This window comes from Achromobacter sp. UBA4530 (assembly GCF_002388205.1).
Classification (GTDB): Bacteria; Pseudomonadota; Gammaproteobacteria; order Burkholderiales; family Burkholderiaceae_B; genus Achromobacter; species Achromobacter animicus.
Map to the genome: position 1 here is coordinate 322,852 of NZ_DGMA01000007.1, position 56,060 is coordinate 378,911.

52 protein-coding genes (1 of these 52 running past the window's edge) are annotated in these 56,060 nt (G+C 66.5%); 14 read left to right on the top strand and 38 right to left on the bottom strand.

Going from position 1 to position 56,060, the window contains the following annotated elements; all coding sequences use genetic code 11:
- Window positions 1-30 precede the first annotated feature (30 nt).
- Complete coding sequence (locus B2W22_RS05750) at window positions 31-1,077, bottom strand: TRAP transporter substrate-binding protein (protein ID WP_105238771.1); 1,047 nt, start codon at window positions 1,075-1,077, stop codon at window positions 31-33.
- Window positions 1,078-1,416: 339 nt separating this feature from the next.
- The gene (locus tag B2W22_RS05755) at window positions 1,417-2,304 is read right to left on the bottom strand and encodes a LysR family transcriptional regulator (RefSeq protein ID WP_175121693.1); all 888 of its coding nucleotides are present in this window, start codon (window positions 2,302-2,304) and stop codon (window positions 1,417-1,419) included.
- Window positions 2,305-2,397: 93 nt separating this feature from the next.
- On the opposite strand from B2W22_RS05755, the gene B2W22_RS05760 reads away from it, so the two are divergent.
- Together B2W22_RS05760 and fabV are read left to right on the top strand one after the other, a co-directional pair.
- On the top strand, window positions 2,398-3,360 hold the full coding sequence (locus tag B2W22_RS05760) for a DMT family transporter (protein WP_175121694.1): 963 nt from the start codon (window positions 2,398-2,400) through the stop codon (window positions 3,358-3,360).
- A 118-nt stretch (window positions 3,361-3,478) separates the two neighbouring features.
- The gene (fabV, locus tag B2W22_RS05765; protein ID WP_175185356.1) at window positions 3,479-4,669 is read left to right on the top strand and encodes an enoyl-ACP reductase FabV; all 1,191 of its coding nucleotides are present in this window, start codon (window positions 3,479-3,481) and stop codon (window positions 4,667-4,669) included.
- Between the two features lie 66 nt (window positions 4,670-4,735).
- Here the strand turns inward: fabV and B2W22_RS05770 are convergent, their stop codons facing one another.
- Entirely contained in the window at window positions 4,736-5,038 is a 303-nt protein-coding gene (locus B2W22_RS05770; protein WP_286936586.1) for a hypothetical protein, read from the bottom strand.
- Between the two features lie 58 nt (window positions 5,039-5,096).
- Window positions 5,097-5,774, bottom strand: coding sequence for an ABC transporter ATP-binding protein (locus tag B2W22_RS05775; protein ID WP_105238766.1), 678 nt, complete (start codon window positions 5,772-5,774; stop codon window positions 5,097-5,099).
- Between B2W22_RS05775 and B2W22_RS05780 the strand changes: the two genes are divergently transcribed.
- On the top strand, window positions 5,773-6,420 hold the full coding sequence (locus B2W22_RS05780) for an arylesterase (RefSeq protein ID WP_175121697.1): 648 nt from the start codon (window positions 5,773-5,775) through the stop codon (window positions 6,418-6,420). The genes B2W22_RS05775 and B2W22_RS05780 overlap by 2 nt on opposite strands.
- Before the next feature lie 16 nt (window positions 6,421-6,436).
- Here B2W22_RS05780 and B2W22_RS05785 read toward each other — a convergent pair whose 3' ends face one another.
- Window positions 6,437-8,395 carry a SurA N-terminal domain-containing protein gene (locus tag B2W22_RS05785; protein WP_286936589.1) on the bottom strand — a complete coding sequence of 653 codons (1,959 nt, stop codon included), beginning with the start codon at window positions 8,393-8,395 and terminating at the stop codon, window positions 6,437-6,439.
- Window positions 8,396-8,748: 353 nt separating this feature from the next.
- Here B2W22_RS05785 and B2W22_RS05790 point away from each other — a divergent pair, with 353 nt between their 5' ends.
- From B2W22_RS05790 to B2W22_RS05800, 3 genes are read left to right on the top strand one after another with little or no spacing between them, the layout of a single operon-like run.
- Window positions 8,749-10,074: a M20/M25/M40 family metallo-hydrolase gene (locus B2W22_RS05790; RefSeq protein ID WP_286936591.1), complete on the top strand. Its 1,326-nt coding sequence runs from the start codon at window positions 8,749-8,751 to the stop codon at window positions 10,072-10,074.
- Complete coding sequence (gene ugpQ, locus B2W22_RS05795) at window positions 10,071-10,820, top strand: glycerophosphodiester phosphodiesterase (protein ID WP_175136628.1); 750 nt, start codon at window positions 10,071-10,073, stop codon at window positions 10,818-10,820. The genes B2W22_RS05790 and ugpQ overlap by 4 nt, the downstream gene beginning before the upstream one ends.
- A 13-nt stretch (window positions 10,821-10,833) precedes the next feature.
- Window positions 10,834-11,724 carry a 23S rRNA (adenine(2030)-N(6))-methyltransferase RlmJ gene (locus B2W22_RS05800; RefSeq protein ID WP_175121701.1) on the top strand — a complete coding sequence of 297 codons (891 nt, stop codon included), beginning with the start codon at window positions 10,834-10,836 and terminating at the stop codon, window positions 11,722-11,724.
- Window positions 11,725-11,933: 209 nt separating this feature from the next.
- On the opposite strand, the gene B2W22_RS05805 is transcribed toward B2W22_RS05800, so the two are convergent.
- From B2W22_RS05805 to B2W22_RS05815, 3 genes are all read right to left on the bottom strand, one after another.
- Window positions 11,934-13,364: a dihydrolipoyl dehydrogenase gene (locus tag B2W22_RS05805; protein ID WP_175121702.1), complete on the bottom strand. Its 1,431-nt coding sequence runs from the start codon at window positions 13,362-13,364 to the stop codon at window positions 11,934-11,936.
- Between the two features lie 274 nt (window positions 13,365-13,638).
- Window positions 13,639-14,367 carry a glutathione peroxidase gene (locus B2W22_RS05810; RefSeq protein WP_108005634.1) on the bottom strand — a complete coding sequence of 243 codons (729 nt, stop codon included), beginning with the start codon at window positions 14,365-14,367 and terminating at the stop codon, window positions 13,639-13,641.
- Window positions 14,368-14,544: 177 nt separating this feature from the next.
- Window positions 14,545-14,745, bottom strand: a complete 201-nt coding sequence (locus B2W22_RS05815; protein WP_175185363.1) for a heavy-metal-associated domain-containing protein — start codon at window positions 14,743-14,745, stop codon at window positions 14,545-14,547.
- Window positions 14,746-14,896: 151 nt separating this feature from the next.
- Here B2W22_RS05815 and B2W22_RS05820 point away from each other — a divergent pair, with 151 nt between their 5' ends.
- Window positions 14,897-17,179: a heavy metal translocating P-type ATPase gene (locus B2W22_RS05820; protein WP_286936592.1), complete on the top strand. Its 2,283-nt coding sequence runs from the start codon at window positions 14,897-14,899 to the stop codon at window positions 17,177-17,179.
- Window positions 17,176-17,568 (top strand): Cu(I)-responsive transcriptional regulator, encoded by a 393-nt coding sequence (cueR, locus tag B2W22_RS05825; protein ID WP_175121705.1) that lies wholly within the window; start codon window positions 17,176-17,178, stop codon window positions 17,566-17,568. Before B2W22_RS05820 ends, cueR begins: the two co-directional genes overlap by 4 nt.
- 98 nt (window positions 17,569-17,666) lie before the next feature.
- Here the strand turns inward: cueR and rlmD are convergent, their stop codons facing one another.
- From rlmD to surE, 7 genes are all read right to left on the bottom strand, one after another.
- Window positions 17,667-19,160, bottom strand: coding sequence for a 23S rRNA (uracil(1939)-C(5))-methyltransferase RlmD (gene rlmD, locus B2W22_RS05830; RefSeq protein ID WP_175121706.1), 1,494 nt, complete (start codon window positions 19,158-19,160; stop codon window positions 17,667-17,669).
- 215 nt (window positions 19,161-19,375) lie between these two features.
- Window positions 19,376-20,128, bottom strand: a complete 753-nt coding sequence (locus B2W22_RS05835) for a TorF family putative porin (protein ID WP_175121707.1) — start codon at window positions 20,126-20,128, stop codon at window positions 19,376-19,378.
- Window positions 20,129-20,472: 344 nt separating this feature from the next.
- Window positions 20,473-21,141, bottom strand: a complete 669-nt coding sequence (locus B2W22_RS05840) for a hypothetical protein (protein WP_175185366.1) — start codon at window positions 21,139-21,141, stop codon at window positions 20,473-20,475.
- A 195-nt stretch (window positions 21,142-21,336) separates the two neighbouring features.
- Entirely contained in the window at window positions 21,337-22,116 is a 780-nt protein-coding gene (locus B2W22_RS05845; RefSeq protein ID WP_286936594.1) for a 3'-5' exonuclease, read from the bottom strand.
- Window positions 22,113-22,973, bottom strand: a complete 861-nt coding sequence (locus tag B2W22_RS05850; protein WP_286936596.1) for a peptidoglycan DD-metalloendopeptidase family protein — start codon at window positions 22,971-22,973, stop codon at window positions 22,113-22,115. Before B2W22_RS05850 ends, B2W22_RS05845 begins: the two co-directional genes overlap by 4 nt.
- Before the next feature lie 16 nt (window positions 22,974-22,989).
- A complete protein-coding gene (locus B2W22_RS05855) occupies window positions 22,990-23,811 on the bottom strand; it encodes a protein-L-isoaspartate(D-aspartate) O-methyltransferase (RefSeq protein WP_175121711.1) in 822 nt (273 codons plus the stop codon).
- The gene (surE, locus tag B2W22_RS05860; RefSeq protein ID WP_175121712.1) at window positions 23,796-24,554 is read right to left on the bottom strand and encodes a 5'/3'-nucleotidase SurE; all 759 of its coding nucleotides are present in this window, start codon (window positions 24,552-24,554) and stop codon (window positions 23,796-23,798) included. Before surE ends, B2W22_RS05855 begins: the two co-directional genes overlap by 16 nt.
- A gap of 94 nt (window positions 24,555-24,648) precedes the next feature.
- Here surE and plsY point away from each other — a divergent pair, with 94 nt between their 5' ends.
- Entirely contained in the window at window positions 24,649-25,287 is a 639-nt protein-coding gene (plsY, locus tag B2W22_RS05865; RefSeq protein WP_175121713.1) for a glycerol-3-phosphate 1-O-acyltransferase PlsY, read from the top strand.
- Window positions 25,288-25,352: 65 nt separating this feature from the next.
- Here plsY and tsaD read toward each other — a convergent pair whose 3' ends face one another.
- The gene (tsaD, locus tag B2W22_RS05870) at window positions 25,353-26,384 is read right to left on the bottom strand and encodes a tRNA (adenosine(37)-N6)-threonylcarbamoyltransferase complex transferase subunit TsaD (RefSeq protein ID WP_175136633.1); all 1,032 of its coding nucleotides are present in this window, start codon (window positions 26,382-26,384) and stop codon (window positions 25,353-25,355) included.
- A 110-nt stretch (window positions 26,385-26,494) separates the two neighbouring features.
- On the opposite strand from tsaD, the gene B2W22_RS05875 reads away from it, so the two are divergent.
- The gene (locus B2W22_RS05875; protein WP_056560820.1) at window positions 26,495-27,787 is read left to right on the top strand and encodes an NCS2 family permease; all 1,293 of its coding nucleotides are present in this window, start codon (window positions 26,495-26,497) and stop codon (window positions 27,785-27,787) included.
- Window positions 27,788-27,845: 58 nt separating this feature from the next.
- Here the strand turns inward: B2W22_RS05875 and B2W22_RS05880 are convergent, their stop codons facing one another.
- Window positions 27,846-28,202 carry a VOC family protein gene (locus B2W22_RS05880; RefSeq protein ID WP_175136634.1) on the bottom strand — a complete coding sequence of 119 codons (357 nt, stop codon included), beginning with the start codon at window positions 28,200-28,202 and terminating at the stop codon, window positions 27,846-27,848.
- A gap of 246 nt (window positions 28,203-28,448) precedes the next feature.
- Here B2W22_RS05880 and B2W22_RS05885 point away from each other — a divergent pair, with 246 nt between their 5' ends.
- A complete protein-coding gene (locus tag B2W22_RS05885; protein WP_286936599.1) occupies window positions 28,449-29,471 on the top strand; it encodes an LLM class flavin-dependent oxidoreductase in 1,023 nt (340 codons plus the stop codon).
- A 169-nt stretch (window positions 29,472-29,640) separates the two neighbouring features.
- On the top strand, window positions 29,641-30,015 hold the full coding sequence (locus B2W22_RS05890) for a thioredoxin family protein (protein WP_006388150.1): 375 nt from the start codon (window positions 29,641-29,643) through the stop codon (window positions 30,013-30,015).
- A gap of 96 nt (window positions 30,016-30,111) precedes the next feature.
- On the opposite strand, the gene B2W22_RS05895 is transcribed toward B2W22_RS05890, so the two are convergent.
- The 17 genes from B2W22_RS05895 to B2W22_RS05975 all read right to left on the bottom strand — a co-directional run bounded on the left by B2W22_RS05895 (window position 30,112) and on the right by B2W22_RS05975 (window position 46,726).
- Window positions 30,112-30,699 carry an IMPACT family protein gene (locus tag B2W22_RS05895; protein ID WP_286898541.1) on the bottom strand — a complete coding sequence of 196 codons (588 nt, stop codon included), beginning with the start codon at window positions 30,697-30,699 and terminating at the stop codon, window positions 30,112-30,114.
- Window positions 30,700-30,792: 93 nt separating this feature from the next.
- Window positions 30,793-31,599, bottom strand: a complete 807-nt coding sequence (locus tag B2W22_RS05900; protein ID WP_286936601.1) for an ABC transporter substrate-binding protein — start codon at window positions 31,597-31,599, stop codon at window positions 30,793-30,795.
- Between the two features lie 10 nt (window positions 31,600-31,609).
- Entirely contained in the window at window positions 31,610-32,383 is a 774-nt protein-coding gene (locus tag B2W22_RS05905; protein WP_175121720.1) for an ABC transporter permease, read from the bottom strand.
- Window positions 32,380-33,378: an ABC transporter substrate-binding protein gene (locus B2W22_RS05910; protein WP_175136639.1), complete on the bottom strand. Its 999-nt coding sequence runs from the start codon at window positions 33,376-33,378 to the stop codon at window positions 32,380-32,382. The genes B2W22_RS05905 and B2W22_RS05910 overlap by 4 nt, the downstream gene beginning before the upstream one ends.
- 68 nt (window positions 33,379-33,446) lie before the next feature.
- A complete protein-coding gene (locus tag B2W22_RS05915) occupies window positions 33,447-34,217 on the bottom strand; it encodes an ABC transporter ATP-binding protein (protein ID WP_175185370.1) in 771 nt (256 codons plus the stop codon).
- Between the two features lie 106 nt (window positions 34,218-34,323).
- Complete coding sequence (locus tag B2W22_RS05920) at window positions 34,324-35,541, bottom strand: MFS transporter (RefSeq protein WP_286936605.1); 1,218 nt, start codon at window positions 35,539-35,541, stop codon at window positions 34,324-34,326.
- Between the two features lie 183 nt (window positions 35,542-35,724).
- Window positions 35,725-37,329 (bottom strand): ABC-F family ATPase, encoded by a 1,605-nt coding sequence (locus tag B2W22_RS05925; protein WP_175121724.1) that lies wholly within the window; start codon window positions 37,327-37,329, stop codon window positions 35,725-35,727.
- Between the two features lie 160 nt (window positions 37,330-37,489).
- Window positions 37,490-38,575 (bottom strand): LD-carboxypeptidase, encoded by a 1,086-nt coding sequence (locus B2W22_RS05930; protein ID WP_286936607.1) that lies wholly within the window; start codon window positions 38,573-38,575, stop codon window positions 37,490-37,492.
- On the bottom strand, window positions 38,572-39,063 hold the full coding sequence (gene tadA, locus B2W22_RS05935; RefSeq protein ID WP_175122009.1) for a tRNA adenosine(34) deaminase TadA: 492 nt from the start codon (window positions 39,061-39,063) through the stop codon (window positions 38,572-38,574). Before tadA ends, B2W22_RS05930 begins: the two co-directional genes overlap by 4 nt.
- Before the next feature lie 10 nt (window positions 39,064-39,073).
- Window positions 39,074-39,922 carry a haloacid dehalogenase-like hydrolase gene (locus tag B2W22_RS05940; RefSeq protein WP_175121726.1) on the bottom strand — a complete coding sequence of 283 codons (849 nt, stop codon included), beginning with the start codon at window positions 39,920-39,922 and terminating at the stop codon, window positions 39,074-39,076.
- Between the two features lie 148 nt (window positions 39,923-40,070).
- Entirely contained in the window at window positions 40,071-40,583 is a 513-nt protein-coding gene (locus tag B2W22_RS05945) for a hypothetical protein (RefSeq protein WP_254594272.1), read from the bottom strand.
- A gap of 157 nt (window positions 40,584-40,740) precedes the next feature.
- Window positions 40,741-41,082 (bottom strand): monovalent cation/H(+) antiporter subunit G, encoded by a 342-nt coding sequence (gene mnhG / locus B2W22_RS05950; RefSeq protein ID WP_175121727.1) that lies wholly within the window; start codon window positions 41,080-41,082, stop codon window positions 40,741-40,743.
- Complete coding sequence (locus B2W22_RS05955; protein ID WP_056317324.1) at window positions 41,079-41,360, bottom strand: K+/H+ antiporter subunit F; 282 nt, start codon at window positions 41,358-41,360, stop codon at window positions 41,079-41,081. The genes mnhG and B2W22_RS05955 overlap by 4 nt, the downstream gene beginning before the upstream one ends.
- Window positions 41,357-41,839 (bottom strand): Na+/H+ antiporter subunit E, encoded by a 483-nt coding sequence (locus B2W22_RS05960; RefSeq protein ID WP_175121728.1) that lies wholly within the window; start codon window positions 41,837-41,839, stop codon window positions 41,357-41,359. The genes B2W22_RS05955 and B2W22_RS05960 overlap by 4 nt, the downstream gene beginning before the upstream one ends.
- The gene (locus B2W22_RS05965) at window positions 41,839-43,470 is read right to left on the bottom strand and encodes a monovalent cation/H+ antiporter subunit D (RefSeq protein WP_175121729.1); all 1,632 of its coding nucleotides are present in this window, start codon (window positions 43,468-43,470) and stop codon (window positions 41,839-41,841) included. The genes B2W22_RS05960 and B2W22_RS05965 overlap by 1 nt, the downstream gene beginning before the upstream one ends.
- On the bottom strand, window positions 43,467-43,811 hold the full coding sequence (locus B2W22_RS05970) for a Na+/H+ antiporter subunit C (protein WP_175121730.1): 345 nt from the start codon (window positions 43,809-43,811) through the stop codon (window positions 43,467-43,469). Before B2W22_RS05970 ends, B2W22_RS05965 begins: the two co-directional genes overlap by 4 nt.
- Complete coding sequence (locus B2W22_RS05975) at window positions 43,811-46,726, bottom strand: monovalent cation/H+ antiporter subunit A (RefSeq protein WP_286936609.1); 2,916 nt, start codon at window positions 46,724-46,726, stop codon at window positions 43,811-43,813. Before B2W22_RS05975 ends, B2W22_RS05970 begins: the two co-directional genes overlap by 1 nt.
- A gap of 555 nt (window positions 46,727-47,281) precedes the next feature.
- On the opposite strand from B2W22_RS05975, the gene B2W22_RS05980 reads away from it, so the two are divergent.
- On the top strand, window positions 47,282-48,268 hold the full coding sequence (locus B2W22_RS05980) for a Bug family tripartite tricarboxylate transporter substrate binding protein (protein WP_056560769.1): 987 nt from the start codon (window positions 47,282-47,284) through the stop codon (window positions 48,266-48,268).
- 420 nt (window positions 48,269-48,688) lie between these two features.
- Window positions 48,689-49,657, top strand: coding sequence for a FapA family protein (locus B2W22_RS05985; protein ID WP_254594876.1), 969 nt, complete (start codon window positions 48,689-48,691; stop codon window positions 49,655-49,657).
- A gap of 52 nt (window positions 49,658-49,709) precedes the next feature.
- Here B2W22_RS05985 and B2W22_RS05990 read toward each other — a convergent pair whose 3' ends face one another.
- The 4 genes from B2W22_RS05990 to B2W22_RS06005 form a co-directional block, all read right to left on the bottom strand.
- Complete coding sequence (locus B2W22_RS05990) at window positions 49,710-50,591, bottom strand: DMT family transporter (protein WP_286936612.1); 882 nt, start codon at window positions 50,589-50,591, stop codon at window positions 49,710-49,712.
- A 438-nt stretch (window positions 50,592-51,029) separates the two neighbouring features.
- On the bottom strand, window positions 51,030-53,705 hold the full coding sequence (locus tag B2W22_RS05995) for an AAA family ATPase (protein ID WP_286936614.1): 2,676 nt from the start codon (window positions 53,703-53,705) through the stop codon (window positions 51,030-51,032).
- Window positions 53,702-54,829 (bottom strand): metallophosphoesterase family protein, encoded by a 1,128-nt coding sequence (locus tag B2W22_RS06000; protein WP_175121734.1) that lies wholly within the window; start codon window positions 54,827-54,829, stop codon window positions 53,702-53,704. The genes B2W22_RS05995 and B2W22_RS06000 overlap by 4 nt, the downstream gene beginning before the upstream one ends.
- Before the next feature lie 222 nt (window positions 54,830-55,051).
- A protein-coding gene (locus tag B2W22_RS06005) for a D-amino acid dehydrogenase (RefSeq protein WP_286936616.1) crosses the window boundary here: on the bottom strand, window positions 55,052-56,060 show its 3' portion. Its footprint extends 293 nt past the window's final position; the window shows 1,009 of its 1,302 coding nt (coding positions 294-1,302); its start codon lies off the right edge, out of view — the gene reads right to left on this strand; it ends in the stop codon at window positions 55,052-55,054.

Genomic DNA, 56,060 nt, shown 5'->3' on the forward strand with positions numbered 1-56,060 from the left:
GCCGGCCCGCGGGCCGGCGCGTCCTGGCGCTTACTTGCTGGCGGTCAGGTTCAGCGTCTTGCCGACCGTGGCATTCCAGTCCTTCACGCACTGCGCCGAGCAGCGGGCGGCCCACTTGGGCAGGACGGCCTCTTGCGCCACCTTCTTGAGCAGCGCCTTGTCGGCGTCGGAGGGTTGCACCAGGACCATCTTGCCCTTGACCGGGAACGGGCACGCGGCCGCGCCGGTGTTGCAGTCATAGCCTTCCTGCGTCTGGCGGGCGGCGGCATCCCAGATGTTGTCGACCAGCGTCTTGACGTTGTCCTGCAGGAACGTGCGCACCTTCGGATCCAGCTTGTCCCAGGCCTTCTGGTTGACGGCATGGATCTGCTGGTTCCAGTTGATCGGCAGCGCGACCAGGTGTGTTGACACCTCGTACCACTTCGCGGAGTAGCCCGACAGCGAGCCCGTGATGGCGCAATCGACCACCTTGTTCTGCAGCGCGGGAACGACTTCGCCGAAGGCCATCGTCACGCTCGAACCGCCCAGTGCTTCCACAAATTCGGCCGTGGTGCGGCTGCTGGTGCGGACCTTCTTGCCCTTGATGTCGGCCAGGCCCTTGATCTCGGCATTGCAGAACAGCACCTGCGCCGGGTAGGTGGAGATGCCCAGCAACTTGACGTTGTTGCCTTCGCCGTACAGCTTGGCGTAGACGGGCTCGAAGGCTTCGGTCACGGCGCGCGCGGTCTTGACGTCGGGCGCGAGGCCAGCCAGGTCGATGGCTTCGTTGATCGGGTTGTCGCTGGCGAAGTAGGACAGCGTGGCGGTGCCGAATTCGATGACGCCCTGCGACATCAGGCGCAGCAGCTCGGGCCCCTTCAAGCCCATTTCATTGAAGCCCTTGATCTCCGCCGTGACCTGTCCCTTGGACTGCTCGGGAATGGTCTTCGTCCAGAACGGCTTTTCGTAGTCGTTGTAGGCGGTCAGGTTGGACAAGCCGCCCACGATCTTCAAGTGGGTCTTGGGAAGGTCCTGGGCGTGGACGGCGCCAGCCAGAAGGCTGGCGGCGATGGCGGCAAAAGCAAGGGACTTCTTCATGGAAAAACTCCTGGCTGCGGGATCGTGTGCCGCGCGCGGGATCCCGTTGTCCTGGTTGCGCGCCGGTAGGAATCGGTGGTCTCGGATGTGTATCCAGCCGCTACTCCGTTATGAGCGCCATTGCAGCGTCAGGGGCGGCGAGCGTCCAATCGTAAGTTCCGATGTGGGGGTATAAATATTTTTTGGGTCTCGCGGCGCACGGCGGCGCCAATCCGCGCAAACGACGCATCGGCGCGGCTTTGCGGCCGACGGGCAAGCGCGCCCGCACCCTTCTCGCTTATGCAACAAGCAATCCGCGACGCCGCCCGCTCGGGAAAACACCTACGGCCGAATTGCCGGTCAGGTCTGCGCGGCAACCTTCTGCGCCATCTGCGCGATGACGCGCACGGCATGGCTGTCCGGCCCTTGCACCCACGTGGCGGTGAAGCTCAACTCGGGCAGCGGATCAGCCTGCACCTGCAGAATGCGCAACTCGCCGCGCGCCAGCTCCTTGCCCAGAAACACGGGCGCGATCACGCTGGTGCCGATGGCGTCCTGCGTCATCCGCACCACCATGGACATCGAGGCGCTGCCATACATGCGCGGCGACGTGACACCCGCACGGGTCAGCATGTCGCGCACCACGCGGTACGGCGAACTGTTGGAGGGATACGTGATGATCGGCAGCTTGCCGATCGTTGCAAGCGTCAGGGGCTCGGGACCCAGATCGAGCAGCGGACTGGCGACCCACGCCAGCGGATAGGTGCACAGCGGTAGATTCTCGACCCGTGCTTCAAGCACCGGCCCCATCAGAAACGCCAGATCGATCTGGCGCGACATCAGGTGCGAGCGCAGCACATGCGTGGTATCGACTTCGATTTCCAGCACCAGCGCGGGATACGTCGCGTGGATCAGTTCAATGAGCGCGGGCAGCCAGGTCTGCACGATGGTCTCGGCCACGCCGATGCGCACGGTGCCCGACATGACGTTCTGCTCGCGCGCGGCTTCGAACATGTCGCGCCGCACCTGCAGCATGCGCTCGGCATGCGACAGCAGTTCGTGTCCCTTGGCGGTCAGCTTGACGCCGCGCGCATCACGCTCGAACAGCTTGACGCCCAGGTCGGCTTCAAGCGAAGCGATGCGCTGCGAGACGGCGGGTTGCGTGGTGTTGAGTTTGTCGGACGCGGCGCGAAAGCTGCCCAGCGTGGCGACCCAAAAAAACGTTTCGACGTTGCGTAGTTCTATCATTGGCCTTTTCCCCCGGCGCGATGAGCGTATCATGTCAGCCGCCCATCGCCCCAAAGGCGCCATGCCTCGTGCACGCTGAAAGGAGTACCCTCCATGTCCCCGGCCGATAACGGTCGCCCGCGCCCCGGCGCGTCCGCCGCGCGCGGCCCGATGATCGGTGTGCTGCTGCTGGTGCTGTCGATGTGGACCCTGTCGTGCCTGGACGCGAGCGGCAAGTGGGTCATGGACGCGGGCGTACCTTTGCTCGTGCTGTCGTGGTTCCGTTACGCCATCCACCTGGTGCTTGTGCTGGCGCTTGTGCTGCCCGCGCGCGGCATGCGCGTGTTGCGCAGCACCAAGCCGCGCGAGCAGCTCATCCGCGGCGGCTCGATGTTCCTGGCCACGCTCATGTTCTTCACGACGCTGAGCTACATCCCCCAGGCCGAGGCCACGTCCATCAATTTCCTGGCGCCGTTGCTCGTGCTGTCGCTGGCGCCCTGGATCCTGAAGGAACCCGCGCGCATGTCGCGCTTTATCGCGGCGGGCATCGCCTTTGTCGGCGTGCTGATCGTCATCCGCCCCGGCGGCGGCCTGCACCCGGTGGGCACGATCTTCGGCCTGCTGACGGCCTGTTGCTTCACGGCCCAGTTCATCGCCACGCGCCGCGTCGCCGGCGACGATCCCTTCACCTCGCTGATCTGGAGCGGTGCGGTGGGCACGATCTGCCTGACCCTTGCCCTGCCCTTCATCCTGCCGCCCGCGCTGCCTTTCCTGCAGGCCTTGTCGGCGTTCGACTGGGCCGTGCTGATCTCCACCGGCATTACGGGCTGCGTGGGCCACCTGTTCCAGATCGCCGCCTACCGCCGCGCGCCGGCGTCCACCCTGGCGCCGTTCATCTACCTGCAGATCATCAGCGCCACGTCGGTGGGCTGGCTGGTATGGGGCCATTTTCCCGACCCGCTGACTTGGCTGGGCATCGCGATCATCTGCGCCAGCGGCGTGGGGATCGGCATGATCGAATGGCGCCGGGGCCGCGCGCAAAGCGCCGCGGCGGCGCGGGCTGCCCGCGGCACGTAAGCCCGGCGTTGAACGGCGACAGATTCGAAATCGCGGGCCGGCCGCCTCCCGTACAATGCGCTTCGCCTGATGCCCATTCCCGCATCCGTCCCTGGCGTATTCCCAACAAGAGGCTCCCATGATCATCAAGCCCCGCGTGCGCGGTTTCATCTGCGTCACCACCCATCCTGCCGGCTGCGAAGCCAACGTGAAGCAACAGATCGATTACGTGAAGGCGCAAGGACCGGTGCCCGGGGGGCCCAAGCGCGTGTTGATCCTGGGCGCGTCGACGGGGTATGGGCTGGCCGCACGCATCAGCGCGGCCTTTGCCTGTGGCGCGCAGACGCTGGGCGTCTTCTTCGAACGGCCGGGCGACGCCGCCAAGCCGGGCACGCCGGGCTGGTACAACAGCGCCGCGTTCCACAAGTTTGCCGAGGCCGAAGGCCTGTACGCCAAGAGCATCAACGGCGACGCCTTTTCCGATGAGATCAAGCAAAAGACCATCGCCGCCATCAAGGCGGACCTGGGTCAGGTCGATCAGGTCATCTACAGCCTCGCCGCCCCGCGACGCACGCACCCGAAGACGGGCCAGGTCTACACCTCCACGCTCAAGCCCATCGGCAAATCCGTGACCTTGCGCGGCCTGGACACCGACAAGGAACTCATCAAGGACGGCGTGCTGGAACCCGCCTCGCAAGATGAAATAGACGCCACCGTCGCCGTGATGGGCGGCGAAGACTGGCAGATGTGGATCGACGCGCTGCTGGAGGCCGGCGTGCTGGCGGAGGGCGCCACCACCACGGCCTTTACCTATCTGGGCGAAAAGATCACGCACGACGTCTACTGGAACGGGTCCATCGGCGCGGCCAAGAAAGACCTGGACCAGCGCGTGCTGGACATCCGGGCCAAGCTTTCGGAACACGGGGGCGACGCGCGCGTGTCGGTGCTCAAGGCAGTGGTCACGCAGGCAAGCTCGGCCATCCCGATGATGCCGCTGTACCTGTCCCTGCTCTTTAAGGTCATGAAGGAAGACGGCACGCACGAAGGCTGCATCGAGCAGGTGTATGGGCTTTATCGCGACAGCCTGTGCGGCCCGTCGCCCATCCTGGACGACGAAGGCCGGCTGCGGGCCGACTACAAGGAACTGGACCCGAAGGTGCAGGCGCGGGTGCAGGCGCTGTGGGATCAGGTCGATACGGACAGCCTCTATGCGCTGACCGATTTTGCTGGCTACAAGCGCGATTTCATGCGGCTGTTCGGGTTTGAAATCGACGGCGTCGATTACGCGGCCGACGTCGATCCGGTCGTAGAGATCCGCAATCTGGGGTGAACGCAGGCCGGTAGCGCCGGCCGCGCGTTGCTCATGCTGCCCCGGCGCACCGGGACAGCGCCATTCCTACAGGTATTCCAGCGTCACCAGATAGCGCTTACCCGCGGCCCGGTCTTCGGTAGTCTCCGTGGGCACTTCCCGCACGGAGGTTTTGACCCGCGGCGCCGGATCCACTGCGCGGGTCCGGGATTCAGGCACGCAGACCACGCGGGGGAATCCACCGGCGCTTGCCGGCGTTACACGCGGCATGCAGCCTGCCGGCTCCACAATGCCCCCGACAAAGCGGATGACACCACCGCTCGCGCCGGCAACGGCGGGCGCCAGCAACGCAACAACCAAGAACGCATGGATGGATGTACGGGCAGACATGGCAACTCCTTGGAGTTAGCCTACTCCCGCACATTTGCGACAGCAATGGGTATTCGTCTCAATCGTCCGTGACCATGCGGCCGGCCGCCAGCACCAGTTGCCGTCCGCAGCGCGCCGCCAGTTGCGGATCGTGCGTGACCAGCACCAGCGTCGTCCCGTGCTCGCGGTGCAGGTCGAACATCAGATCGATGACCGTCACGCCGGTTGCGGCATCCAGGCTGCCGGTGGGCTCGTCGGCAAACAGCAGGTCCGGCTGCACGACAAACGCACGGGCCAGCGACACGCGCTGCTGTTCGCCGCCCGACAGCGTGCGCGGATAGTGGTGCAGGCGCGCGCCCAGCCCCACCCGTTCCAGCATGGCCTGCGCGGCCTCGCGTGCGGATTGGCCGGCCAGCTCCAGCGGCAGCATCACGTTTTCCAGCGCGGTCAGGTTGGGCAGCAACTGGAAGGACTGGAACACGAAGCCGACGTGATTGGCCCGCAGGCGCGCGCGGCCGTCTTCGTCCAGGGCGAACAGGTCCTGCCCGGCAAGGTGTACGCTGCCCACGCTGGGAACATCCAGACCGGCCAGCAGTCCCAGCAGAGTCGACTTGCCCGAGCCCGAGCTGCCCGTGATGGCCACGGCGCTGCCCGCCGCGACCGTAAAATCAATTCCTTCCAGGATAGAAAGCGATCCACCGGCATCGGCCACCCGCTTGCCCAGCCCTTTCACCACGATTGAGTTATTGCTATCCATGCGCCTATTTTCCCGTCTGCTTCTTGTGACTGCCTTCGCGACCGCCGCGGCGGCGCCCGCCCACGCTCAGACCGCCGCGGCGCCCCAGGGTTCCACGCCGCGCACCGTGCTGGTGGTGGGCGATAGCCTGTCCGCCGAGTACGGCATCAAACGCGGCACGGGCTGGGTGCCCCTGCTGTCCGCGAGGATCTCAGAACAATACCCGAAGTTCCAGGTCGTCAATGCCAGCATCAGCGGCGACACGACCAGCGGCGGCGTTGCCCGCCTGCCCGCCCTGCTGCGCCAGCATGCGCCGGCGGTCGTGGTGCTGGAGCTGGGCGCCAACGACGCGTTGCGCGGCCTGCCGCTGAACATGACCGAGCAAAACCTGCGGACCATGACCCAGGCGGCGCGCAAGGCCGATGCCGACGTGCTGATCGTCGGGATGCAGATTCCGCCCAATTACGGACGGGACTACGCCCAACGCTTCGCCGCGGTGTTTTCCAATGTGGCCAAAAACGAAAACGCCCGGCTCGTGCCCTTCCTGATGGAAGGTATCGCGACGAACCGGGCGATGTTTCAGGCTGACGGCATCCACCCTAACGAGGATGCCCAGCCTCAATTGCTGGACAACGTGTGGCCGGCGCTGCGGCCCATGTTGAACTGACTATCTGCCAGGGCGATCAGCCCGCGGCCTGGGCCTGATCGCCGCGGATGACATCCGCGGCAGCGGGCGTGACGTTCACCTCGTACTGCTGGCGCAGCATGCGGATCAAAGCCTCGTTTTCGGCTTGGCCCCATGCACCCGACAGTTGCTGCGCCAGGCGCTCCATGTCGGCGGCATCGGACTTGCCGGCTTCCACCTTTTCCAGACGCACCAGCGTGTAGTCCACGCCGGACTGCACGCCCGTGAAGGCCGGCAGCGTGGCCGACGGCAGGCGCATCACGGCGTCCAGCACCGGGCGCGACAGATCCTGGGGATTCTGGCGCGTCACACTGATGGCCGGGCCGAAGCCTTCGGGCGTCGCGGCGGGATCAGCCTTGGCGGCCGCCAGGGCCGCCTCGCCGGCCTTCTTGGCGGCTTCGGCGGAGCGCTCGTCGAGCAGCTTGGCGCGAATGACTTCGCTGACCTTGTCCAGCGGCGGCACGTGGGCCGGTTCAACGGAGGCAACGCGCACGGCCAGCATCGTATCGGGCGCGAGTTCGATCACACCGGAATTCTGCTTTTCGCGCAGCACGTCGGGCGAGAACAGCACCTGGCGCACGCGCGGGTTGTCCAACAGCGCGGCGTCGGGGCTGTCGGCGGCGGAGCCCGGACCGGCCTTGTCGGCGGGCAGCAGGCCTTCGCGGGTGACGCCGGAAGCGGTGCGCAGCTTCAGGCCGACGGCGTCGGCAGCCGGTTGCAGGCTGTCGCGCTGGTCGTAGACCTGCTTGTTCAGCTGGCTGGCCATCTCGGAAAAACGCTGCGCGGCGATCTGCTTGCGGACTTCCGCGGTGATCTGGTCCTTGACCTCGGCCAGCGGCTTGACGGCGCCCGGGCTGATTTCCGTGACCTTGACGATGTGCAGGCCAAACGGGCTTTCGACCACGCCGGACACCTGGTTCTGGGCCAGGCCGAAGATGGCCTTGTCCAACGGGCCGGGCTGCGCACCCGGGGCAATCCAGCCCAGGTCACCGCCCTTGGCGGCCGAGCCGGCGTCCTGCGAATTCTTGGCAGCCAGTTCGGCGAACTTGGCGGGATCGGCAGCGGCCTGCTTGGCGATGTCTTCGGCCTTCGCGCGCGCGGCCTTGCGGGCGTCTTCGCCCGACGGCAGCTCGATGAAGATGTGGCTGGCGCGGCGGCGCTCGGGCTGGCCAAAGCGGTTCTTGTTCTGTTCGTAATACGAAGCCAGGTCCTCGTCCTTGACCTGCACGCCTTGCGTGGCGGCGGCTTCGTCCAGCACCAGGTATTGCGCCTGCACCTGTTCCGGCACCTGCAATTGCTGCTTGTTGGCGTCGTACCAGGCCTGGATGTCGGCCGGGTTCACGGTGACTTGCGAGCGGAAGTCGGCGGCGGAGAAGTTGCGCAGTTGCACGGTGCGGGCCTGGGTCAGCGCCGATTCCACGGCGGCGACCACTTCGGCCGGCGCGCGGGCCGATTCGCCGACGGGCTCGAGCACACGGGCGATGGCCAGGTCGCGGCGCAGGCCGGCTTCAAACGACGTCGGCGACATGCCCTGCGCGGCCAGCACCTGGCGATAGCGTTCGGGCGAGAAGCGGCCGTTATCCTGGACTTCGGGGATGGCGGCGATCGTGTTGCGCAGCGTCTCGTCGGACACCGAGAAACGGTTGTCGGCGGCCACGTTGGCGAGCAGGCGCTGGTTGATGAGCTGGTTCAGCAGGCCTTCACGCAGCGCGGGCGTATCGATCACGGCCGGATCGAACTGGGCGCCCAGGCGCTGGCGGAACTGGTCAAGCTGGTTGCGGTGCGCCTGATCAAACTCGGCGCGGGAAATCGGCTGGCCAGCCACCGTCGCCAGCTCGGGCTCCCGACTCATGAAGCTGTCATAGCCTTGAATCCCGACCAGGAAGAAGGAAGGCACGATCAAGATCAGCAGGATGAACTGCATCCAGCGCCGATGGCTGCGAATAAATTCGAACATGGAATCCCTGTTGCCGCGCTCCGGGGGTAGACGCCCGGGGCCGCACGAAAACGCATAAAAAAAGGCGAAGTCGATTCGCCTCTATTCCCATACCGGTTCAAACCGGGTTCAGCGGGCGGATTTTACCATTTCTCATTCATTGCGCGGCCATTGTCCAAGCCAACGGGCAATGCGCGGCGTCGTGGACCATCCGTCCCCACGGAGGGCGAGGTCCGTCAACCCGGGAATCCCCCATTACCGCCCCCGCCCCGCGCTCGTATCGTGGACCTGGGGTTAGCCCGCAGATCGAGGGCCGCCCTGCCAGGCCGGCACAAGGCCGGTTCCCCTTCCCGCGCGCAAAAAGGTCACCCACGATGCCGTTCATGCCTTCCCGCCTCCCGTTGCTGAAGTCCTGTGTCGCTTTGATGTTTTTGAGCTGCGCCCACGCCGCGCAGGCGGCCCCGGTGACCAATGTGCTGGAGGCGGCCAAGGGCCAGCAGCAGGCCATGCTCGATACCATGCGGGATCTGGTGAATATCGAGTCGGGCAGCAAGGATGTCGAAGGCGTTGAACGCATCGCCGAACTGATCCGCGACCGGCTCAAGGAACTGGGCGGCGCCGTCGAGATCATTGCGCCTACCGACGTATTCCGGCTGGACGACACCCCCGAGAAGGTCGGGCCGATGGTCCACGCGGAATTCAAGGGCGGCGGCAGCAAGAAGATCATGCTGATCGCCCACATGGACACGGTGTACCGAAACGGCATGCTGAAGGACCAGCCGTTCAGGATCGACGGCGACAAGGCCTATGGCCTGGGCATTGCCGACGACAAGCACGGCGTGGCGGCCATCCTGCACACGATCGCGCTCCTGAAAACACTGAAGTTTGCCGACTACGGCACGCTGACAGTGCTGATCAACGGGGACGAAGAGATCAGCTCGCCCGGCGCGCGCAGCACCATCACCCGCCTGGGCGCCGACCAGGATGCGGTCTTTTCGTTCGAGGGCGGCGGCATGGAACCGCGCCTGACGCTGGCCACCAGCGGCATCGGCGCGGCGTACCTGACGGTGCAGGGCAAGACCTCGCACGCAGGCGCCCGGCCGGAGGGCGGCGTCAATGCGCTCTACGAGCTGTCGCACCAGCTCCTGCAGCTGGACGATCTTTCCAAGCCCGACGAGGGGCTGAAGCTGAACTGGACCGTCGCCCAGGCAGGCACCAACCGCAACGTCATTCCGGGACTGGCCACCGCCCAGGGCGACGCGCGGGCGCTGCGCGTGTCCGACTTCGACGCCCTGGCGCGCACGCTGGAGGAACGCATCCAGAAGAAGCTGCTGCCCGAGTCCAAGGTCAGCGTGAAGTTCGAGGTCCGCCGCCCGCCGCTGGAGGCGACTGCGGCATCGCGCGCCCTGGCCCAGCACGGCGTGAAGATCTACCAGGAGCTCGACCTGCCGCTGAAGGTGGTGGACCGGGCCAGCGGTGGCGGCACGGACGCGGCCTTTGCGGCGCTGAAGGCCCGCGGACCCGTCATCGAGGGCATGGGACTGAGCGGATTCGGCGCGCATTCGAATGACGCCGAGTACATCCTGGTCAACAGCATCGTGCCGCGCCTCTATCTGGCCACGCGCATGATCATGGACGTGTCGCAGAACAAGGTATCCTTGCAACCTGTCCCAAAAGAACCTCAAAGCAGCACCAAATGACCGCAAACCTCCCCTCCTGGCCTTACTCCCGCCACATCGCGCACCGCGGTGGCGGCCGTCTGGCGCCGGAGAACACGCTGGCCGCCATGCGCGTCGGCGCCGAACACGGCTTCACCATGTTTGAATACGACGTGAAGCTCAGCAGCGACAACGTGCTGGTGCTGATGCACGACGACGACGTCGACCGCACCTCGAACGGCAAAGGCCCTGCCGCCGCCAAGACCTACGCCGAACTGGCGCAGCTTGATTTCGGCAGTTGGCATTCGGCGGCCTACGCCGGCGAACCGCTCCCCACCTTTGCCGCCGTCGCCCGCTACACGCTGGCCAACGGCATCGCCAGCAACGTCGAGATCAAGCCCTGCCCCGGCCGCGAAGCCGAAACCGGCCGCGCCGTCGCCCTGGCGGCCCGCGAACTGTGGCAAGGCGCCGGCACCGCGCCGCTGTTGTCCTCGTTTGCCGAAGAAGCCCTGGAAGCCGCCCGCCAGGCCGCGCCCGAATTGCCGCGCGCCCTGCTCGTGGAAAAGGTGCCCGCCGACTGGCGCGAACGCCTTGCCAAATATGAATGCGTGGCGCTGAACATCAACCAGAAGGACGCCACCCGCGAACTGATCGACGCCGTGCACGCCGCCGGCTACCGCATCGCGGCCTGGACCGTCAACGACCCCGAGCGCGCGCGCCTGCTGCTCGACTGGGGCATCGACGGCATTTTCACCGACGAGCTGGCCGCCATCCGGCCCGCCGCCTGAGGCAGAAAGCCCCGTGTTCAGCTACCGCCACGCCTTTCACGCCGGCAACCATGCCGACGTGCTCAAGCACGCCATCCTGGTCCATACCCTGGACTACTTCAACAAGAAAGACGCCCCGTACTGGGTCATCGACACCCATGCGGGCGCCGGCCTGTACAGCCTGGACAGCGACTGGGCAGCCAAGACGTCCGAGTTCGCGGACGGCATCGGCCGCCTGTGGGAAGCGCAGGACCTGCCGCCGCTGCTGGCCGATTACGTTGCGCGCATCCGCGACTACAACACCAACGGCCGGCTGCGCCGCTATCCGGGCTCGCCGTGGCTGACGCTGGACGCGCTGCGCCCGTCCGACCGCCTGCGCCTGTTCGAAATGCATCCCACCGAAATCGACACGCTGGTCGGCAACCTGGAGCACCAGGGCCGTGCCGCGCAGCGCCAGACCACGATCTACGGCGACGACGGTTTCGAGGGCATCAAGGCGCTGCTGCCGCCGCCCACGCGACGCGGCATGGTGCTGATCGACCCGTCGTATGAGGACAAGCACGACTATCGGCGCACGCTCCTCACCGTGAAGGAGTGCATCAAGCGCTTTGCCACCGGCACGTATGCCATCTGGTATCCGCTGGTGCAACGCCGCGAGGCCAGCGAGATGGCGCGCCATTTCGAGAATCTGAAGGTCAAGAGCTGGCTGCACGCCACCCTGACCGTCAAAAAGGCGACCATCGATGGTTACGGCCTGCACGGCAGCGGGATGTTTCTCATCAACCCGCCCTGGACGCTGCACGACGCGCTGAAACAGGCGATGCCGTATCTGGCGCGCGAACTGGCGCAGGACGAACGCGCAGGCTTCACGCTGCAATACCGCGAGAACCCGTTCCCGGTGCCGAAGAAGCAATCGGACGACTGAAGCCCGGCCCCGCGCCGGGGCAATGCGGCCGCGCCGACGACAAAGGGCCGCGCCTTCATGGCGCGGCCCTTTTTTTGCAATCGCGATCCTATGAGGTCCGCGACCCTTTTACGTCAGCGACCCTTTTTGCGACCGCGGCCCGCTTACGTCTGCGACCCGCTTACGTCTGCGACCCGCTCACGTGTTCGACCCGCTCACGTCTGCGGCGCTCAGACCGTTTCGACGTCGGCCTGGCGCATCGCTTCCTGCGCCAGCGCCAGCTTCGACGCGGCATCGCGCAGCGCGGTGCGCAGGCCTTCCTCGATCACGGGGTGGTAGAACGGCATTTCCAGCATGCGCGCCACCGTGAGCTCCTGCTGCACGGCCCACGCCAGCAAGTGACCGATGTGCTCCGCGCTGGGTCCGATCATCTCGGCCCCCAGGAAGCGGCCCGTTTCGATGTCGGCGTACACGTGCAGCATGCCGCGGTTCTTCAGCATGACGCGCGAACGGCCCTGGTCGCTGAAATCCACTGCACCGGTAACGAACGTGCCCGGCACCAGCTTGGCGTGTCCTGCGCCGACCAGCGCAATCTGCGGATCCGAAAAGACCACGCCCAGTGGCGCACGGCGCAATCCCTCGCGCACTTCCGGGAAGCGCGCCGCGTTCTCGCCCGCAATGCGGCCTTCGTCGGCGGCCTCGTGCAGGAGCGGCGCGTCGGCGTTGGCGTCGCCAGCTATGAAGATCGGCGAGCTGCCCGCCTGCATCGTCAGCCGGTCAAACTGCGGCACGCCTTGCGCGTTCAGCGCCAGCGACGTGTTCTCCAGACCAAGACCATCGACGTTGGGACGGCGGCCCGTGGCGACCAGCGCGTAGTCGAAGCGCTCGGTGCGCTCGCTGTTGTCCAGCGCCACGTAACGCACTTCCACCTCGTCGCCGACGCGGCTGGTTTCCAGGACGCGGGCATCGGTGTCCAGATAGAACTCGCGCTGAAAGATCTTGCGGGCAGTTTGCCGCACCTGCGGATCGCTGATGCCGCCCAGGCTGCCGCTCATGCCGAACACGCGAACTTCCACGCCCAGCCGGGCCAGCGCCTGGCCAAGCTCCAGCCCGATCACGCCGGGCCCGAAAACCGCCACACGGTTAGGCAGGTCGTCCCACGCGAACACGTCATCGTTCACAACGAGGCGATCGCCCAGCGCGCGGAAAGGCGGCGGCACGGACGGCCGCGAGCCGGTGGCGATCACGACACGGGACGCCTGGATTTCGGTGTGGTCATCCACACGCAGCACGGTGTCGGACACGAATTTCGCGTAGCCGCGCACCTTGTCTTCGGCCGGAATGTTTTCCACGCCGTCGACAACGAAGCCCACAAAGCGGTCGCGCTCGCGTTTGACGCGGTCCATGACCTCGGCGCCGTCCACCGTGATCTCTCCGCCGACATGCACGCCGAACGCATCGGTGTGCGCCGCCGCGTGCGCCGCCTCGGCGGCCGCGATCAGCAGCTTGGACGGCATGCAGCCGACCCGGGCGCAGGTCGTGCCGTAAGGGCCGCCTTCGATAAGCAGCGCGCGCTTGCCCGCCGCCTTGGCGGCTCGGTAAGCAGCCAGGCCTGCGGTGCCGGCGCCGATGACAGCAATGTCGGTATGCAGCGTCTTCATGATTGGGAGTCCCCCGTAGTCGCGTAATGATCAGAATGTGAAGGCAAATTCCGCCTTGTTGCGTGCCCTCGAGGCAAACGCCGTCCTGCGCCCTGATTGCGGACGCACGGCGCCCGCACAAGGGCGCAAAAGAAGGGAAACTTGCGGGAGTAGCGCGGCGGCTACGTTGCCGGCCCTTGCGCCGGCGCGCGCGGCGGCCAGTGCGGAATCAACCGCCGCGCGTCCGGGCGGCCGGGCGGGGGCCATGCCCCTGCCCGGCCGTCTCGCCGGTCTATCAGGCGAAGTGCGCCTTCAGGTCTTCCAGGCCGCCGATCAGGGCGCCATTGATGAACACCTGCGGGGCCGTGCCCTTGCCGGACACTGCGCCGATCACGCGGCCACGGACCTTGTTTTCCAGCGGGATCTCGATCGGGGCGTAGCCCTTGCTGTCCAGCAGCGCCTTGGCTTCGACGCAGAACGGGCAGCCCGGCTTCGAAAACACCACGACCTGGTCAGGCTTCTTGGCCGACGGCGCGAAGTGAGCCAGCATGGTGTCGGCGTCCGACACTTCAAACGGATCGCCTTCCTTTTCCGGCTCGATGAACATCTTTTCAACGACACCGTCCTTGACCAGCATGGAATAGCGCCAGCTGCGCTTGCCGAAGCCCAGGTCGCTCTTGTCGACGAGCATGCCCATGCCTTCGGTGAAGGCGCCGTTGCCGTCGGGCAGCAGCGTGATGTTGGCCGATTCCTGGTCCTTGGCCCATTCGTTCATGACGAAGGTGTCGTTGACCGACACGCAGACGATGCTATCGACGCCGGCGGCGAAGAACGCGGGAGCCAGTTCGTTGTAGCGCGGCAGGTGGGTGGACGAGCAGGTCGGCGTGAAAGCGCCGGGAAGCGAGAAGACCACGACCGTCTTGTTCTTGAACAGGTCGTCGGTCGTGACCTTCTTCCACGTGTTGTCCTCACGAACGGGGAACGTCACATTCGGAACACGTTGGCCTTCGCGGTTTTGCAGCATTCGATTCTCTCCTTGGTTTGATAACTTAAGTGGCGGGTTTCTGGCCCGCCATGAAAAGAATCATAAATCTCGACTATCAATTAATCCAATTTAATTAACTTAATTGATCGATAGCTTTTGGCGATTACTAAATATTTTGCGAAAGACCGAAGCTATCACAAAGCCGCGTTCGCGTCCTCAGACGCGGGCCGGCTCGTAACCCGCGTCGCGGATGGCGGCTTCTACCTTGTCGGCCTGGTCGGTGCCGGTGATGGTGACGCGATGCGTGGGCAGATCCACGGCGACCACGGCGCCCGGGACAGCCTCGTTGACGGCGCCGGTGATGGTCTTGACGCAATGGCCGCAGGTCATGTCGGGCACTTGGAAAGCGATGCTCATGGTTTTCTCCAAAAGTTGACGGCGGCGCTTGAGCCACCATGTCGGGCAGGTTAAACGTTCCCATCATGTCAAGGTCAAGCGTAGAATGGCGCTTGACCTTCCCACGATGGGAAGGATGAAACTGGGCGCTCCCATCCAGATCGAGATAGTCATGCACGCAGCACGCTCGTCCTCATTTTCCGAATTGGAACTCGCCATCGAAGGCATGACCTGCGCATCATGCGTCAAGCGCGTGGAAAAAGCGCTGGCGAATGTTCCCGGCGTTGCGCAGGCGCAAGTGAACCTTGCAACCGAGCGCGCGCGGGTCTCATTCGACCCCACTGCTGCCGAGCCGCAGGCGCTCGTCGCGGCCGTCGGCAAGATGGGCTATGAGGCGCGCCCGATCGCCGCCCAGGATGACCATGCCGAGCGGCAGTCCGAGGCCCGCGACGCCGAGGCGCACCGCCTGCAACGTGCATTCATCGCCGCGTTGGTCCTGACGCTGCCGGTGTTTGCGCTGGAGATGGGATCGCACCTGATTCCCGCCATGCACCACTGGGTGATGGAAACGATTGGCCGGCAGAACAGCTGGCTGCTGCAGTTTGTACTGACCACCGCCGTGCTGGTCTGGCCGGGCCGGCAGTTCTTCACCAAGGGGCTCGTGGCGCTGTGGCGCCGCGCGCCCGAAATGAATTCGCTGGTGGCGCTGGGCGCGGGCGCGGCCTGGGGCTATTCGGTTGTCGCCACGTTTGCGCCGGGCTTGCTGCCGGACGCGGCGCGCAACGTCTATTTTGAAGCCGCCGCCGTCATCGTCACGCTGATCCTGCTGGGCCGCATGCTGGAAGCCCGGGCCAAGGGCAAGACGGGCGCGGCCATCAAGCGGCTGATCGGCCTGCAGCCGCGCACCGCGCGCGTGCTGCGCGACGGCCAGGCGCAGGACATCGAGATCGAACGCGTGCGCACGGGTGACATCGTGATGGTGCGGCCGGGCGAGAAGATTCCGCTGGACGGCGACATCATCGAAGGCAGCTCGTATGTCGACGAATCCATGCTGACGGGCGAGCCCGTCCCGGTGGAAAAGCAGCCGGGCACGCAGGCCACCGGCGGAACGCTGAACACGTCGGGCAGCTTCACGCTGCGCGTCACGCACACGGGCGCGGACACCATGCTGGCCCGGATCATCCGCATGGTCGAAGCGGCCCAGGGCGCGCGGCTGCCGATCCAGGCGATGGTGGACCAGGTGACCGCATGGTTCGTGCCGGCGGTCATGGCGGCCGCCCTGCTCACCTTCCTGGCGTGGTTCTTCATGGGCCCCGAACCGGCGCTATCCCATGCGCTGGTCAACGCGGTGGCCGTGCTGATCATCGCCTGCCCGTGCGCCATGGGGCTGGCCACGCCCACGTCCATCATGGTGGGCACCGGGCGCGCCGCCGAAATGGGCGTGCTGTTCCGGCAGGGCGATGCGTTGCAGACGCTGCGCGACGTCAACGTCGTGGCCTTCGACAAGACGGGCACCCTGACGTTGGGCAAGCCCACACTCACCGAACTGGAGCCCTCGCCGGGCCAGGATGCGCAGCAGGTCCTGCAGTGGGTGGCGTCCGTGCAGGCGCGCTCCGAGCATCCCATCGCGCTGGCCATCGTGGCCGCGGCAGCCGAACGCAAGATTGAACTGCTTCCCGCCGAAAACTTTGCCGCCATTACCGGCGCCGGCGTCGAGGCCACGGTGGCGGGCCGCAAGGTGCTGGCGGGCGCAGCGCGTCTGATGGCCGAACGTGGCGTCGACGTCAGCGCATTCGGCGCACGCGCCGCCGACTGGGGCAACGAAGGCAAGACGCCGATCTACGTCGCCATCGACGGCCAGGCGGGCGCCATGATCGCCGTGACGGACCCGGTCAAGCCCTCGGCCGTCTCCGCCATCGCCGCGCTGCACGCGCAAGGCCTGAAGACCGCCATGATCACGGGCGATAACCGCCACACCGCGCAGGCGGTCGCGCGCCAGTTGGGCATCGATGAAGTGCGCGCCGAGGTGCTGCCGGACGGCAAGGTCGAGGCTATCGCGACGCTGCGCGAAGGCGGCCGCAAGGTGGCATTCGTGGGCGACGGCATCAACGATGCGCCCGCATTGGCCGCAGCCGACACCGGCATCGCAATCGGCACCGGCACGGACGTGGCGATCGAGGCAGCGTCCGTCGTGCTGATGGCCGACGACCTCCACGGCGTGCCCAACGCCATCGCGCTCAGCCGCGTTACGCTGGCCAACATCCGCCAAAACCTGTTCTGGGCGTTCGCCTACAACGCGGCGCTGATTCCCCTGGCCGCTGGCGCGCTGTATCCGGCCTTCGGTCTGTCGCTGTCGCCGATCTTTGCGGCGGGCGCGATGGCGCTGTCCAGCGTCTTCGTGCTGGGCAATGCGCTGCGCCTGAAGGCATTCCGCCCGCACGGGAGGCAAGCATGAACATCGGACAAGCCGCCAAGCAATCCGGCATCTCGGCCAAGATGATCCGCTATTACGAAAGCATCGGCCTGATCAGCCCCGCCGTGCGCACCGATTCCGGCTACCGCGTGTACAGCGATCATGACGTGCACACGCTGCGCTTCGTGCGCCGCGCCCGCGATCTGGGGTTTTCGGTGGAGCAGATGAACGAGCTGCTGGCGCTCTGGCAGGACCGCAGCCGGGCCAGCGCAGACGTCAAGCGCATTGCGCTTGAGCACGTTGAGGAGCTGGAGCGCAAGGCGGAGGCGCTGCGCGAGATGGCCGCCACGCTCAAGCATCTGGCGCAGCATTGCCATGGCGACGAGCGGCCCGACTGCCCTATTCTGGAGAACCTGGGTTGCTCGCACTGACGCCTAGCGGCGGAAACTTTCCCGCCGCGGGATAACGCCCGGCGCGGGAGACGCCCGGCGCGGGGTTCGCCCGCCGCAGGTTCGCCCGCCGCTACTTTTTACTGGTCCGCCTGCGCCTCGGCGGCGACACGGGCCTCGTAAGCTTCGGTGGCAGCCTGCTTGGCTGCCGCCTTTTCAGCCGCCGCGGCCAGCTTGGCTTCCTCGGCGGCCGCCGCATCGGCCGCTGCCTGGATCGCGCGCTGACGAGCGCGTTCCTTCGCCTCCCGCACACCCTCGGCATCCAGCGTTTCGAATACGGCGATGGATTCCACATGGCCCGTGTGCGGGAACATGTTGATCACGCCGGCGCTCTTGAGCACGTAGCCGCCTTCGTGGACCAGGATGGATGCGTCGCGCGCCAACGTGCCGGGATTACAGGACACATAGACGATGCGGCGCGGCCGCTCTTCGTACGTGAGATCGGACAGCGCCTGCGACACGGCGTGGGCGCCTTCGCGCGGCGGATCGATCAGCATGCGGTCGAAGTAGCCCAGGCTGCGCAGCCAGGTCGCGTCGACTTCAAAGAGGTTCAGCGTGGCAAAGCTGGTGCGGTCGCCCAGGCCGTGGCGCGACGCCGCATCGAAGGCGCGGTCGGTCAGCGCCTTGCTGCCTTCCACGCCCACGGCCTCGCGGCCCTGCGTGGCCAGCGGCAACGTGAAGTTGCCCAAGCCACAGAACAGATCGGCCACGCGGTCGGTGGGCTGCACGTCCAGCAGTTTGAGCGCGCGGGACACCATTGCGCGGTTGATGGCGTGGTTGACCTGCGTGAAGTCGGTGGGCCGGTACGGCATGCGCAGGCCGAACTCCGGCATGGTGTAGGACAGCGCGTCGTTGTGCTCGCGCTCCAGCGCGTGCACCGTTTCCGGACCCTTGGACTGCAGCCACCATTGCACGTTGTGCTTGGCCGCGAAGGCGCGCAGGATGGCGATGTCGCCGTCGGTCAGCGGCAGCAGATGGCGCAGCACCAGCGCCGTCACGCCTTCGCCGAGCGCCACCTCGATCTGGGGCATGCGGTCAGGGGCGGACATGGACGCGATCATTTCGCGCAGCGGGATCAACAGATCGCTGACGTGGCGCGGCAACACATGGCATTCGCGCATGTCGGCCACAAAGCTGCTCTTGCGTTCGTGAAAGCCCACGAGCACCCCGCCCTTCTTGGGCACCACGCGCACCGACAGGCGCGCGCGATAACGGTAGCCCCAGGTCGGCCCCTGCAGCGGCGGCAGGATCAGCGCGGGGCGCAGCTTGCCGACATGCCAGAACGTGTCTTCGAGCGCGCGCTGCTTGATCGCCACCTGCGTGGTGGGCTCCAGATGCTGCATGGCACAGCCGCCACAGACGCCGAAATGCGGGCAGCGGGGTTCCACGCGTTGCGATGAGGGACGCAGCACCTCGTCGACACGGGCGGTTTCATAGGAAGGCTTGCGGCGCAACGTGACCGCGGTGACCCGTTCGCCCGGCAAGGCGCCTTCCACGAAAATGACTTTCCCGTCGCGGCGGGCGATCCCCCTGGCTTCCAGGTCCAGGGATTCGATACTCAAAACGTCAGACATCTCACGCAGTCCAGAATTGCACGCAACCCGTGATTGTAGAAGGACTTCGCGATTTACCGGAAATCGGGTTTGATGGGGCCGGAGCGGCCCGCACCACGCCGCGTGGTGCTGCGCCCCGCGCGGGTAAAAAAGGGGCTGTTCCGGCCCGCCGCCGAGCAAGGCGGCGTGCCGGAACAGCCCCAAAGGCCGGCGCCGTTCAGGCGCCGCCACGGATATCAGAACGAGCGCGCGACCGAGAAGACAGCGCCGATACGGCCCGACGGGTGACCGTACTTAGTGGGCAGCCAGTTGTCCTTGGTGGCGCCGACGGCCGCCAGACCGAGGATCCAGCCCTTCAGGTCCTTGGTCACGCCCACCTTGTAGTCGACGTAATGGCCGATCGAGTCGCCGTCCATGTTGGTCTGGTTCTTGAGCTTCTGGTAGCCCAGATGGCCCAGCAGTCCCCAGCCGTCGCCCAGGTCGAATGTGGCCGTGCCGTCCAGGTACCAGGTGCCCTTGCTGTCCGGCGTGCTGAAAAAGTCGCTGGGCGTGTACGAATACTTGAGGCTGTAGTTGCCGTAGGACGCGCCCAGGTAGAGGTCCGTGTTGTTGTAGTTCCCGCCCTTGGGGGAACTGGAGCCGGGATAGTAGTAATGCAGCACGCCCGCATCCAGCGTGAAGCCGCCGCCCACGTCACCCTTCCAGCCGCCGTAGAAATCCATTTCCAGGTTGCCGTCGGTGAACACGAAGCTGGAGACGTTGGAGTTCCAGTTGCCCAGGTAGAAGCCCGAGCTGTGGTTCAGGTCAAAGCCCAACTGAACGGCGGGACGGAAGTCGGTCTGCGAATAGCCGCGGAAGCGGTAGTCGCTGACTATGGTGGCGTTACCGCTGAGCGAAAAGCCGCCACCCAGGTCGGTGGGTTCGGCTTGCGCCACACCTGCAAAACAAGCGGCAAGCGCGAGGGGCAAGGCTAGCAACGTCTTATTCATGGTGCGAAGGTCCTGATCGGATAGTCGAAAGAGCGGACGGCGCGCGGCGCATCCGGCTGGCCGGCTTGTGCAGGTAAAGCCGGCTCAAATCCCTTCAAGCAATGTCCGTGCCAGGTCTCAGCGCCAGCGTGCGGCCTGCCGCAGCGTCCTTCGGGCTCTGGCAATGCACCATGCTGGTGCCCTCTTATGGGGCGCGGCCAAGGCCCATGCCTCAAAAAGGGGAAATCCGGCCTGGCCCGCCTGGAAAAACAAACACCCCGGCACGCGGGAAGCGTGTCGGGGTGCTGTTCAAGCGGAGCGTTGCTCCGCTTTGCGGCCAGTGTGATGGCCCAGGACTTGCCGGATCAGTTGGCCTGGGGCGCGGCAGGCGGCGGGGGCGGCGGGACGTCGCCGGCAGCCGGCGGAGGCGGCGGCATGCCGGGACGACCGTCGGCGCCGCGCATGCCGGGGCGACCCTTGCCGTCCGCGCGGGCTTCCATCTTGGCGTGGCGCTCGGCCATGCGGGCTTCGCGCTCCTTGACGATCTTGGTCACCTGGCCGCGCTGCGTGTCGTTCAGGCTATCCCAGACGGCCAGCCATTGGTCGCGCACCTGCTTGGCTTGCGGGCCGAACGCGTCGCGGCGCTTTTCCGACTGCTCGATGAGCGCGCGCGGATCCAGCTTGCCGCTGTCCAGCTGCGACTTGAGCAGGTCATGGCGCGTGCCGCGGTCGGCGCGCATCGCTTCGTGCAGGCTGCGCTGCCCTTCCTGGGCGGTCTTGAACAGGGCCTCCTGCTTGGCGTCGAGCTTCAGCTCGGCGACCTGGGCCTTGGAGACGGGGCCCAGACCGGGGATCAGCAGGCCGTCGCGCATGCCCTTGTGGAAACCACCGCCGCGATGGCCTTCGTGCATGGCGGCCGGACCGCCCTCGGCGGGAGGAGGCGGCGCAGCCATTGCGGAGCCAGCCGCGAAACCGCTCGACGCGGCGACGATAGCAAGGACGGCCAGATTGGAGCGGATAGCGAATCGGGACATGGATGTCTCCTGAAAGTGAAGAAAGCGAGGCCATTGTGCGATTCGCCTGGTTTCATCCAGGTTTCGTTTACGGCCGTCTTGTTTCAGTCGATTGCTTGCCCGCCAGACGCGAGAACGGGGCCATGCAGGCCCCGTCGGTATCCCCTGACCCGTGCGCATTGGCAACGATTCAGGCTGGCTGGCCGCCCGCGCGGATCAGCCCGCGTCCCAGGCCGCCATGTATTCCTTCCAGTGCGGCGCATCGCTGGCCGAGAGCGTGTCGCGCACCAGCGCGATTTCGGTCTCGTAGGCGGTGCGATCGAGTTCACCGCGCAGGAAGCGGAAGCGGCAACACACCAGCCACGTATTGACCACGTCGGTTTCGCAATACGCGCGCACTTCGTCGGCGCGGCCCGTGCTCCAGGCTTCCCAGACCTTGCTGCCGTCCATGCCGAGCTTGCCGGGAAAGCCGCACAGCTTGGCCAGTTCGTCGAGCGGCGCGTTGGCGCGGCCGTTGTACTTGGCCAGCACGTCCATCAGATCGATGTGACGGTTGTGATAGCGCGAAATGTAGTTGTTGAACTTGAAGTCGCGGTCTTCTTCGCCCATGTCCCAGTAGCGCGGCGCGGGCACACCCTGGATCAGGCTGCGGTAATGCAGGACGGGCAGGTCAAAGCCCGAGCCGTTCCAGCTGACGAGCTTGGGCGTGTAGCGTTCGATGGTTTTGAAGAAGCCCGCAAGCAAGGCCGCTTCGGGATCGTCCGGCTGGCCCAGCGTCTTGACGCGAAAGCCCTGGTCGTCGCGGAACACGCACCCTACCACCGCGACCTTGTGCAGGTGCAACGGCAGGAAGTCGTGGCCCACGGCCTCACGCCGCGCGGTCAGCGCGCGCTCGACCACTTCGTGGTCGGGCACGTCGGCGCCCCAGCCGTTGAGCTTGCGCAGCCCGTCGGCGTCAGGGATGGTCTCGAGGTCGAATACCAGGGTGGGCGTCATTTGGGCGGCAGGTATTGCATCGGATCCACCGGCGTACCCTGGCGGCGGATTTCAAAGTGCAGACGCGGCGACGTCGTGTCGCTCTGGCCGAGTTCAGCGATCTTGGCCCCGCGCTTGACCGTCTGGCCGGTCTTCACGAGCAGCGCACGGTTGTGCGCGTAGGCCGTGATGAAGCCGTTCTGGTGCTCGACGATGATGAGGTTGCCCAGGCCGCGCACGCCATTGCCGCTGTACTTGACCAGGCCATCTGCCGCGGCGGTGATCGGGTCGCCCAGCGCGCCGGCGATGTCGATGCCCTTGCTGCTGGCATTGAACGCTTGCACGATCTGGCCGTTGGCCGGCCAGGCCCAGTTGATGACACCCGCATCGGCCGCACGCGTGGCCGGCTTGGTGTCGACCGGCGCCGGCGCCGGCGTGGGCGCGGCATCCGGTGCGGGCGTGGTGGCCGCGGGAGTTTCGGGTTGGTCAAGCGGACGCGGTTGCGGCCGGTTGCTGGCAATCGGCGCGGTCTGCGCGCCGCCGCCGGTGGCGCCGCCGGACATGCGCAGCACCTGCCCCACCGAGATCTGGTTGGGGTCGCTGATGTTGTTCCAGCGCTTGATGTTTTCGATGTCGACGTTGTTGGCGCGGGCGATCTTGTAGAGCGTGTCGCCCGGCTTGACCACATAGCTGCCGGACGTGGCCGTCGGCGCGGGTTGCCCGCCGGTCATGTCGACCACCGGGGCACGAGTACCTTTGGATGCGCAGCCGGCCAGGATGGCGAGGCTGAGAACCCCCACTGCGAAGAGCGGGCGGCGAAGACGCGTCATGGACGCGCCCAAATTCATATCGGTCAGTTGCAACTGCCCGTTGAGCATACGTTTCTCCTGTCGCTCAAGATTGTATTCCGGACCGTAGCGGCACAAAGCGCACGGCCTCTAGTTCGGTTCTTTTCCAGCTTGCCGCGCCCGTGCGTTCGATCAGAACCAGGCGCTGGTTCGAGCCCCCTTCGGGAGCGATGAGACGGCCTCCCGGAGCAAGCTGCGTCAGCAGCGCTTGCGGGATGGCCAGACCTGCGGCAGCCACAACGATAGCATCGAACGGCGCCACGCCGGGCAGCCCCAAAGTGCCGTCTCCATAGATGAGCCGGATCCTTGTAGTGAGCCGCAAGGCGCGTAGATGCTCGCGCGCCAGCTCGTACAGCCCGCGTATGCGTTCGATGGTGTGGACGTCGCGCACGAACTGCGCGAGCACCGCGGCCTGGTATCCGCAACCGGCGCCGACCTCGAGCACACGGGTAGGCGCGCGGTCTTCGCAAGCAGCCGCGATCATACGCGCCACAACCCACGGCTGGGAAATGGTTTGCGAGTGACCGATGGGCAACGCCGCGTCTTCGTACGCGCGGCTGGCAAGGGCCTCGTCTACAAACAGATGGCGCGGTACTGCGGCCATGGCGTTCAGCACGCGTTCGTCGGTGATGCCCTGAGAGCGCAGACGCTGCACCATGGCCTGGCGCAAGCGTTCGGAGTTCAGGCCAAGGTTGCTGCCCGCTTGCGGCACGGGCGTTTGCGCCTGCCGCTGCAAGGTCGCGGCCGAGATGCGCGTGTTGCTGTTCGCCGGCGTATACCCCGGGCCGAGACGGCCGGCGTCGTGGCGGGCCGGGCTGCTGCGGCCGGCGCCGGGGGTGATGTCCGGCTGGCTTATGCGTTTGCGCATAGCGGCTCTGCCCAGGTGCGGATCTCGTCAAGCTGGCTGTGCTGGGTCAGGTCCAGACGCAACGGGGTGACGGACACGATGCCCTGCTCGACGGCGTGAAAGTCCGTGCCGGGCGTGGCGTCGGCGGCCAGACCGACAGGTCCGATCCAGTAGACCGTGTCGCCATAGGGCGTGGTGGTGCGCACGACCGGTTGCGACGGATGCCGCTTGCCCAGCCGCGTGACCGCAAACCCGTGCATGTCTTCAAAACGGCGGCTCGGGATATTGACGTTGAGCAGCACCGGCGCCGCGAGCGGCTGGGCCAGATGGCGCTCGACGACCAGGCGGGCGGCGCGTGCGGCCGAGTCGATGTGCTCCCAGCCCTTTTCCGCCAGCGAGAACGCGATGGCGGGGATGCCGAACAGATAGCCTTCGCTGGCGGCGGCGACGGTACCCGAATAGAGGGTGTCGTCGCCCATGTTGGCGCCGTTGTTGATGCCCGACACGACCAGGTCGGGGCGCGTATCCATCAGGCCGGTCAGCGCGACGTGCACGCAATCGGACGGCGTGCCGTTGACCGCGATGAAGCCGTTTGAAGCGGTGCGCACCGACAGCGGGCGGTTCAGCGTGAGCGAGTTGGAGGCGCCGCTGTGGTTGGTCTCGGGCGCGACGACGGTCAGATCGCCCAGCCCTTCCAGCGCGGCGACCAGCGCTTCCAGGCCAGGGGCCGAATAGCCATCATCGTTCGAAACCAGAATTCGCATTGTGCATCCGAAAGAAAATAAAACGCGGGTGACGTGGCGGATTGTACCCGCGGTAGAATCCGCAGCCACTACTACAACAACGGACTCCCCTTCCATGGCGATAACCGAACCCTCCCTGGCATTTACCGTCGCGCTCGTCGTGCTGGCCTACCTGATCGGCTCCGTGCCCTTCGCCGTGGTGGTCAGCAAGCTGATGGGTCTGCAAGACCCCCGCAGCTATGGGTCCAAGAACCCCGGCGCGACCAACGTGCTGCGCACCGGCAACAAGACCGCCGCCGCGCTGACGCTATTGGGGGACGCCGCCAAGGGATGGTTCGCTATCTGGCTGGCCGAGAAGCTGGCGCCGGGCATCGGCCCCGTCGCGCTGGCCTGCGTGGCGCTGGCGGCCTTCATCGGCCACCTCTACCCCGTGTTCCTGGGTTTCAAGGGCGGCAAGGGCGTGGCGACCGCGCTGGGCGTGCTGGTGGCCATCCAGCCCTGGCTGGCCGTCGCCACCGCGGCAACCTGGCTGATCATCGCCATTTTCTTCCGCTATTCGTCGCTGGCTTCGCTGGTGGCCGCGTTCTTCGCCCCGGTGTACTACGTATTTGGATCCGGGTTGGCCTGGCAGGCGCAGCCGGCGCTCGGCGTTGCGCTGGCGATCATCGGCATCCTGCTGTTCTACCGTCACCGCGCCAATATCGCCCGGCTGATCCAGGGCACCGAAAGCCGGATCGGCAGCAAGAAGAAGTAATCCCCCCGCGATGGGCGGATCAGATGGGTGAAACAAGCGGGCGGCCTGGCCGCCCGTTTTTCATTTCAGGCGATATCGGCCAGATCCCAGCGCGGCTTGACCGTGAAGCTATGGGCGCTGGCGTCCAGCGTGGCCAATCCGGCCTTCACCCGTTCGGCGGCCGCGAACGCGATCATGGCGCCGTTGTCGGTGCACAGTTCCAGCGGCGGGAAGTATGCGCGGGCCTTGAGCGACTTGAGCGCGGCATCGAGCTTGGCGCGCAGAAGCTGGTTGGCCCCCACACCGCCGGCCACGACCAGGCGGCGCAGCCCGGTCTGTTTCAGCGCGCGGATGGACTTGGCCGCCAGCACCTCGACGATGGCCGCCTGCGTGGCGGCGGCAAGGTCCGCGCGGGTCTGTTCGTCCAGGCCGCCATTCTGTTCGGCCGCCTTGACTCGGGTCAGCACGGCGGTTTTCAAGCCGCTGAAACTGAAGTCCAGGTCACCGCTGTGCAACATGGGGCGCGGCAGGTCGAAGCGCGAGGCATCGCCGCTGCCGGCCAGCCGGGACAGCGCGGGTCCACCCGGGTAGCCCAGGCCCATGAGCTTGGCGGATTTGTCGAAGGCCTCGCCCGCGGCGTCGTCCAGGGTTTCGCCCAGCAGCTCGTAGCGGCCCACGCCGTCCACGCGCATGAGCTGGGTATGGCCGCCTGAGACCAGCAAGGCAATGAAGGGAAACTCGGGCCGGGGATCGGCCAGCATCGGCGACAGCAGATGGCCTTCCAGGTGATGGATGCCGATGGCAGGCAGGCCGCGCGACCAGGCGAACGACTGCGCGACGCTGGCGCCAACCAGCAAGGCGCCGGCGAGACCGGGCCCGGCCGTATAGGCCACGGCGCCGATGTCGGACATCTGCAGGCCAGCGTCCTGCAGCACCTGGCGGGTCAGCGGCACCACGCGGCGGATGTGGTCGCGCGAGGCAAGTTCCGGCACCACGCCCCCGTATTCCTGGTGCATGGCGATCTGGGTATGCAGCGCGTGCGCAAGCAGGCCGCGTTCCGTACAGACGGCTGCGACGCCGGTTTCGTCGCAGGAGCTTTCAAAGCCGAGAATGATCATGGCGGCAGAGTTTACAACTGATGCGAAAATACGCGGGTTCTTGACCGGGACGGGGCTTTCCGCCCCGCCCGCCACAACCTGAAAATCCTGCAAAAACCCTGGGGACTCGAATGCTGGAGAAGCTATTCAAGCTGCGTGAGCACGGCACGACCGCAAGAACGGAAGTCGTGGCCGGCCTGACGACATTCCTGACGATGTCGTACATCATCTTCGTCAATCCTGACATCCTGTCCTCGACGGGCATGGACCGCGACGCGGTCTTTGTTGCCACCTGCCTGGCCGCCGCGCTGGGCTCGCTGGTGATGGCGTTCATCGCCAACTGGCCGATCGGCATGGCGCCCGGCATGGGGCTGAACGCCTTCTTTGCCTTCACCGTGGTCAAGACCATGGGCTACACCTGGGAGCAGGCGCTGGGTGCGGTGTTCATCTCGGGCATCATCTTTCTGTTCCTGACGATATCCGGCATCCGGGTCTGGCTGGTCAAGGGCATCCCGCATTCACTGCGCAGTGCCATTGCGGCCGGCATCGGGCTGTTTCTGGCCATTATCGCGCTATCCAGCGCGGGGATCGTGGTCGCCCATCCGGCCACCAAGGTCACGCTGGGCAACCTGACCACGCACGGTCCGCTCTTCGCCATCCTGGGCTTTTTCGTGATCGCGTCGCTGGATGCGCTGCGCGTGCGGGGCGCCATCCTGATCGGCATCATCGTCGTCACGGTGCTGTCGATGGTGATGGGCTACAACGAGTTCAAGGGCATCTTTTCGGCGCCGCCCAGCCTGTCGCCTACCCTCTTCAAGCTGGACATCATGGGCGCGCTGCATTCCGGCTTCGTGCACGTGATTCTGGTGTTCGTGCTGGTCGAAGTGTTTGACGCCACCGGCACGCTGGTGGGCGTGGCCAAGCGCGCGGGCCTGGTGCCTGAAGACCGCCCCAATCGCCTGGGCCGCGCGCTGTTCGCGGACAGCACCGCCATCGTGGCCGGTTCGATGCTGGGCACCAGCAGCACCACCGCCTACGTGGAAAGCGCCTCCGGCGTGCAGGCTGGCGGGCGCACCGGCATGACTGCACTGATCGTGGGCCTGCTGTTCCTGGCCGCGCTGTTCATCTCGCCGCTGGCGGGCGCCGTGCCGGCCTACGCCACCGCACCCGCCCTGCTCTACGTCGCCGGCCTGATGATGCGCGAGCTCATCGACATCGACTGGAACGACGTCTGCGAAGCCACGCCGGCCGCGCTGACCGCGCTGGTCATGCCGTTCACGTACTCGATCGCTAATGGCATTGCCTTCGGCTTCATCAGCTACGTGGTGCTCAAGACCGCCACGGGCAAGATGCGCGACGTGCACCCGGCCACCTGGCTCGTGGCCGTGCTGTTCGTGATCCGCTACGCGTTCTTCCCTGAATAGTCAGGCTGACACGCTGTTCACGCAAAGCCGCCGCAGGCCATGCCTTGCGGCGGTTTTTTCATTTGGCGGCCGTCCACACCGCCAGTTCGTAGCCGTCGAGGTCCGTGAAATGGAAGCGGCTGCCGCCCGGAAACGTGAACTCGTCGCGGCTGATGCGACCGCCCGCGGCCGTGATGCGTTGCCGGATTCCGGCCAGGTCGTCGCCGTACAGGATCACAAGCGGACCGCCCGGCCGCACCGCTTCACCCGTCGTGAAGCCGCCCTTCAGCCGGCCATCGGTGAATTCCGAATACGTGGGACCGTAATCCGTGAACGTCCATCCGAAGACCTCGCCATAGAAGCGCTTGCTGCGCGCGATGTCCGCGACGTTGAATTCGATGTTGTCGATGCGGTTGTTCTGGCCGCTGGCGCCCATGCGCGTCTCCATTGGTTGAATGGCAAATGTTGTATAGCCAATGCGCGGCCATTCCAGGCCGCGTTTGTGCTTGCTATTGTAGGGATCGAGAAAATCAATCAACCCGGCCAAGGGCATGGTTGCTGGCGGGCTCGGTTGAATTCGCCGATACACTCCCCATGTAGATCAGCATATGGAGTACATTTTGCGCCCTTCCCCTTTCATAACCGCGCTGCCGGCCTGTCATGACGCAGCGGAGGCGCACGCATGAGCGCCCTGGCGAACATCCCCTTTTCCGTGCTGGACCTGGCCCCCATTGTGCAGGGCCGCGATGCCGCAGACGCGTTCCGCAATACGGTCGCGCTGGCGCAGCATGTCGAGCAACTGGGCTACAACCGCTTCTGGTTGGCCGAGCACCACAACATCAACGGCATCGCCAGCAGCGCCACGGCTGTGCTGATCGGCCATGTGGCCGGCCACACATGCACGCTGCGCGTCGGCTCGGGCGGCGTCATGCTGCCCAACCACGCGCCGCTGATCATCGCAGAACAGTTCGGCACGCTCGAGACCCTGTACCCCGGCCGCATCGACCTGGGCCTGGGCCGCGCACCCGGCAGCGACGGCGCCACGCAACAGGCGCTGCGCCGCAGCCCGCGCAGCGGTCTTGAGTTCCCGGCCCTGGTCGAGGAGCTGCGCAGCTTTTTGGCTCCCTCTCGCCCCGGCCAGCCCGTGCGCGCCATCCCCGGCGAAGGCCTGGATGTGCCGATCTGGCTGCTGGGTTCCAGCGACTTCAGCGCGCGCATGGCGGCTGAACTAGGCCTGCCCTTCTCGTTTGCCGGGCATTTCTCGCCGGAAGGCATGGCCGCGATGCGCTTGTACCGTCACTTGTTCAAGCCTTCCGAGACGCTGGCGCGCCCCTATTCGATGATCGGCGTGCCCGTCATTGCCGCCGAAACCGACGAGGCCGCGCGCTTCCAGTCGACCACGCAGCAACTGAAATTCCTGTCGCTCGTGCGCGGCCATCGCCTGCAATTGCAGCCGCCGGTCGAAAGCATGGACGGCGTATGGAACGAATGGGAGCGCGAAGCGGTCAATCAACGATTGGGCGCGTCGATCGTGGGCGGCCCGGACACCGTCAAGCGGGAACTCGAAGCCCTGGTCGCGGAAACCCAGGCCGACGAGGTCATGATCGTGTCCGACTTCTACGACATCGCAGACCGCCTGCGTTCTTTCGAGATCGTCGCCTCGCTGAAAAACGGCGCGGGCATCTCCACGAAATCGGCGACCTAGGGGCCGCAAAACTGCGCTTTACCCAGCGCCAACCATTGCGACGCAGCCTAAACCGGTTCTACTATTGCCTTTCAGGCTCTCGGCAACCGCGCGTCGCCGCACACATCCGGGACGGATACCCGGCGTCTACTGCCACAGCTTTTCGCCGCCCTCGCGGCAAGGATTCCACATGAGTATTGTTGAACTCACCAAAGACAGCTTCCAGGAAGCCATCACGCCCGACGGCACCCTCATCGTCGACTTCTGGGCGCCCTGGTGCGGCCCGTGCCGCGGTTTCGCGCCGGTATTTGAACAGGCCGCCACCGAGCATCCGGACGTCACGTTCGCCAAGGTGAATACCGACGTCGAGCAGGAACTGGCCGGCGCGCTGGGCATCCGCTCGATTCCGACGCTGATGGTCTTCCGCGAAAAGGTCCTGCTGTTCTCGCAACCCGGCGCCTTGTCCGGCGGTCAGTTGAACGAACTGCTCGCCAAGATCAAGGAAGTGGACATGGAAAAGGTCCACCAGGAAATCGCCGCGGCGCAAGACAGCCAGGACGCGTAAAACCGCAAGGGGCCCGGATCGGGCCCCATCCTTTTGCACGGGGACATTTGCTTCCCGGATGCCGCTGCGCGGCAGGCCGGTGCGGACGCTGGCAGGCTACGAAACGACTTCCCACGCGGACCGGCCGCGCGTGATGTTCGCCGCAGTGACTTCCAATTCAGTCAGCACCACACGCGGCACCGTAAACGTGAGCGTGACGCCGTCTGCGTTGTAGTCTTCCTGCAAGATGGCGGCGCCTGCCTGGGCCAACCGCGATTTCAACAGCGCCATCTCGCCGAATCCGCATGCGCAGCGCACCGTTGCCAGGTCGACGATTTCCGTACGCTCGCCCAACCGCAGGCAATTGGCCGCGCATCCGCCGTAAGCGCGCACCAGTCCGCCCGCACCTAGCTTGATTCCCCCGTACCAGCGCACGACCAATACCGCCACGCGGTCCATGTCCTGGCCTTCGATGGCCTGCAGGATCGGCCTGCCCGCGGTGCCGCCAGGCTCGCCATCATCATTGAAGCGGTACTCCTGTCCGATGCGGTAAGCCCAGCAGTTATGCGTGGCCTCGGGGTCGCTGTGCTCGGCAAAGAAGCGCATGGCGTCGTCGATCGTGGCGACCGGCGCGGCATACGCGGCAAAGCGGCTTTTCTTGATGTCTTCCTGGTAGGTGCAGGGAGCGGTCAGCGTGTGCGTCATGCCCGGCATTGTAAGTGCGCGGATCGGCAGGCGATGCGACAGCGCGGATGCGGCCTGCGCGGCCCGGCCTGCGCGGCGCGGACCGGCCGCGCATCAGCCGTGGCAGTCCGGGACTTCCTGATCCAGATAGACGTCGAAGGCGACGTCGCGCGCCCATTTCGTGGTCATGGCCTTCCAGGCGCCGGCGCGGTCCCACGCCCGCATCTCTTGCCCGAGCCACGCGCGCGAGGCCTCGTCCTGCGCGGGCAGCAGCCACACGCGCTCCTGGCGTGCGCCATCCGGCGTCAGCGTCGAGGAGAACTTCTTCCATTCCGGAAAGCGCATCAGCGGCTCCCAGACGGCATCGTCGACCAGACCGATGTCGCACTCGCCTTCGCGCACGGCGACGAGCGCGTCCGAGGGCACGCGATAGGTCTTGACGGTTGCGCCCCAGCTTTGCGCCAGGGCTTGCGCCTGCGTGGCGGCTTCGGCCATGCACACGCTGCGCCCCTGCACGTCGGCGGGCTTGCGCATCCGCGTGTCGGTGCGGATCACGGCCTTGGGCCGTGCCGCATAGCCGGTGGCTTGCACCGCGACGGTCTGCGGCTGTCCGTCGGCGCGGTCCGCAAGCACAAGATCCACCTCGCCTGCCTTCAGCGCCCGGGCGGCGTCAGCGGCCGGCAACTGGACCAGCCGCACGGGCAGCTTCAGGCTGGCGCCCAGCTTGTCGGTGATGGCGGCGTCCAGGCCTTCGGGCGTGCGGATCTTCGCCCCCGCGACCGGCGGCGGCGCCAGATACGGCACGCCCACGACCAGCTCACCGCGCGCCCGCGCCGCCGGAAAGGTCTCCGGCTGCGCCTGCGCGAAGCCCGCGAGCAGCAGGCCCGCGGCAAGGACGAATGGACGCATGCGGGACATCATGATGACAACGTCAGACGTATTGGTAACGCAGCAAACGATGCTTGAGGTTTTCAAGCACGAACTGGTCGATCAGCGCAGCCAGCACGGCGATCACGAGGATGTTGGTCATGACGCCGGTCATGTCCGCGATTTCGCCCGAGTACGCCAGCGACCGGCCCAGCCCCTTGCCGAAGCCGATCAGCATTTCGGCCGAGATCAGCGCCCGCCAGGCGTTGCCGAACGCCAACTGCGCGCCGGTGATGAGCTCAGGCATGACCGCCGGCAGGTACACCCGCTTGATCAGCCCCCAGCGCGTCGCGCCCATGACGCGCGCCGCCGACACGTGCACGCGCTGCACGGATTCGGTGGCGTTCATCACGCTGAGCGCAGCCGGGAAGAACGCCGACAGCGCCACGACCACGATGATGGGCGTATTGCCAAAGCCCATCACGATGAGAAACAGCGGCACCCACGCGATGGACGGGATCGACTGCAGGATGACGATGGCGCTGCGCAGGACTTCGCGGAAGAAGAACAGCACGGCCGCCACGAGGCCGAAGCCCACGCCGGCGGCCAGCGCCAGCCCGTAGCCCGCGCCCAGCCGCCCCAGCGTGCCCATGAGGCTCTGGTGGAACGATTGCTTGCCCAGGTCTTCGAACAGCCGCTCGACGACGGCGGGCACGCCCGGCATCAGGAAGTCGGGCAGCGCGAACGCGGCCAGTTGCCACAGCGCCAGGATGAACAGGACGCCCAAAACGCCCGCAAGATGCTTGCGGGCGCCGGTCACACGGGTAGATGCGCTCAAAGCTTGCGAGCCTCTTGCCAGGACAGGTCGATGATGCTGGAGACGTCGTACGGCTTGCCGTCGCGCGTCTTGAGCGAACCCTGGGCCTGCAGGATGTCAGCGATTTCCTGCATGCGCGCCGTGTCCTTCTCCGTCAGCTTGGGCGTGAACACCTGCGTGCTGATGGCCTCGGAAATGACGGTTTCGCGCGGCAGCTCGCCGCGAGTCAGCGTCTTGAGCGTGGGCTCGGCGATGAAGTACGACGCGATCAGCTTGGACGCCTGCGCCGGTTCCTTCTGCAGCAGCGTGATGGCCTGGTTCTGGGCGTCCAGCGCCTTCCAGACATCGTCCTTGCGCTTGGCCAGCGTTTCGCCCGAGGTGATGACGACCATGCACGGGAACGGCCAGGCCTGCCCCACTTCGTAGATCTGCTTGACCGGCGCGACCAGTTGCGCGATGCGGTCGTAGGGTTCGAACAGGAAGGCGGCGTCAACCCGCTTGCCCACCAGCGACTGCACGGCCACGGCCGGGCTCACGCCCATGACGTTCACGTCGTCGGCCGTCAGGTTGCCCTGCTTGAGCACGACGCCCTTCAGGACCACGTCGGCGGTGCTGCCTTCGGCCTGCGAGGCCAGCGTCTTGCCCTTCAGGCCGGCGATGTCCTTGATGCCGGAATCGTCACGCACGATCAGCGAGTGATAGCCCTGCTGCGCACCGCCCACCACCTTCAGGTCAGCGCCCTTGGAGGCCCACGCGACCGCGTTGGTGAAGCCGAGCACGCCGATGTCGAGCTGGCCGCCGACGATTGCCTTGATGAGATCGGTGCCCGATTTGAATTCGATCAGTTCGGAATCCAGGCCGGCCTTCTTGTAGTAGCCGCCCTCTTGCGCGACGATCGCCTGCGCGTCGTCCATCACGCGCAGGTAGCCCACGCGGAACTTCTCGGCAGCCATCGCGGGGGCAGCCGCCAGCAGCGCCGCGGCCAGCGGCAGGGACAACCATTGCTTCAGTTTCATCAGAAGAGCTCCAGGAAATTCGATAAGCGGCCGCGCCCGGGCGGCCGTCGGTATTTGGGGGAAGAAGATCAGGCGGCCAGCGCGATGTCGGCGTGCGCGTCCGAACCGCCGACGCCGATGCCCAACAGGCGCAGGATTTCGCGCTTTTCGCTGGCAAGGTCGGACAGGTCGTGCGTCTTGACGCGGTGGGCCAGGTTGAATTCGCGCAGCACCCGCGCCGGACGCGGGCTGAAGACGACGATGCGATCGGCCAGGAACAGGGCCTCGTCGACGTCGTGGGTCACCAGCAGCACCGTCGGCTTTTCCTGCGCGATGAGCTGGCGCAGCACATCCTGCAGGCTCAGGCGGGTCAGCGCGTCCAGTGCGCCGAAGGGTTCGTCCATCAGCATGGTCTGGGGCTGGGCGATGAACGCGCGGGCCAGCGCAGCGCGCTGGCGCATGCCGCCGGAGACCTGATGGGGATAGTAGTGTTCGAAGCCTTCCAGGCTGACGCGCGCCAGCCATTCGCGTGCGGCTTCGCGGGCGCGCTTCTTGGGCGTGTTCTGGAATTCCAGCGCCAGCGCCACGTTGTCTTCCAGCGTCAGCCAGGGATACAGGGCGTGTTCCTGGAACACCAGCGTGCGGCTGGGATTCGGTCCCGTGACCTTGTCGCCGTCGGCCAGCACGCTGCCCTGCGTGGGCATTTCGAGCCCCGCGGCCAGATGCAGCAAGGTGGACTTACCGCAACCCGAGGGGCCGACCAGCGCGACCAGCTCGCCGGTCTTGAATTCACTGGTGAAGCCGTCGACGACGGGCAGGTCGCCGAAATGCTTGTGGACGTGGTCGAAAGTCAGGTTCATGGAACGAATCGTCAGCGCGCGTGAAAACGAGCCTCAAATCTAACAATTCGTTATATGAATCCAAACGATCAATATCGAATGTCTTTACTTCTTTTCGTAATAATGATCAGATCGTCGCCGGCTGCCGGCTGGCCGCCCGCTGCAATCCGAACGCAATGACGAAGCCCAGCGTGACGCACAGGGACGCGGCCAGGAAGATCGCGGGGTAGCCGAAGCCGCTGGAGATGTAGCCCGCGATCGGGCCGGTCACGCCCAGCGCCAGGTCCAGGAAGGCCGAATAGGCGCCCAGCGCCGCGCCGCGGCTGCCGGCCGGCACGCGCGCCACGGCCTCGACGCCGATGGCCGGGAACACCAGCGCGAAGCCGCAGCCGGTCAGCGCGGCGCCCAGCAGCGCCATGCCCGGGTTGGGCGCCAGCCACAACAGCAACAGACCGGCCGCTTCCACCACGAACGACACCTGCGCGACCCGGAATCCGCCAAAGCGGGTGATGGTGCCGGCGAACAGCAGGCGCACGCCAATGAAGGCGCCGCCGAACGCACTGAGCGCGCTTGCGGCGCCGTCCCATGAGACGCTGGCGTAATACAGCGCGACGAAGGCGGCCAGCGTGCCGAAGCCAACGGACCCCAGGCCCAGCGCCACGCCATGCGGAAATACGCGCAGCACCACGCTCTTAAAGGCCATGCGGTGCCCGCCCACGATGGCGACGGCCGGCCGGATCATGGCAAGACCCAGTCCGGCCAACCCCAGCAACAGCACCGCACCGCCCAGTGCGCCCATGCTCCAGTGCTTTTCAAGCTGCACGCCCAGCGGCGCGCCCAGCGCCAGCGCGCCATAGGTGGCGATGCCGTTCCAGGAAATGACGCGGGCGGTGTGCAGCGGCCCTACCCGCGCGATGGCCCAGGTGGCCGAGCCGGTGCCGACCCAGCTCTCGCCGAATCCCAACGCCAGACGACTGAGGATGATTGCCGCCAGGCTGAGCCACGCGGTGCGTTCAAAGGCGTAGGCGAGCAGCAGAAAGATGCCGCTGATTGCGCAGGCCGCCATGCCGATGACGACGGTCTGCTTCGGGCCGACCGTATCGGCCATGCGGCCGGCGTGCGAGCGGCTGAGCAAGGTCGCCACGTACTGCACGCTGATCGCCAGGCCGGCCAGCACGGATCCGTATCCCAGGTTGCCGTGCACATAACCCGGCAGCACGGCCAGCGGCAGGCCGATGGCCAGGTAGCAGATGAAGGTAAAGAAGGCGATGGCAACGATGCGGGCCGTCAGGGTGAACGTGCCGATCTGCGCGCCATCAGGCGCGTCATGCATAGAGGGAGACATGTGGGGACAAAAAGAAGCCTGGCCGGACAGCCGCCAGGGTCGGGCCCGATGATAGCGCAGCGCAGATTGCGCCCGGCTGAACAGGTGGCCATCGCGGCCCGGCGGACTACATGGCGCGCGGCCGTGGCGCAAATGAGAAAGCGGCGCACGAACCCGTGCGCCGCTTCAGGACCCGCCGCGGAATCAGGCCTCGATGCCGCGCGAGGACAGGTAGTCTTCGTAGCCGCCGCGGTAGTCGACGATCTCGCCGGTGGGCAGGATTTCGATCACGCGCGTGGCCAGGCCGGACACGAATTCACGGTCATGCGACACGAACACCAGCGTGCCTTCGTACTTTTCCAGCGCGAACTGCAGCGACTCGATCGATTCCATGTCCAGGTGGTTGGTCGGCTCGTCGAGCAGCATCACGTTGTGCCGGCCCAGCATCAGGCGGCCGAAGGTCATGCGGTTCTTTTCGCCGCCGGACAGCACCTTGGGGGCCTTGGGCAGGTCGTCAGCGGAGAACAGCAGGCGGCCCAGCACCGAACGGATCGACTGGTCGTCGTCGCCCGGCTGGCGGTGGTCGCCCATCCAGTCCAGCAGGTTGATGTCGGTTTGCTGGAACTGGTCGGATACGTCCTGCGCCATGTAGCCGAGGTCGGCGTTGTCCGACCATTTCACCGTGCCCGAATCGGGTTGCAGGTCCTGCGCCAGGAGGCGCAGCAGCGTGGTCTTGCCGACGCCGTTGGCGCCGATGATGGCGATCTTTTCGCCGGCGTCGACCATGGCCGAGAACTTGGTGATGACGGGCGCGTCGTAGGCCTTGGTGAGGTTTTCGACAGTGACGGCCAGGCGGTGCATGACCTTGCTTTGCTCGAACCGGATGTACGGGTTCTGGCGCGACGAGGGTTTGACCACGACCTGGTCGGCCTTGATGCGGTCGATCTGCTTCAGGCGCGAGGTGGCCTGACGCGACTTGGACTTGTTGGCCGCGAAACGGCGGACAAAGTCCTGCAGTTCGGCGACGCGTTCCTTGGCCTTGGCGTTGTTGGCCACCAGGCGCTCGCGGGCCTGGGTGGAAGCCAGCATGTAGTCGTCGTAATTGCCGGCGTAGATGCGGATTTCACCGTAATCCACGTCAGCCATGTGCGTGCACACCTGGTTCAGGAAGTGACGATCGTGGCTGATGATGATCATCGTGCTCTGGTAGCCGTTGAGGACGTTTTCCAGCCAACGGATCGTGTTGATGTCCAGGTTGTTGGTGGGTTCATCCAGCAGCAGCACGTCGGGGTTCGAGAACAGCGCCTGCGCAAGCAGCACGCGCAGCTTCCAGCCCGGCGCGACTTCGCGCATCGGCAGATTGTGCTGGTCGACCGCGATTTCCAGGCCCAGCAGCAGTTCGCCCGCGCGGGCTTCGGCGGTGTAGCCGTCGTATTCCGCGAACTTGGCTTCCAGATCGGCCGCGCGCATGTAATCGTCTTCGGTCGCCTCCGGGTTGGCGTAGATCGCGTCACGCTCGGACATGGCGTCCCACATTTCGGTGTGGCCCATCATCACGACGTCCAGCACGCGCACGTCTTCAAACGCGAACTGGTCCTGGCGCAGCTTGCCCAGGCGCACGCCGGGTTCAAGCGCGACGTTGCCGCCGGAGGGTTCCAGGTCGCCGCCGATGATCTTCATGAACGTAGACTTGCCGGACCCATTGGCCCCGATCAGCCCGTACCGGTTGCCTTCCCCGAACTTGACGCTGACGTTCTCGAAAAGGGGCTTGGGACCGAACTGGATGGTGAGATTGGCGGTGGATATCACGGTGTATGTACGTTTGAAGGCGCCCGAAAGCGCATGCGGGAAAACCTGCTAGTGTAGCAAACGGGCTGCGGCCCTTATTTATATTGGCGAGAGCGGCGGTGCTGGAGCGCCGGACCGCCCGCCCCCGGCGCGCCGGACCGCCGCACCGCCAGACCGGGGATCAGTGGTGATGCTCGTCCAGCACCAGATGCGCGAGGCCCTTTTCGGTGGCGATGCCGACCTTCTGGCCGATGGGCAAGGTGGCTTTGGTGGCGACATGGCCGTACGGCAGACCGGTAATGACCGGCACCTTGACCGTCTTGCGCAGCCAGGCCACGACCTCGTGCAGATCGTACCCCTTGTCGTGCGGCGCCAGCTTGTACTCGGTGAAACGGCCCAGGACGATGGCCTTCTGGCGCCCCAGGATGCCGGCCTGCCAGAGCTGGATCAGCATGCGCTCGACGCGGTACGGATGCTCGGCCACGTCTTCCAGGAACAGGATGCCGCCGCGAATCTTCGGCATATACGGCGTGCCCAGCAGCGAGGTCAGCATCGCAAGGTTGCCGCCCCACAGGATGCCGCGCGCGTCGACCGGGTCGGCGTCCTGGGTTTCGAAGCTGAGGATCTCCAGCTCGCCGCGCATCACTTCGCCGAACAGCGCTTCGGTCAGGTCATCGACCTTTTTGCCGCCGAAGTCCTGGACCGCGGTGGCGCCCGTGTAGCTGACCGCGCCGGTCTGCGCCAGCAGCGCCAGGTTGAACGCCGTGAAATCGCTCATGCCGACAAAGCGCTTGCCGCTGTCGGCCATGGCCTTCCAGTCGATGGCGTGCAGCAACCGGCCCAGCCCGTAGCCGCCGCGCGTCACCATGACGATCGGCAGCTTCTGCTTCGTGGCGCGGGTCAGGCTGGCCAGGCGCTGGGCGTCCGTGCCGGCGAACCGTTGATGTTCGGCCAGCGCCGTGCGGTCCAGTGCGGTCTTGAAGCCCTGCTGCTCCAAGCGTTCGCGCGCCAGCGTCACGGTGGCGGGGTCGCGCACGGCGGACGACGGGGAAATCAGGTAGATGCCGCGGGCGTCCGGCTGGGGACCGTGATCGTGCGCGTGGTCGTGGCCATGATCGTGGCCATGATCGTGGTCGTGACCGCATGCGTCGCCGCAGTCCGGGCCGTGATCGTGCGGGTGATCGTGCGCCGGGGTGGCTGCGGCCTTGGCGCGGCGCGCCTTGGCGGCGGGCTTGGCAGCGGACTTGGCGGCTTTGGGGGTACTCATGCGATGGATTCCTTGGCGCGGCGTTCGCGGAAGAACCGGCGCAGCAGGTCGCCGCAGGGTTCGGCCAGCACGCCGCCGGTGACTGAAGTGTGATGGTTGAGCTTGGGCACGGACCCGACGTCCAGCACGCTGCCGCAGGCCCCGGTCTTGGGGTCGTACGCGCCGAACACCACGCGTGCAAGGCGCGCATGCAGCATGGCGCCGATGCACATCACGCACGGTTCCAGCGTGACGTAGACGGTGATGCCGGGCAGCCGGTAGTTTTCAAGCTGGCGCGCGGCGCCGCGCAGGGCGACGATCTCGGCGTGCGCCGTGGGATCGTGATCGATGATGGTGCGGTTGTAGCCCCGCCCCAGGATGTCGCCCTGGGCGGACACGACCAGCGCGCCCACCGGCACCTCGCCGATGTCGTAGGCGGCCTGGGCCTGTTCCAGGGCCAGGGTCATGAAACGCGCGTCCTGCTCGGTCCAGCGCGGCACCGCGTCCATCGGGGCCGACTCAGCCACGGTACACCCGCGATTTCAGCGCGATGCGGCCCGCCAGGCTGGTGACCGCTTCTTCGAGCCATTGATACAACTCAGCTTCTTCGTCGTAGCGGGCCTGGTTCAGGTTGGACACGCGCCCTTCTTCGATGAAGCCCCAGGCGCGGCTGCGCTTGTCGCGGTGCTTGGGATCCCAGACCCCAAAGGCAAAGCCGCCGGCACGGCGGATCAGCGAAAAGCACGGAATGTCGGTGTATCCGTCGCCCACGAAGACCATCTGGTCGAACGGGATGCGCAGCCGGTCCTCGGGCACCTTGCGGTTGACCTCGAACGGCTTGTTGCGGAATTCGCGGCCGATGATGCCCTTCTGAATGTGAAATAGGTAGCGAGTCTTGTCGGTAAAGCTGACGACGCGCCGCGGAAACGCGATGCCGCCGTCCTCGCCATAGACGAATTCGGACGCCCAGATTTCGGTGAATTCATGTGCGATGGGCGTCGAGCGCACCACGTCGCCGATGCCGCTGGAGATGAGATAGAACTCGAGCTGCACCTGCGGGTGCTCGGCCCGGACCGCGGCGCGCAGACGCTGGAACAGCGTGGCCACGCCATCGTGCAGATCAAGGCGCGCGCCCCAATCTTTCAGGCGCTGCTGCGTGATGAGGCCGTGCCGTCCCTGCCGGGACAGTTCGATCATCTTATAGAGATAGGCCGGCACGGGATCCCAGTCCTGCTGAAACAGCAGGGGATCGACCTCTTCCTTCCAGAACGAGGCCGTGTCCACGCCGATGCTGTCCAGGAAACCGGACGTGCTGTCCGAGGCCAGCGTGTCGTCGAAATCGAAAATCAGGGCGATGACGTCGGACATGAATATGCGTAAAAAAAGGCGACAGCCGCCATTTTGCCTGAATGCGGCAGCGGCTGCGCCTCGGAAGCGGCGCGGTGCATCACGCAGCGCCCTGCTTCACCTTCGCTTCATGCGCTTTAAATCATGCGCCCTGGTTCGGAGCAACGCCTTACTGGCGGATCGGCGCGGTCATCGTTCCCGTGCCGGGAGCGGGAGCCATGCCCGGGGCGGGAGCCATGCCCGGAGCCGGGGCCATGCCCGGCGCGGGGGCCATGCCCGGGGCCGTGCCGGCGGGCACCTGGATCACGGTCTCGCGCAGCACGCCGCCGCCCTGCACGCTGCCGCGCACGTTGCCCGGCGCGGTCATTTGCGTGACGCAATTCTGGCGCTGGGTTTCGGGCAGACGGTTGCAGCGCGCCACCATGTTCTGCTGCAGTTGTTCGGGGCTTTCTTCGCGGAGATTCTGGCGGCTGCGCTCCTGGCGCGCCGCGCCGGCTTCGCGCAGGCAGGCATCCAGCGCTTGCCCGGTCCTGCCGCTTTTGCAGGCGGCGACGTCCTGCTGATAGCTGGACTGCGCCGAGGCGCCGGAAGATTGCGCTTGAACCGCGCCAGCGGCGAGCATCAGGCCGGCGGTGCAGAGAATGGCAGCAAGGCGCTTCGAAGGCATGGGAACAGTATTCATGGTCAGCTCCTTATGAAGAGATTGAACCCGGACGGCGCGGTATCAACCGCGCCGCCAACTGACCTCACTATCCCATGACCGCGCGATGGGGGACATAACTAGCGACGTGAATTCGTAAGGTTACGTTTCAACGTCAGCAAACAGGGACGGCGCGAAATCAGCGCGCGTCTTTGTCCGCTTCCGCCTTGGTAAGGCGGTTGCGGTACGTGGCTGCGCGCATCAGCAACATGGCCGTGACAGGCGACGACACAATCAGCAGCAGCGTGATGATGACCTCGTGAAACACCGGGCGCGCGGACAGCGCCGAGAACACCAGGATGGAAGACGCCAGCACGCAGGCGCAGCCCATCGTGTTGCCCAGCGTGGGGGCATGGATGCGCGACTGGAAGGTGCGGAAACGCAGCAGCCCGGCCGAGCCGGTCACGGCCAGCAGTCCGCCCAGCACCAGCAGAATGGTGGCGGGGATACCGGCCCACAGGGGGATATCGACTTCCATCATGGCTCGATGACCTCGCCGCGCAACAGGAAACGCGCCATGGCGGTAGAGCCCACAAAGCCGAACAGCGCGATCAGCAGCGCGATGTCGAAGTACACCGACGTGCCGGACCGGATGCCGAACACCAGCATCGTCAGCATGCCGTTGATGTACAGCGTGTCCAGGGCCAGGACGCGGTCCTGGGCGGTGGGGCCGCGCAACAGGCGGATGGTGGCGAACACCATGCCCAGCGCAAAGCAGAGCAAGGCAAAGGATGCCGCCCAATACAGTACGGAATTCATTCGAACATCTCCATCAACGGGCGCTCGTAGCGCTGCTGCACCAGTTCGATCCACTCGTCTTCGTTTTGCAGATCGAGCACATGCAGCTTCAGCGCGTGGTCTTCAGTCAGGCTCACCCAGACCGTGCCGGGCGTGTAGGTGACGATGCAGGCCAGCATCGCCAGGCCATGCGGGTCGCGCATGGTGAGCGGGATCAGGATGAATCCCGGCGAGAACTCATTGCGGCGCGGATTGAGGATCAGCCGCGCGACCGCGATGTTGGACTTGATGATGTCCCACGTCACGTGCAGGAAAAGCGGGATCACCTTCCACAGGTGGCGCGGCCGTGCATGCAGCGGGCGCAGGCGCGAGGCGGCCCACGTGAACCACAGCGCCAGCGCGATGCCCAGGGCGATCTGCCCCGGCGACACGCTTTCATTGAGGAGCAGCCACAGTGCAAACAGCAGCGTGGGCAGGATCAGGAAGTAAAGGCGGCGCATCAGCTTCCTCCCTTGACGCCGCGCACGGTCTGCGCGGACATGACGGCGTCGATATACGACGCGGGCTGGTCGAGCGAACGGGCGGCGTCGTCCAGGTAGGCCGACACGGGACCCGCGCCGGCGGCCAGGCCCACGCACAGCAGCACCAGCACGGCGACCGGGCCTGCCTCGATCACGCGCAGGCGCGGCGTGCTGCGGTCGTCGCTGGCCCAGAAGATACGGATGCCGGTGCGGCCCAGGCCGATCAGGCCCGCCAGGCCCGACACCAGCACGGCGGCCACGAGCAGCCAGGCGTCCATCGGCGGCGCCGACTCGGTGGCGGCCGACACCGCTGCCGACAACAGCGAGAACTTGGCGACAAAGCCGGACAGTGGCGGCAGGCCGGTCACCAGCAACGCGCAGGAAATGAAGGCCAGGCCCAGGAACGCCATTGCCGCGGGAATCGCCACGCCGACGACGTCGTCGGAGCGGTTCACAGAGGTTGGATCGTCCAGGTCGAAGGCATCGAGCGTGACCGCCAGCACGTTTGCGCCGAAGCTGCGGGTGCGTTCGATCAGTTCGGCCAGCAGGAAGAACGCGCCCGTGGTCAGCACCGAGCTGATCAGGTAGAAGAGCGCGGGACCCGTGAGCGTCACGCCCGGCATGCCCAACGCGGTCAGCAACGTGCCGGCCGACACGATGACGCAGTAGCCGACCATTTTTTCCAGCTGCTGGGTCGCCAACAGGCCCAGGGCGCCAAACAGCAGCGTGGCCAGCCCGGCGGCAAACATCCAGTCCAGGCTGAAGGCGGCGGGCGCGCCGGTCGGCAGCAGCAGCGAGCCGATGCGCAACAGCGCGTAGATGCCGACCTTGGTCATGATGGAAAACATGGCCGCGATCGGTGCACCGGCCGAACCATACCCTTTGACCAGCCAGAAGTTGAGCGGCCAGGCCCCTGCCTTGACCAGGAAGGCCACGCCGAGGATGGCGGCGCCCGCCTCGAACAGCATGCGTTCGGCGCCCGCCAGATTGCCTGCGCGCAGCGCCAGGTCCGCCATGTTGAGCGTGCCCGTCACGCCGTAGATCAGCGCGATGCTGATCAGCAGCAGGAATGAGGCCACCAGGTTCACGGCGATGTACTGAAGGCCCGCGCTGACGCGCGCCACGCCGGACCCGTGCAGCAGCAGGCCGTAGGACGCCGCCAGCAGCACTTCGAAGAACACGAACAGGTTGAACAGGTCGCCGGTCAGGAAGGCGCCATTCAGGCCCATCAGCAGGAACTGGAACAGCGAATGGAAATGCACGCCGGCGCGGTCCCAGCGGGCCAGCGCGTAGACCAGCGTGGCCAGACCGAGTACGGCCGTCAGCGTCAGCATGACGGCGGCCAGGCGGTCGACCACCAGCACGATGCCGAACGGCGCGGGCCAGTCGCCCACCAGGTAGGCCCCTACCCCGTTTTCCCAGACGCCGGGCACGCCCCCGCCGGCCACGACCAGCAAGGCGATCGCCGCCGCCAACTGGGCAAGTGTCGACAGAAGCGCGACCCCGCCGCGCGCGTAGCGGCTGGTGTCGGCGAACAGCAGCATCGCTGCGCCCGCGACCAGCGGAATGATGATGGGCAGGACAGGAAGGTGTTGAAGCCAGAAACTCAAGATTGGGACTCCCGTCCATCAACGTGGTCGGTACCCGTGAGGCCCCGCGAGGCGAGCAGCACAACCAGGAACAACGCGGTGGTGGCAAAGCCGATGACGATGGCGGTCAGCACCAGCGCCTGCGGCAGCGGATCCGCATACCAGGAAGGATCATGCGCCATGGACGGGTCCACCACCGGCGGCCTGCCGGACGTGAGCCGGCCCATGCCGAAGATGAAGAGGTTCACTGCGTAGGAGACCAGCGACAGGCCCATGATGAATTGGAACGTCCGGGGCCGCAGCAGCAGCCACACGCCCGAGCCCGCCAGCACGCCGATTGCGGCAGCGTATATCAATTCCATCAGGCTTCTCCTGTTTGAACGGCGGCCGCCTGGAGCTCGGCGGCGGCCTTGCGTTGCGCGCGCAGCGATTGGTGGGCAAGCGCCACCAGCACCAGCACGGTGGATCCGACGACCAGCATGTAGACGCCCAGATCAAAAAGCAGCACGCTGGACACGTGGACGTGGCCAATCAGCGGCAGCGCGACGTCCCAGGCCAGCGCGGCAAGGAACGGCTTGTAGGCCAGCCACGCGCTCACGGCGGCAATGCCGGCGGACAGCAGCCCGATGCCGATCCAGTTCTGGGGATTCAGGCGGCTGCGGGATTCGACCCAATACACCCCGCCCACCATGTATTGCAGGATGACGGAGGTGGCGAAGATGAGGCCGCCCACGAAACCGCCGCCGGGCTGGTTGTGGCCGCGCAAGAGGAAATACACGGAGATCAGCGCGGCAATCGGCAGCAGCAGGCGCACCAGCACCGCGGGCACCATCATCGAGCCTGCGGGCACCGGCGACTTGATGTCGGGCGCGTCCGGGATGCCGCCGTCCTGATCCATCTGCTGGCGCGGAATGTCCGCGCTCTCGGCGGCTGGACGGAAGCGGCGCAACAGGGCGTAGACGGTCAGCGCCACGATGCCAAGCACCGTGATTTCGCCGAACGTATCGAAGCCGCGGAAGTCCACGAGGATCACGTTGACGACGTTGGTGCCGCCGCCGTCAGGCAGCGCGCGATTCACGAAATAGGACGAAATGGGATTGGTCTGCGGCCGCGCCAGCACCGAATAGGCCAGCGCGGACATGCCCGTGCCGGCGGCGACTGCCAGCAGCAGATCGCGCAGACGGCGGCCGCGTGCCTGCAGCGTGGCTTTCAGGCTTTCCTCGTCGTCCTGCACAATGCGGCGAGGCAGCCAGCGCAGGCCCAGCAACAACAGCACCAGCGTCACGACCTCGACAGACAGCTGCGTCAGCGCCAGATCGGGCGCGGAGAACCAGACGAAGGTCAGGCAGGTGATCAGCCCTGCCCCGCCCGCCAGCGCCAGGGAGGCCAGGCGGTGGTACTTGGCCTGGAACGCGGCGGCCAGGGCGCAGGTGCCGCCCACGATCCACAGCAAGGCGAAAACCGGATCGACCGGCGTCAGGCGCACGGCGCCGTCCAGCCAGCCGCCGGCGCGCAGCGGCAGCCACGCGACGAACAGCGTGCCCACCAGGATCAGCACCATCTGCACCTGCAGACGCGTGGACGACACCCAGCGCAGCAGCCATGCGGCGGCGACGCTGGAGCCATCGAGCAGCGCTTCGAAGGTGCGGCGGCCGTCAAGGCGGTAGATGAACGGCACCCGGCCCGGATTGGCGCGCTGATGCGCGCGCAGGGCCAGGTACAGCAGCACGCCTGCGGTAGTGGCGACCAGGCTCATCGCCAGCGGAAGATTGAAACCGTGCCAGACGGCCAGGCTGTAGTCGGGCATGTTCTCGCCCAGGATGCTCTGCGCCGCAGTGGCCAGGAACGGGCCGACGGTCAGGCTGGGAACGATGCCCACCAACAGGCACATCATGACCAGCAATGCGCTCGGCAACAGCATCCAGCGCGGCGGCTCGTGGGGCTCGCGCGGCAGGTCGGTGGCCGGTGGGCCGAAGAACACTTGCAGGATGAAACGCAGCGAATAGGCGACGCTGAATGCGCCGGCGATCGTGGCGAGCAGCGGCAGGCCAAGCTGGACGTAGCGGTCGGCACTGACGAAGGTGGTTTCCGCAAAGAACATTTCCTTGGACAGGAAACCGTTCAGCAGCGGCACACCCGCCATCGAAGCCGCAGCCACCATCGCCAGCGTGGCCGTGATGGGCATTGCCTTATACAGCCCGGACAGCCGGCCCAGGTCGCGCGTGCCGGTTTCGTGGTCGACCACGCCCGCCGCCATGAAGAGCGACGCCTTGAACGTAGCGTGGTTGATCATGTGGAAGATGGCGGCCACCAGCGCCAGCGTGCTGTTCAGACCCAGCAGCAGCGTGATGAGGCCCAGGTGGCTGATCGTGGAATACGCCAGCACGCCCTTCATGTCCTGCTGGAAGATGGCTGCATAGGCGCCCAGCACCAGGGTGATGAGACCCAGCCCGCCGATGATCCAGAACCACTCGTCGGTGCCAGACAGCACGGGCCAGAAGCGCGCCAGCAGGAAAACGCCTGCTTTGACCATCGTGGCCGAGTGCAGATAGGCGGACACAGGCGTGGGCGCGGCCATGGCGTTGGGCAGCCAGAAATGGAACGGGAATTGCGCGCTCTTGGTCAGCGCGCCCAGCGCCACCAGCACCAGGACGGCTGGATACCAGGGGTCGGCGCGGACCAGGTCGCCCGACGCCAGGACGCGGTCCATGTCGTAGCTGCCGACGATATGACCCAGGATCAGCACGCCGGCCAGCAGACAGAGACCGCCCGCCCCGGTGACCGTCAGCGCCATGCGCGCGCCCCGGCGCGCGTCCAGGCGGTGGTGCCAGTAGGCGATCAGCATGAACGACGCCAGGCTGGTCATTTCCCAGAACAGAACCAGCTGGATCAAGTTGCCCGAGAGCACCACGCCGAGCATGGCGCCCATGAAGGCCTGGAAGAACGAAAAGAAGCGTGGGACCGGGTCTTCCGGCGACATGTAATAGCGCGCGTACAACACGACCAGCGCGCCCATGCCGGAGACGATCAGCGCAAAGAGCCACGCGTAGCCGTCCATGCGCAGGGTAAATTGCAGACCCAGGGCGGGCGCCCAAGGCATGTCGGCCCGTATGACGCCGCCGTTGGCGACGTCCGGATAGAGCGTCGCGATCAGAACCACGCACGCGAGGGCGATGAGGCCAGCCAACCACGCCTCGGCGTTGCGGGCGTTGGAAGGCAGCAGCGCGGCGCACAGGCTGCCGGCGAACGGCAGAGCGAGGATCAGGATCAGCGACATGGCGTTCCGAAAATGTCCGGGCCCCCTCCCGCCAGCGCAGGGCAGCGAGAGACGAAACAGACCGGGGATTGAAAAACGGACGGAACCCTTGGCCCGGTGCGTCGCTGCACTACACGTTGCCCCGAGGGGTCATCAACCAACGCCAATTGAACGGCGCAGACAGAAACAAACGCAATAGCTTTCTTGCAAGACCGGGCAAGAATCTCAGCCGAAAAATATCAGATTCTTGTAAGTTATGCAGGGATTTATGTACGTACCCAGCTAATGACAGCAAGATGACTGCGCAGCGATTGCGCACCGAAAGCTTCTCAATTTGTGTTCAACTGCCTGTCAGACTGACTTTTTCCTGTAACTTCTGTCATCTCCGCGCTTTTTGGGAACACGTTAGAAATTTTGCGATTTCTCATGACAGGGACAATCCCGAGTTGACCATGGGGACATACCTGTGTGGAATGCGGCCACGAGGCGTTGGCTTGCGACACCCCGGCAATGCGCGCCTCACCGAAGCTGGCCCGGCAAGATGGCCGGCTCGGAACAACAATATGGAGAAGACTCTTGAACGTGTTGTCACATGCCAAGGCCGTCCTGGCCGCCGCCATCGCTGGCGCCTGCCTGACCTCCGCTGCCCAGGCCGCAGATCCCTACCCCAATAAACCCATCCGCCTGATCGTCCCGTTTGCAGCCGGCGGCACCACCGATATTGTGGCGCGCGTCGTGGCCGAGGGTCTGGGCCGTGAACTCGGCCAGCCCGTGGTCGTGGAAAACCGCGCCGGCGGCGGCGGCTCGATCGGCGCCGACGCCCTGGTTCGCTCTGCCAACGACGGTTACACGCTGGGCGTGGCCACGGTCAGCACCATGGCCACCAATCCGGCCACGAACCCCAAGAACCCGTACAACCCGCTCAAGGACTTCACGCCGATCACCAACATGGTGAACGTGCCCAACGTCATGACGGTCAACCCGAGCGTGCCCGCCAAGACCCTGGCCGAATTCATCACCCTGCTCAAGAACAACCCCGGCAAGTACAGCTATGCCTCGTCGGGCGCGGGCGGCATCAGCCACCTGGACGGCGAGCTGTTCAAGTCGCTGACCAAGACCGACATGGTTCACGTTCCTTACCGCGGATCGGGTCCGGCGCTGAACGACGTGATCGCCGGCCAGGTGAACGTCCAGTTCGACAACCTGCCCTCCTCCATGCCGCACATCCAGGCGGGCAAGCTGCGCGCGCTGGCCGTGGCGGCGCCCAAGCGCCTGCCCGCGCTGCCGGACGTGCCGACGTTCGCCGAGGGTGGCCTGCCCGACATGGACAACATGGCCTGGTACGGCCTGGTGGCGCCCGCCGGCACGCCGCAAGCCGTGGTCGACCGCGTGCACGCCGCGGCGGTCAAGGCCTTGAAGGATCCGAAGATCGCCCAGCGCCTGGCCGACGGCGGATCGATCGTGGACGGCAACACGCCGGCCGAGTACGCCGCACAGATCAAGCGCGAACTTGAACTGCGCCAGCGCATCGCCAAGGACCGCAACATCGTCCTGACGAACTGATCGCAACCTGACGAGAGGGGCGCGGGCCGGCGGTTTGCGGTTGGCGCCCCGCTTTGCATTCGTCCCCGCTTGACGGCAATTGCCCCGGTGGTAGCATCTGCCCCGTGCAATCCGATATATCTTCCCTTCCCTGCGTCACCTGCGCTCTCTGCGCCCTGCGCTCAACGCTGTTGAGTTCGCAGGAGGTCGCCGCGCGTTCCGCTTACGCGCGGTCCAAGCCCGGCTAATCGCCCGCCTCTCCCCTTTCTGATTTTTGCTCCGGCCCGTTGCCGGCTGCCTGCGCACATCCGCGCGTCCTGCAGCCTGAAACCAGCCGGCGGGCGCACTGCCGCGTGGCGGGCGCTCGTCCCCATTTCGCCGCTCGCACGCCCTTTTCGGCTTGCGCGGCGGCCACGCACCGCACCTTTTCGATTCAGCGCCATGCAACTCACCAAGAAATTCGTCAAAGCCAAGAACCCCTGCGCGGGCGGCTACAAATGGTTCCTGCGCGACCACAACGGACAGGGGGACTATCAGGCCGTGCTCGATGCCCTGGTCGCCGACGGCCGCGTCGGCGACGCCTGCTGGCTGCTGGACCAGTTTGGTCCGACCGACGCCGTGTTGCGGCTGGATACGCTGGATGCCACCGCCATCGTGTTTGCCGGGACGCTTGAAGTCCGCATGGGGATCAACGTGGACACGGTGGTGCGCGCGGGACGCAGCCTCATCACGGGCGGCGGCATTCGCGCCGGCGAGTCGATCGTGGCGGGTGAAAACATCACCGCCGGCGGCAACATCGCCAGCGGCGGCAACCTGCGCGCCGGCGGCGACGTGGCGGCCGACTGGGGGATCGAGATTGCGACGCGCCTGGATTGCGGCGGCAACGTGCGCGCCAAGTGGGACATCTGCGCCGGACAGGACCTGGCCGTGACCGGCCACCTGCATGCCGGCCAGGACATCAATACGCAAGGCGCCATCAAGTGCGGTCAAGGGATCAAGGCAGGCGGCGGCGTGACCGCGGAGCAGGAAATCAATGCCGGTTGCGGTATTCAGGCGGGCGGGTCCATTCAGTCGGGCGAACACCTCGCCTGCGGGTGGGGCTTGATCGCCGGCGAGGACATCCGCGCCGAGGGCGCCATCCGCGCGGGCGAAGGCGCGCAGGCGGCCGGCGTCATCGAGGCGGGCGCGGGACACGGCGTCTACGCCGGACTGAGCGTGCGGCTGGACGCGTGGGATCTGTGTGCGCGGGTGGTCGCCCAATCCCGCCCGGCACAGTTGGTCAGCGGGCATTGGGCGGGACCGGACGGTGCGACGAACGCCGGCTCCACGCCCCCCGACCAGCCGTGGAACGGGTGGATGGATGTCGGCGCGGCGAAGCGTGACGGCTACGCAGGCGGCCCGCAAGGCTGAGAACGCCGCCACCGGTTGTCGGGCGTCGCAGCGGGTTTGATTGCCATCGCCGCTATCGCCGCCCCGCTTTGTGGGGCGTCGCGGGATGGCGTAGCACCAGCATCAACCCTGTCAGGATCGCGGCCATGCCAGCCAGGCTGAGCGCCGGCAAGCGATTGCCCAGAATCAGGTAGTCCAGCGCCGCCGTGCCCACCGGCACCAGATAGAAAAGGCTGGTCACGTTGACGAGGTTGCCCGCCTGGATCATGCGGTAGAACAGCAGCGTGGCGCCGACTGAAATCACGAGGCCCATCCAGATCATCGGCACGATGAAGCCGACGCTCCAGTCGGCATGCAGCGGCTGGAATGGTGCGAACAGCAGGCACAGCACCAGACTGATCGCGTACTGCAACGGCATCACGTCCATCGGCGGTTGCTGGACGCGCTTTTGCAGCAAGGCGCCTCCCGTCATGCTCGCCAGCGCCGCGCAGGCGTACGCGATGCCCGCGACGGACATGCGCGTCAGCGCGATGCTCTGGTAGACGACCAGCACCAGCCCGGCGAGCGCCAGGCAAAGTCCCGCCAGACGCGCCGGCGCAAAGCGGCGCTCCGTCAGCGCCAACGTCAGGATGGGCTGCGCGCCCAGCAATGTGGCCAGCACGCCAGGCGTCACGCCGTGGTCCAGCGCCAGCAGATAGCAGATGGAGTAACTGCCGATCAGCAGCGCGCCTGTCGCGGCGACCTGCATGCGGGTGCCGGTCTGCGGCAACCAACGACCGCGCCTCGCGCAGATCAGCAGCAGTACCGCCAGCGCAAGCAGGAAGCGGAACAAGAGAAAGCCGAAGGCGGAGGCATGCGACAGCCCCCATTTGGCAAAGATCGCGCCGCCGCTCCACAGCAGCACGAACAAGGTGGTGGACGCGTGGGCAGTCCACGCGTGTCGGATGATGGACATGAGGTATCACCTGTCTGAATGGGGTACAGACTCCCGCCCGGGGCGCGATAACGCGCGCCCATGTGCGCGCGCGGCGGGCGACGTCAATGCGTCATGCTCGCGGGGCGGCGCTGGAGTTCAGGCGGGAGACGGAGATGCGGCGGGTCAGCCTAGGACGGCTGACACAGGCGGATGCGCGCCCGACACGACGCCGCGAGGCGGCGATGCGGGCGGCGGCGCCGCGTTCTTGACAGGAGACACAGCCGGCGGAGCGCCGGCGGAGAAGGAAGCCGATACACGCGCGCACGCGAGACCCGCGCGGACGGCGCGGGCAAGCATGGCGAAATGCGTATAAGCAGGCATCCGCGCAGACTACCGGCGCCGGGCCGCAGCGTCAAGCATCGGCGGTTGTGGCCGCGCGGTTTCCCGGCACCGAGGCGCCGGAACCGGGCCGGTGCGCTAACCAATCCTGCGCTGCTCCACCCCCATGTCGCGCCATGCCTCGCCGTGGCACGTAAACATCAGGATCTGATGGCGGGTCGCGGCGTCGAACAGCGCGCGCTTCATGAAGTCGCGCCGGGCGTCGTCGGTGTGGACCAGCGCGTCGTCCAGCAGCAGCAAGGTGGGCCGGCCGGCCTCTTGCAGCAGATCGGCGTAGGCGAACCGCGCCAGGATGCCGAGCTGTTCCCGCGTACCGAAGCTGAGGGCGTCCAGCGCGTCTTCGCCATCGCCCCGGCGCAGCGCCGTGGGCAGCAGCGCATCGTCCAGGCGCAGCGCGGCGTCGGGAAAGAGCAGCGCCAGATAGTGGTTGAGTCGGCGGGCGAGCGGCGCTTGCAGGCGTTGCGTGGCGGCGGCGCGTTTGTCGGCCAACAGCTTTTGCAGCAGGTCCAGCGCGGCGGCGCGCCGTGAGAATTCGTCGCGGCGCCGTTGCAGACGCTCGCAGGCTGCCTGCGCTTCGGACAGGCGTTCGCCCAGGCCTTGCGCACCGGCCTGGTCCAGCTTGCCCTGCAATTGCAGGATGTCGCCGTGCCGCTTGTGCTGGGCGTCGCGTTCGATGGCGGCAGATTTTTCAAACCGCTGCACGTCCTGCTCCGCGAGTTCGGGCCGGTGTTCAGCCAGCGAGGCCCGGGCCTCGCGTACGCGCAGTTCGAGCTGGTCGTGGGCGCTGCGCACTTCGGCAAGGCGGCCGGCGCGGGCGTGGCGTTGCGCCGTGCGTTCGTCGGATTGCAGTTCTGCGCCCCGGGCGGCAGCCTGCCCTTCCAGCAACTGCGCACGGGCCGTATCGGCGTCCAGCGCGCGCTGCGCATCGGCGACTGCCTTTTCCGCCTGCGCCGCAACGGCTTCGGCCTCGCGCAGGGCCTGCACGGCGTCGGGCAGATCGTCATCGCTTGTGTCGGGAACGATGCCGGCATCTGCATCAGCAACCCGAATGCCGTCTTCGGTTTCCTGCACAGGCGGCAGCTTGGACAGCCTTTCCTGCAACTGCGCCAGCCGCGCCAGTGCCTCGTCGCGCTGGGTGCGCAGCGCATCCACGCCGCGGGGCGCATGAATGCTCAGCGTCTTGCGCATGCCTTCGAGTTCGCGCTGCAGCGCGTTGTAGCGCGCGTGACGCTGTTCGGCATCGGCCAGGGTGTCGACGCCCGCCCGCTTGAGCAACGCGGCGCTTGCCGACTCCGCGCGCGCCAGTTCGCGCTGCAAGGCCGGCAGGTCTTGTCCGCCCGGCTCGATTTGCAGGCGCCCCACACCGGGCAGATCGAGTTCGGCCGCGGCCGTAAGCAGGACTTCGCCCGCGCCGCTGACGGCCTTGCCGTCCAGCAGCGCCTGCGCGCCGGCATCGAGCCGGTACCGCAAGCGCGTCGCGACCGCCTGTTGCTGCAACTGCAGATTTCCGAGTTCGCGGCCGGCCTTGCGCAGCGCCTCGATTTCAGCATCGGATATTTCGAGTTGGACGGCTTCTGTGCGCAACGCCGAACCTTGCTGGATCAGGTGGGTGGCTGCGACCAGCGCGCCGTCCAGGCGTTCGATTTCGGGGGTGAGCTGCGCAAGCTGCCGGTCCAGGTCGCGGCGGTCCGCCAGCGCCTGAAGCCGCGTCACGCGCCGGCGCGCGGCCTCGACTGCGGCGGCATGCGATTGCCGCTGCTGCAACGCGCGCGCCAGCGGTTCCTGCATCGCCTGCACATGGGCGTGCGCCGCGCGCGCATCCCGAAGCAGCGCCTGGTAATCGGCTTCGTCCTGTTGATCGCGGCGGACCTGATCCTGCAGCAGTGCAAGGGTCTGGGCGGCCTGCGCCTGCTCGCGTTGCAGTCCGTCGAAGGCTTCACGCTCCTTGGCCAGTGCGGCAAGGCGCGCGCGGGCCTGGACAGCCTTGGCCTCGAAATCCTTCCAGGGTTGCGCGGCCTGGGCGCGTTCATGTTCGCGCCGCAGTTCGGCCAGGCGATCGACGTCGGCGTTGAGCTGGGCCATGGCCTGCCCGCATTCGTCGCGTTCGGACAAGGCGCGCGCGAGCGCATCTTCGGCGTCTTTGTAGCTGCCCTTGGGACGGCCGTTGCGGGCGTCCAGCAGCGCGGCGCGCTCGGCCGACACGCGATCGAACAGCCGGTCGCCGTCTCCGGAGGCCAGCTCGCCGGAGAGCTGCGTCAGCGCATCGCGCAGATGCGAGCCCGCAAAGCCGGCGGCTTCGTGCAGGTTCTGGCCGTCGCCCTGGCGGATCCATAGCAGGCCCGGTACGCCAGCCAGGTCAGGTTTGCTTTGGCCGCGCCCGGGCATTTCAAAGCCCAGTAAACCGGCCAGCGCGTTTTCGGCTTCTTCGCCGTCCAGCCGCTGCGCGCCGTCGTCCACCACGAGTTCGCAGCGGGCCTTGGACAGGAACTGCTTTTTCAGGACGTAGGCGTGATCCGCGTGCGTGAAGGCCACTTCAACGCTGGGGCGCGCGCCGGATTCGCCGCGCGGCGCCAGGTCGGCGACCTTGCTGGTGCTGTAGCGTTCAAGGAAGGCGGCTCGGATGGCGGCCGCGACCGTGCTTTTGCCGGCCTCGTTGGGGCCGACAAAGAGGTTCAGGCCGTCTTGCAGTCCGTCCAGCGACAGCGGCTGGCGGAACTTGCGGAATTCTTCGAGGGCGATGCGGGAGATCTTCATTTGGCGGCTCCCGGCGTGGCGGTTTCGCGCTGGAACCGCAGCAGCAGGCGCAAGGCCTCGCTGGCCACGGCGGACTGGTCTTCGTCCGCCTGCAACGCCTGCAGTTGTGCGGCGACCTCGCCCACGTAGCCGCTGGCGCGCAATTCGGCCAGGTCAGCTTCGTCGGGTTCCAGGCGCACGCCGGACAAGTCCGGCAGCAAGGCCCGCACCTGCGCGGCGGCCTCGGCCACGGCCTTTTGCAGCGCATCCCAGGTTTCAAGGTTGACGTGCCCCTGCACGTCCAGGCGCAGCACGTCGTCTGACCGCAACGCCGCCATGCGTTCGGCCAGCGCCTGGGCATCGGTGGGCAGGCTAAGGGTTTCGGTCCAGGCGGACCAGCGGTACTTGCCGGTTGCAATGCGTTCGACCACGGGTGCGGCGCCCGGCGCGTCGATGCGCACGTCCAGGACATAACCGGGCTCGTTGCCGCGAAAGCGGTCCTGTTCCGGCGTGCCGGCATACCAGGTGCGTGTGTCAATGGACAGACAGCCGTGCCAATCGCCCAGGGCCAGATAGTCCAGACTGGCGCGGTCCGCGCGGTCGGGCGCAATGGGATTGGTGGCGTCGATCGTGTCGGGCAGGCGGCCGGCAACGCTGCCATGGGCGAGGCCCACACGGATGCGTCCGGGTGGCGTTTCCAGCGTGTCGAAAGCCTGGGTGACGTCGTCGTAGGTGTGGCGTTGCGTAAGCGGCGCGGCAAGCACAGCGAGGTTGGCGTCCGGCAGGTCCACCACGCCGGTCGTAAGCGGCACATGCACGTTGGCGGGGATGCAGCCCAGTTGCATGGCGCGGCTCCAGACGCTGTCGGCAAGGGCCGCGTCGTGGTTGCCGGCGATCATTACCCAGGGCCCCGTGTAGCCGGCCATGGCGGCAAAGAGGCGGCGGATGCTGCGATCGGACACGGCCTGCGTGTCGAAGACGTCTCCGGCGACCAGCACGGCATCCACGCGGCGCTCGGCGGCCAGCGTGGCGATGCGCGCGACGACCTCGAAACGGGCCTCGGCGAGCATGGCGGCATCGTCGGTTTCAAACTGGCCGTATTGGCGGCCGATCTGCCAGTCGGCAGTGTGCAGGAAATGGGTCATGCGGCGATTTTGGCATAAAGCAACGAGCCGTTTCGCGCACAGCGTGCGCAATTCAGCGCACTCAAAAACACGCGGGCCGCATCGAAGCGGCCCGGAGGGTGTGCGTCCTACTGGCCGTGCAAGCGCCAGATCAGGCGCAGGCCGGTGAGACGCAGTTCAGATGCGATTCGAGGCGCAGATCAAGCAGTCCAAGCACGCCTCGAGGTGCAGCTTAAGTCCTGCTCAAGCGCCCTTGCCGTCCAGGACCAGTTGCTGGCGGGACGCCGCGCTGCGGTCGTAGCGCGACAACCCGAGCCCGTCGGTGCTGATGGCGGGGCGCTGGCCCATGACGAGATCCGCGACCAGCTTGCCGGAACCGCAAGCCATGGTCCAGCCCAGCGTGCCGTGGCCGGTGTTCAGGTAGAGGTTGTTGTAGCGCGTGGCGCCGACGACCGGCGTGCTGTCCGGCGTCATGGGACGCAGGCCGGTCCAGAACTCGGCCTGGGCCACGTGGCCGCTGCCGGGGAACAGATCATTGACCACCAGTTCCAGCGTCTTGCGGCGGGCGTCCTTCAGGCGCAGGTCGAAGCCGGACAATTCGGCCATGCCGCCCACGCGGATCCGCTGGTCAAAGCGCGTGACGGCGACCTTGTAGGTTTCGTCCAGCACCGTCGACACCGGCGCGGCGGCCTCGTCCTTCATGGGAATGGTCAGGGAGTAGCCCTTGACCGGATACACCGGCAGGTCCAGGCCGAGGGGTTCGAGAAAACCGCGGGTGTAGCTGCCGAAGGCGGCCACATAGCGGTCGGCCGTGAGGACTTCGTTGCCGACGCGCACGCCGGTGATCTGGCCGCCGGCGGTGTTCAGGCCCGTGACGCTTTGGCCATAACGGAATTCAACGCCCAGTGCGGCCGCCATGTCCGCCAGGCGGCGGGTGAAAAGCTGGCAGTCACCGGTTTCATCATTGGGCAGGCGCAGGCCGCCGGTGAGCTTGTGCGCGGAGTTGGCGAGCGCGGGCTCGGCCGTGACGAGACGGTGGCGGTCCAGCAATTCGTAGGGAACGCCCACCTCTTCGAGCACCGCGATGTCGCGGCGCGCGGCCTCCATCTGGGCTTCGGTGCGGAACAACTGGAGCGTGCCGCGCGCGCGCTCTTCGTAGTGGATGCCGGTGGCGGCGCGCAGTTCACGCAGGCAGTCGCGGCTGTACTCGGACAGGCGCAGCATGCGTTCCTTGTTGACGGCGTAGCGGTCG

Excerpts from the sequence above, each read along its gene's own strand:
- B2W22_RS05750 (WP_105238771.1), bottom strand. The coding sequence starts at position 1,077 with ATGAAGAAGTCCCTTGCTTTTGCCGCCATCGCCGCCAGCCTTCTGGCT.
- B2W22_RS05755 (WP_175121693.1), bottom strand. The coding sequence starts at position 2,304 with ATGATAGAACTACGCAACGTCGAAACGTTTTTTTGGGTCGCCACGCTG.
- B2W22_RS05760 (WP_175121694.1), top strand. The coding sequence starts at position 2,398 with ATGTCCCCGGCCGATAACGGTCGCCCGCGCCCCGGCGCGTCCGCCGCG.
- fabV (WP_175185356.1), top strand. The coding sequence starts at position 3,479 with ATGATCATCAAGCCCCGCGTGCGCGGTTTCATCTGCGTCACCACCCAT.
- B2W22_RS05770 (WP_286936586.1), bottom strand. The coding sequence starts at position 5,038 with ATGTCTGCCCGTACATCCATCCATGCGTTCTTGGTTGTTGCGTTGCTG.
- B2W22_RS05780 (WP_175121697.1), top strand. The coding sequence starts at position 5,773 with ATGCGCCTATTTTCCCGTCTGCTTCTTGTGACTGCCTTCGCGACCGCC.
- B2W22_RS05775 (WP_105238766.1), bottom strand. The coding sequence starts at position 5,774 with ATGGATAGCAATAACTCAATCGTGGTGAAAGGGCTGGGCAAGCGGGTG.
- B2W22_RS05785 (WP_286936589.1), bottom strand. The coding sequence starts at position 8,395 with ATGTTCGAATTTATTCGCAGCCATCGGCGCTGGATGCAGTTCATCCTG.
- B2W22_RS05790 (WP_286936591.1), top strand. The coding sequence starts at position 8,749 with ATGCCGTTCATGCCTTCCCGCCTCCCGTTGCTGAAGTCCTGTGTCGCT.
- ugpQ (WP_175136628.1), top strand. The coding sequence starts at position 10,071 with ATGACCGCAAACCTCCCCTCCTGGCCTTACTCCCGCCACATCGCGCAC.
- B2W22_RS05805 (WP_175121702.1), bottom strand. The coding sequence starts at position 13,364 with ATGAAGACGCTGCATACCGACATTGCTGTCATCGGCGCCGGCACCGCA.
- B2W22_RS05810 (WP_108005634.1), bottom strand. The coding sequence starts at position 14,367 with ATGCTGCAAAACCGCGAAGGCCAACGTGTTCCGAATGTGACGTTCCCC.
- B2W22_RS05815 (WP_175185363.1), bottom strand. The coding sequence starts at position 14,745 with ATGAGCATCGCTTTCCAAGTGCCCGACATGACCTGCGGCCATTGCGTC.
- B2W22_RS05820 (WP_286936592.1), top strand. The coding sequence starts at position 14,897 with ATGCACGCAGCACGCTCGTCCTCATTTTCCGAATTGGAACTCGCCATC.
- cueR (WP_175121705.1), top strand. The coding sequence starts at position 17,176 with ATGAACATCGGACAAGCCGCCAAGCAATCCGGCATCTCGGCCAAGATG.
- rlmD (WP_175121706.1), bottom strand. The coding sequence starts at position 19,160 with ATGTCTGACGTTTTGAGTATCGAATCCCTGGACCTGGAAGCCAGGGGG.
- B2W22_RS05835 (WP_175121707.1), bottom strand. The coding sequence starts at position 20,128 with ATGAATAAGACGTTGCTAGCCTTGCCCCTCGCGCTTGCCGCTTGTTTT.
- B2W22_RS05840 (WP_175185366.1), bottom strand. The coding sequence starts at position 21,141 with ATGTCCCGATTCGCTATCCGCTCCAATCTGGCCGTCCTTGCTATCGTC.
- B2W22_RS05845 (WP_286936594.1), bottom strand. The coding sequence starts at position 22,116 with ATGACGCCCACCCTGGTATTCGACCTCGAGACCATCCCTGACGCCGAC.
- B2W22_RS05850 (WP_286936596.1), bottom strand. The coding sequence starts at position 22,973 with ATGCTCAACGGGCAGTTGCAACTGACCGATATGAATTTGGGCGCGTCC.
- B2W22_RS05855 (WP_175121711.1), bottom strand. The coding sequence starts at position 23,811 with ATGCGCAAACGCATAAGCCAGCCGGACATCACCCCCGGCGCCGGCCGC.
- surE (WP_175121712.1), bottom strand. The coding sequence starts at position 24,554 with ATGCGAATTCTGGTTTCGAACGATGATGGCTATTCGGCCCCTGGCCTG.
- plsY (WP_175121713.1), top strand. The coding sequence starts at position 24,649 with ATGGCGATAACCGAACCCTCCCTGGCATTTACCGTCGCGCTCGTCGTG.
- tsaD (WP_175136633.1), bottom strand. The coding sequence starts at position 26,384 with ATGATCATTCTCGGCTTTGAAAGCTCCTGCGACGAAACCGGCGTCGCA.
- B2W22_RS05875 (WP_056560820.1), top strand. The coding sequence starts at position 26,495 with ATGCTGGAGAAGCTATTCAAGCTGCGTGAGCACGGCACGACCGCAAGA.
- B2W22_RS05880 (WP_175136634.1), bottom strand. The coding sequence starts at position 28,202 with ATGGGCGCCAGCGGCCAGAACAACCGCATCGACAACATCGAATTCAAC.
- B2W22_RS05885 (WP_286936599.1), top strand. The coding sequence starts at position 28,449 with ATGAGCGCCCTGGCGAACATCCCCTTTTCCGTGCTGGACCTGGCCCCC.
- B2W22_RS05890 (WP_006388150.1), top strand. The coding sequence starts at position 29,641 with ATGAGTATTGTTGAACTCACCAAAGACAGCTTCCAGGAAGCCATCACG.
- B2W22_RS05895 (WP_286898541.1), bottom strand. The coding sequence starts at position 30,699 with ATGACGCACACGCTGACCGCTCCCTGCACCTACCAGGAAGACATCAAG.
- B2W22_RS05900 (WP_286936601.1), bottom strand. The coding sequence starts at position 31,599 with ATGATGTCCCGCATGCGTCCATTCGTCCTTGCCGCGGGCCTGCTGCTC.
- B2W22_RS05910 (WP_175136639.1), bottom strand. The coding sequence starts at position 33,378 with ATGAAACTGAAGCAATGGTTGTCCCTGCCGCTGGCCGCGGCGCTGCTG.
- B2W22_RS05915 (WP_175185370.1), bottom strand. The coding sequence starts at position 34,217 with ATGAACCTGACTTTCGACCACGTCCACAAGCATTTCGGCGACCTGCCC.
- B2W22_RS05920 (WP_286936605.1), bottom strand. The coding sequence starts at position 35,541 with ATGTCTCCCTCTATGCATGACGCGCCTGATGGCGCGCAGATCGGCACG.
- B2W22_RS05930 (WP_286936607.1), bottom strand. The coding sequence starts at position 38,575 with ATGAGTACCCCCAAAGCCGCCAAGTCCGCTGCCAAGCCCGCCGCCAAG.
- tadA (WP_175122009.1), bottom strand. The coding sequence starts at position 39,063 with ATGGACGCGGTGCCGCGCTGGACCGAGCAGGACGCGCGTTTCATGACC.
- B2W22_RS05940 (WP_175121726.1), bottom strand. The coding sequence starts at position 39,922 with ATGTCCGACGTCATCGCCCTGATTTTCGATTTCGACGACACGCTGGCC.
- B2W22_RS05945 (WP_254594272.1), bottom strand. The coding sequence starts at position 40,583 with ATGAATACTGTTCCCATGCCTTCGAAGCGCCTTGCTGCCATTCTCTGC.
- mnhG (WP_175121727.1), bottom strand. The coding sequence starts at position 41,082 with ATGATGGAAGTCGATATCCCCCTGTGGGCCGGTATCCCCGCCACCATT.
- B2W22_RS05955 (WP_056317324.1), bottom strand. The coding sequence starts at position 41,360 with ATGAATTCCGTACTGTATTGGGCGGCATCCTTTGCCTTGCTCTGCTTT.
- B2W22_RS05960 (WP_175121728.1), bottom strand. The coding sequence starts at position 41,839 with ATGCGCCGCCTTTACTTCCTGATCCTGCCCACGCTGCTGTTTGCACTG.
- B2W22_RS05970 (WP_175121730.1), bottom strand. The coding sequence starts at position 43,811 with ATGGAATTGATATACGCTGCCGCAATCGGCGTGCTGGCGGGCTCGGGC.
- B2W22_RS05975 (WP_286936609.1), bottom strand. The coding sequence starts at position 46,726 with ATGTCGCTGATCCTGATCCTCGCTCTGCCGTTCGCCGGCAGCCTGTGC.
- B2W22_RS05985 (WP_254594876.1), top strand. The coding sequence starts at position 48,689 with ATGCAACTCACCAAGAAATTCGTCAAAGCCAAGAACCCCTGCGCGGGC.
- B2W22_RS05990 (WP_286936612.1), bottom strand. The coding sequence starts at position 50,591 with ATGTCCATCATCCGACACGCGTGGACTGCCCACGCGTCCACCACCTTG.
- B2W22_RS05995 (WP_286936614.1), bottom strand. The coding sequence starts at position 53,705 with ATGAAGATCTCCCGCATCGCCCTCGAAGAATTCCGCAAGTTCCGCCAG.
- B2W22_RS06000 (WP_175121734.1), bottom strand. The coding sequence starts at position 54,829 with ATGACCCATTTCCTGCACACTGCCGACTGGCAGATCGGCCGCCAATAC.